At 64.5% G+C, this 47,354-nt stretch carries 42 protein-coding genes (1 of these 42 running past the window's edge); 26 read left to right on the top strand and 16 right to left on the bottom strand.

The window, feature by feature from the left end:
* Positions 1-156 precede the first annotated feature (156 nt).
* Complete coding sequence (locus tag B4M43_RS12025) at positions 157-1,377, bottom strand: CaiB/BaiF CoA transferase family protein (protein WP_296267279.1); 1,221 nt, start codon at positions 1,375-1,377, stop codon at positions 157-159.
* Positions 1,378-1,391: 14 nt separating this feature from the next.
* Complete coding sequence (locus B4M43_RS12020) at positions 1,392-2,573, bottom strand: acyl-CoA dehydrogenase (RefSeq protein WP_296267277.1); 1,182 nt, start codon at positions 2,571-2,573, stop codon at positions 1,392-1,394.
* 162 nt (positions 2,574-2,735) lie between these two features.
* Between B4M43_RS12020 and B4M43_RS12015 the strand changes: the two genes are divergently transcribed.
* From B4M43_RS12015 to B4M43_RS11950, 14 genes are all read left to right on the top strand, one after another.
* Positions 2,736-3,653, top strand: coding sequence for a LysR family transcriptional regulator (locus B4M43_RS12015; RefSeq protein ID WP_296267275.1), 918 nt, complete (start codon positions 2,736-2,738; stop codon positions 3,651-3,653).
* A gap of 417 nt (positions 3,654-4,070) precedes the next feature.
* Complete coding sequence (locus B4M43_RS12010) at positions 4,071-5,192, top strand: Re/Si-specific NAD(P)(+) transhydrogenase subunit alpha (protein ID WP_296267274.1); 1,122 nt, start codon at positions 4,071-4,073, stop codon at positions 5,190-5,192.
* Positions 5,193-5,203: 11 nt separating this feature from the next.
* The gene (locus B4M43_RS12005) at positions 5,204-5,518 is read left to right on the top strand and encodes an NAD(P) transhydrogenase subunit alpha (protein WP_296267272.1); all 315 of its coding nucleotides are present in this window, start codon (positions 5,204-5,206) and stop codon (positions 5,516-5,518) included.
* 2 nt (positions 5,519-5,520) lie between these two features.
* Positions 5,521-6,987, top strand: coding sequence for an NAD(P)(+) transhydrogenase (Re/Si-specific) subunit beta (locus B4M43_RS12000; protein WP_296267270.1), 1,467 nt, complete (start codon positions 5,521-5,523; stop codon positions 6,985-6,987).
* Positions 6,988-7,226: 239 nt separating this feature from the next.
* Positions 7,227-8,720: an acetyl-CoA hydrolase/transferase family protein gene (locus B4M43_RS11995; protein WP_296267268.1), complete on the top strand. Its 1,494-nt coding sequence runs from the start codon at positions 7,227-7,229 to the stop codon at positions 8,718-8,720.
* Positions 8,721-9,066: 346 nt separating this feature from the next.
* Positions 9,067-9,279 carry a DUF1127 domain-containing protein gene (locus B4M43_RS11990; RefSeq protein ID WP_296267266.1) on the top strand — a complete coding sequence of 71 codons (213 nt, stop codon included), beginning with the start codon at positions 9,067-9,069 and terminating at the stop codon, positions 9,277-9,279.
* A 293-nt stretch (positions 9,280-9,572) separates the two neighbouring features.
* Positions 9,573-9,890: a DUF2388 domain-containing protein gene (locus B4M43_RS11985; RefSeq protein ID WP_296267265.1), complete on the top strand. Its 318-nt coding sequence runs from the start codon at positions 9,573-9,575 to the stop codon at positions 9,888-9,890.
* 78 nt (positions 9,891-9,968) lie between these two features.
* Positions 9,969-10,313, top strand: a complete 345-nt coding sequence (locus B4M43_RS11980; protein WP_296267262.1) for a DUF2388 domain-containing protein — start codon at positions 9,969-9,971, stop codon at positions 10,311-10,313.
* Positions 10,298-10,618, top strand: coding sequence for a DUF2388 domain-containing protein (locus B4M43_RS11975; protein WP_296267260.1), 321 nt, complete (start codon positions 10,298-10,300; stop codon positions 10,616-10,618). The genes B4M43_RS11980 and B4M43_RS11975 overlap by 16 nt, the downstream gene beginning before the upstream one ends.
* Positions 10,615-12,573 carry a DUF4105 domain-containing protein gene (locus B4M43_RS11970; RefSeq protein ID WP_296267258.1) on the top strand — a complete coding sequence of 653 codons (1,959 nt, stop codon included), beginning with the start codon at positions 10,615-10,617 and terminating at the stop codon, positions 12,571-12,573. Before B4M43_RS11975 ends, B4M43_RS11970 begins: the two co-directional genes overlap by 4 nt.
* Positions 12,574-12,855: 282 nt before the next feature.
* Positions 12,856-14,163: a CitMHS family transporter gene (locus B4M43_RS11965; protein WP_296267256.1), complete on the top strand. Its 1,308-nt coding sequence runs from the start codon at positions 12,856-12,858 to the stop codon at positions 14,161-14,163.
* 235 nt (positions 14,164-14,398) lie between these two features.
* Entirely contained in the window at positions 14,399-16,057 is a 1,659-nt protein-coding gene (locus tag B4M43_RS11960; protein ID WP_296267255.1) for a Na/Pi cotransporter family protein, read from the top strand.
* A 33-nt stretch (positions 16,058-16,090) separates the two neighbouring features.
* Positions 16,091-17,512 (top strand): M16 family metallopeptidase, encoded by a 1,422-nt coding sequence (locus B4M43_RS11955; protein ID WP_296267253.1) that lies wholly within the window; start codon positions 16,091-16,093, stop codon positions 17,510-17,512.
* A gap of 74 nt (positions 17,513-17,586) precedes the next feature.
* Positions 17,587-18,615, top strand: a complete 1,029-nt coding sequence (locus B4M43_RS11950) for a DUF5924 family protein (protein WP_296267251.1) — start codon at positions 17,587-17,589, stop codon at positions 18,613-18,615.
* Here B4M43_RS11950 and B4M43_RS11945 read toward each other — a convergent pair.
* From B4M43_RS11945 to B4M43_RS11920, 6 genes are all read right to left on the bottom strand, one after another.
* Positions 18,597-19,826 carry a nucleoside recognition domain-containing protein gene (locus tag B4M43_RS11945; RefSeq protein ID WP_296267247.1) on the bottom strand — a complete coding sequence of 410 codons (1,230 nt, stop codon included), beginning with the start codon at positions 19,824-19,826 and terminating at the stop codon, positions 18,597-18,599. The two genes, B4M43_RS11950 and B4M43_RS11945, sit on opposite strands and share 19 nt — an antisense overlap.
* Positions 19,827-20,007: 181 nt before the next feature.
* Positions 20,008-21,354, bottom strand: coding sequence for a glutamate/aspartate:proton symporter GltP (gene gltP, locus B4M43_RS11940; protein ID WP_296267244.1), 1,347 nt, complete (start codon positions 21,352-21,354; stop codon positions 20,008-20,010).
* Positions 21,355-22,108: 754 nt separating this feature from the next.
* Complete coding sequence (locus tag B4M43_RS11935) at positions 22,109-22,546, bottom strand: inhibitor of vertebrate lysozyme family protein (protein WP_296267242.1); 438 nt, start codon at positions 22,544-22,546, stop codon at positions 22,109-22,111.
* A complete protein-coding gene (locus tag B4M43_RS11930) occupies positions 22,543-22,710 on the bottom strand; it encodes a DUF1328 domain-containing protein (protein ID WP_296267240.1) in 168 nt (55 codons plus the stop codon). Before B4M43_RS11930 ends, B4M43_RS11935 begins: the two co-directional genes overlap by 4 nt.
* Before the next feature lie 43 nt (positions 22,711-22,753).
* Positions 22,754-23,050: a hypothetical protein gene (locus B4M43_RS11925; RefSeq protein WP_296267238.1), complete on the bottom strand. Its 297-nt coding sequence runs from the start codon at positions 23,048-23,050 to the stop codon at positions 22,754-22,756.
* Between the two features lie 189 nt (positions 23,051-23,239).
* Positions 23,240-24,055 (bottom strand): BON domain-containing protein, encoded by an 816-nt coding sequence (locus B4M43_RS11920; protein ID WP_296267237.1) that lies wholly within the window; start codon positions 24,053-24,055, stop codon positions 23,240-23,242.
* Between the two features lie 220 nt (positions 24,056-24,275).
* Here B4M43_RS11920 and algB point away from each other — a divergent pair, with 220 nt between their 5' ends.
* On the top strand, positions 24,276-25,622 hold the full coding sequence (algB, locus tag B4M43_RS11915; protein ID WP_296267233.1) for a sigma-54-dependent response regulator transcription factor AlgB: 1,347 nt from the start codon (positions 24,276-24,278) through the stop codon (positions 25,620-25,622).
* Entirely contained in the window at positions 25,619-27,397 is a 1,779-nt protein-coding gene (locus B4M43_RS11910) for a KinB sensor domain-containing domain (RefSeq protein ID WP_296267231.1), read from the top strand. Before algB ends, B4M43_RS11910 begins: the two co-directional genes overlap by 4 nt.
* Positions 27,398-27,545: 148 nt before the next feature.
* Here B4M43_RS11910 and B4M43_RS11905 read toward each other — a convergent pair whose 3' ends face one another.
* The 5 genes from B4M43_RS11905 to B4M43_RS11885 all read right to left on the bottom strand — a co-directional run bounded on the left by B4M43_RS11905 (position 27,546) and on the right by B4M43_RS11885 (position 32,979).
* Positions 27,546-28,322 (bottom strand): N-acetylmuramoyl-L-alanine amidase, encoded by a 777-nt coding sequence (locus B4M43_RS11905; RefSeq protein ID WP_296267230.1) that lies wholly within the window; start codon positions 28,320-28,322, stop codon positions 27,546-27,548.
* 60 nt (positions 28,323-28,382) lie between these two features.
* The gene (locus tag B4M43_RS11900; RefSeq protein ID WP_296267228.1) at positions 28,383-30,647 is read right to left on the bottom strand and encodes a diguanylate cyclase; all 2,265 of its coding nucleotides are present in this window, start codon (positions 30,645-30,647) and stop codon (positions 28,383-28,385) included.
* Positions 30,648-30,691: 44 nt separating this feature from the next.
* A complete protein-coding gene (locus B4M43_RS11895) occupies positions 30,692-31,546 on the bottom strand; it encodes an endonuclease/exonuclease/phosphatase family protein (RefSeq protein WP_296267226.1) in 855 nt (284 codons plus the stop codon).
* Between the two features lie 11 nt (positions 31,547-31,557).
* Positions 31,558-32,193 (bottom strand): thiol:disulfide interchange protein DsbA, encoded by a 636-nt coding sequence (gene dsbA / locus B4M43_RS11890; protein ID WP_296267224.1) that lies wholly within the window; start codon positions 32,191-32,193, stop codon positions 31,558-31,560.
* A 168-nt stretch (positions 32,194-32,361) separates the two neighbouring features.
* Entirely contained in the window at positions 32,362-32,979 is a 618-nt protein-coding gene (locus B4M43_RS11885; RefSeq protein WP_296267223.1) for a c-type cytochrome, read from the bottom strand.
* A 530-nt stretch (positions 32,980-33,509) separates the two neighbouring features.
* On the opposite strand from B4M43_RS11885, the gene yihA reads away from it, so the two are divergent.
* A complete protein-coding gene (gene yihA, locus B4M43_RS11875; RefSeq protein WP_296267221.1) occupies positions 33,510-34,142 on the top strand; it encodes a ribosome biogenesis GTP-binding protein YihA/YsxC in 633 nt (210 codons plus the stop codon).
* 297 nt (positions 34,143-34,439) lie between these two features.
* Here the strand turns inward: yihA and polA are convergent, their stop codons facing one another.
* The gene (gene polA / locus B4M43_RS11870) at positions 34,440-37,205 is read right to left on the bottom strand and encodes a DNA polymerase I (RefSeq protein ID WP_296267219.1); all 2,766 of its coding nucleotides are present in this window, start codon (positions 37,203-37,205) and stop codon (positions 34,440-34,442) included.
* Between the two features lie 75 nt (positions 37,206-37,280).
* Between polA and B4M43_RS11865 the strand changes: the two genes are divergently transcribed.
* Positions 37,281-37,568 (top strand): DUF2782 domain-containing protein, encoded by a 288-nt coding sequence (locus tag B4M43_RS11865; protein WP_296267218.1) that lies wholly within the window; start codon positions 37,281-37,283, stop codon positions 37,566-37,568.
* 69 nt (positions 37,569-37,637) lie between these two features.
* Positions 37,638-38,588 carry a homoserine kinase gene (locus tag B4M43_RS11860; RefSeq protein WP_296267216.1) on the top strand — a complete coding sequence of 317 codons (951 nt, stop codon included), beginning with the start codon at positions 37,638-37,640 and terminating at the stop codon, positions 38,586-38,588.
* Between the two features lie 44 nt (positions 38,589-38,632).
* Here the strand turns inward: B4M43_RS11860 and znuA are convergent, their stop codons facing one another.
* Positions 38,633-39,571 (bottom strand): zinc ABC transporter substrate-binding protein ZnuA, encoded by a 939-nt coding sequence (gene znuA / locus B4M43_RS11855; protein WP_296267214.1) that lies wholly within the window; start codon positions 39,569-39,571, stop codon positions 38,633-38,635.
* Positions 39,572-39,636: 65 nt separating this feature from the next.
* Here znuA and zur point away from each other — a divergent pair, with 65 nt between their 5' ends.
* The 4 genes from zur to B4M43_RS11835 all read left to right on the top strand — a co-directional run bounded on the left by zur (position 39,637) and on the right by B4M43_RS11835 (position 42,504).
* Entirely contained in the window at positions 39,637-40,122 is a 486-nt protein-coding gene (gene zur, locus B4M43_RS11850) for a zinc uptake transcriptional repressor Zur (RefSeq protein WP_296267211.1), read from the top strand.
* The gene (gene znuC / locus B4M43_RS11845; protein WP_296267209.1) at positions 40,119-40,892 is read left to right on the top strand and encodes a zinc ABC transporter ATP-binding protein ZnuC; all 774 of its coding nucleotides are present in this window, start codon (positions 40,119-40,121) and stop codon (positions 40,890-40,892) included. The genes zur and znuC overlap by 4 nt, the downstream gene beginning before the upstream one ends.
* Entirely contained in the window at positions 40,885-41,667 is a 783-nt protein-coding gene (znuB, locus tag B4M43_RS11840; protein WP_296267208.1) for a zinc ABC transporter permease subunit ZnuB, read from the top strand. Before znuC ends, znuB begins: the two co-directional genes overlap by 8 nt.
* Positions 41,668-41,796: 129 nt before the next feature.
* Positions 41,797-42,504, top strand: coding sequence for a PA5502 family lipoprotein (locus tag B4M43_RS11835; RefSeq protein WP_296267206.1), 708 nt, complete (start codon positions 41,797-41,799; stop codon positions 42,502-42,504).
* A gap of 124 nt (positions 42,505-42,628) precedes the next feature.
* Here B4M43_RS11835 and katE read toward each other — a convergent pair whose 3' ends face one another.
* Positions 42,629-44,773: a catalase HPII gene (gene katE, locus B4M43_RS11830; RefSeq protein WP_296267204.1), complete on the bottom strand. Its 2,145-nt coding sequence runs from the start codon at positions 44,771-44,773 to the stop codon at positions 42,629-42,631.
* 223 nt (positions 44,774-44,996) lie between these two features.
* On the opposite strand from katE, the gene B4M43_RS11825 reads away from it, so the two are divergent.
* The 3 genes in view from B4M43_RS11825 to B4M43_RS11815 are tightly spaced (at most 58 nt apart) and all read left to right on the top strand, a layout consistent with a single transcriptional unit that may run on beyond the window.
* The gene (locus B4M43_RS11825; protein ID WP_296267202.1) at positions 44,997-46,004 is read left to right on the top strand and encodes a methionine ABC transporter ATP-binding protein; all 1,008 of its coding nucleotides are present in this window, start codon (positions 44,997-44,999) and stop codon (positions 46,002-46,004) included.
* Positions 46,004-46,675 (top strand): methionine ABC transporter permease, encoded by a 672-nt coding sequence (locus B4M43_RS11820; RefSeq protein WP_296267200.1) that lies wholly within the window; start codon positions 46,004-46,006, stop codon positions 46,673-46,675. Before B4M43_RS11825 ends, B4M43_RS11820 begins: the two co-directional genes overlap by 1 nt.
* Positions 46,676-46,733: 58 nt before the next feature.
* On the top strand, positions 46,734-47,354 hold the 5' portion of the coding sequence (locus tag B4M43_RS11815; protein WP_296267198.1) for a MetQ/NlpA family ABC transporter substrate-binding protein. The gene runs 150 nt beyond the window's last position; 621 of the gene's 771 nt are visible here — the first part of the coding sequence; it begins with the start codon at positions 46,734-46,736; its stop codon lies beyond the right edge, outside the window.

Raw genomic sequence — 47,354 nt, 5'->3', positions numbered from 1 at the left:
GTCTCCAGTCTTGGGAAAACGTTCAACTCATTGAATCTCAAGGAGTTTTCCGTTCCGTTTGCCCCGGAAGTGGTGCGCAGTATAAAGAGATCTGAGGAAGCGTCAAGGGCTTATTTGAAATAAATGACATTTACTCTCCAGACCGTCAAAACCCTTCTATATAACAGCCGCCACCTTGAGCTCGGCCAGTTCGCCAGCCTGCAAACCCAGTACATCACTCAACACCGACTCGGTATGCTCGCCCAACAAAGGGGGGGCGCGACGATACTCCACCGGCGTCTCGGACAAGCGAATCGGGCTGGCCACCTGCGGCACCTCTCCGCCCAACGCATGGGGCAGGCTCATGGCCAGCCCTCGCGCAATCACCTGCGGATCTTTGAATACCCCTTCCAGGTCATTGATCGGCCCACAGGGCACCCCCACACGCTCCAGTTGCTCGACCCACTGCGCCGTGGTCTTGAACACCGTGGCCTGCCGAATCAGCGGAATCAGCTCAGCGCGATGGGCGACGCGCAAGGCGTTGCTATGGAACCGTGGATCGTCGGCCCACTGCGGCTGCCCTGCCACCTCGGCAAACTTGCGGAACTGCCCATCGTTACCCACCGTCAGGATGAAATCGCCATCGGCCGTAGGAAAGTCCTGATAAGGAACGATGTTCGGGTGGGCGTTACCCAAGCGTTGCGGCGCATTACCCGTGGTCAGGTAGTTCATGGCCTGGTTGGCCAGGCACGCGACCTGCACATCGAGTAGCGCCATATCGATGCACTGGCCGTTACCGGTCTGCTCGCGGTGCGCCAAGGCGGCCAGAATTGCGGACGTCGAGTAAAGCCCTGTAAGAATGTCGGTCAGCGCCACCCCCACTTTCACCGGCCCCGCTCCGGCCTCGCCCTGCGGCCGCCCGGTCAAGCTCATCAACCCACCCAAGCCCTGGATCATGAAGTCGTAGCCCGCGCGCTTGGCATAGGGCCCGGTCTGGCCGAACCCGGTGATGGAGCAATAGATGAGCTTGGGGTTGATCGCCTTGAGGCTTTCATAGTCCAACCCATACGCCGCCAGCCCGCCGACCTTGAAGTTCTCAATGACGATGTCCGACTTGGCCGCCAAGGCCCGCACCAGCGTCTGGCCTTGCGCCTGGGTGAAGTCGATGGTCACCGAACGCTTGTTGCGATTGGCCGCAAGGTAGTAAGCCGCTTCGCCCGTGTTGCGTCCGTCGGCACCCTGTAGGAAGGGCGGCCCCCAGGCACGGGTGTCGTCACCCTTGCCCGGCCGCTCCACCTTGATGACGTCCGCACCCAGATCGGCAAGGATCTGCCCGGCCCATGGCCCGGCCAATACCCGCGACAGATCCAGCACCCGCACATGCGACAGCGCGCCCATATCCTGCCCCTCTATTAATAGAACGCCTGAATACCGGTCTGCGCCCGCCCCAAGATCAGCGCATGGATGTCATGGGTACCTTCATAGGTGTTGACCACCTCCAGATTGACCAGGTGACGGGCCACGCCGAACTCGTCCGAGATGCCGTTGCCACCGAGCATGTCGCGCGCCAGCCGCGCGATGTCCAGCGCCTTGCCGCAAGAGTTGCGCTTCATGATCGAGGTGATTTCCACCGCCGCCGTACCTTCGTCCTTCATTCGTCCCAACCGCAGACAACCCTGCAACCCCAGGGTGATCTCGGTCTGCATGTCGGCCAGTTTCTTCTGGATCAACTGGTTGGCCGCCAAGGGCCGGCCGAACTGCTGACGGTCGAGCGTGTATTGGCGAGCGGTGTGCCAGCAAGCTTCCGCCGCCCCCAGCGCACCCCAGGAAATACCGTAGCGCGCGGAATTGAGGCAGGTGAACGGGCCTTTGAGGCCGCGCACTTCGGGGAAACGGTTGTCTTCGGGCACGAACACGTTGTCCATGACGATTTCGCCAGTGATGGACGCACGCAGCCCGACCTTACCGTGAATCGCCGGAGCGCTGAGCCCTTCCCAGCCCTTCTCCAGAACGAAACCGCGAATGTCGCCCTCGTCGTCCTTGGCCCAGACCACGAACACGTCGGCGATGGGGCTGTTGGTGATCCACATCTTCGCGCCGCTCAAGCGATAACCGCCGTCGACCTTGCGCGCCCGAGTGATCATGGCGCCTGGGTCGGACCCGTGGTTGGGCTCGGTCAGGCCGAAGCAGCCGATCCACTCCCCGCTCGCCAGCTTGGGCAGGTATTTCTGCTTCTGCGCTTCGCTGCCGAATTCGTTGATCGGCACCATCACCAGGGACGACTGCACGCTCATCATCGAGCGATAGCCCGAATCGATGCGTTCCACCTCCCGGGCGATCAGGCCATAGCACACATAGTTGAGGCCGCTGCCGCCATAGGCTTCGGGAATCGTCGCACCGAGCAGACCGATCTCACCCATCTCGCGAAAGATCGCGACATCGGTCCGTTCGTGGCGAAAGGCCTCGACCACCCGTGGCGCCAACTTGTCTTGGGCGAACTGAAAGGCGCTGTCACGCACCATGCGCTCTTCTTCGGTGAGCTGCTGGTCGAGCAGCAATGGGTCGATCCAGTTGAAATGCGCCTTGTCGGCCATGGGCGAAATCCTCAGGTATGAGAGAAATGCGGAAGTGGATTGATCCTAGGCCCGATCGACCCATCCGACAAACCACGAATACGCACCCATCAGTGCTAATTTCTCACTCTGGAAATCCAAGGTTCCGACCCCCAAGCACCTTAAAGAGTGAGCCCGACGTACATGCGACGCACCATCCCCAGTACCACTGCGCTGATCTGCTTCGAAGCCGCCGCACGCCACGAGAGCTTCACCAAGGCGGCCCATGAACTGTCCCTGACCCAAGGCGCCGTCTGCCGACAGATCGCAGGGCTGGAGGCGTTCCTCAACGTCGAATTGTTTCGGCGCTCGCAGCGCGGCGTGAAGCTCAGCGAGGCCGGGCTGTCGTACAGTCGCCAGGTCGCAGCGCAATTGGACGCGGTGGAGCGCGATACGCTGTCGGTCATGCGCCAACAAGGCGCGAACGTGATCGAGCTGGCCGTGGTGCCGACCTTCGGTACGCAGTGGCTACTCCCACGGCTGAAGGATTTCCAGTCAGAGCACCCGCAGGTGACCGTCAACCTCACCAACCGCACTCGCCCCTTCCTGTTCGCCGACACCACGTTCGACGCCGCCATCTATTTCGGCGACGCCGACTGGCCAGGCACTCAAGCGCATCGGTTGATGAGCGAAAACCCGCTGCCGGTGTGCAGCCCCGACTTGCTCGGTCGGCAGGACACGCTGTCGGCCGAGCAGATCGCCGCCCTGCCCCTGCTGCAACAGACCACCCGCCCCTACGCCTGGCGGCAGTGGTTCGGCTCGCTGGGCTTGAGCATCGCCCAGGACCTCGCCGGCCCGCGATACGAACTTTTTTCCATGCTGGCCCAGGCGGCCATGCACCAGATGGGCATCGCGCTGATTCCGCCCTTCCTCATCCAGCGCGAGTTGCTGGAAGGTAGGCTGGTGGTCGCTCACAGGCATGTTCTGACCAGTGACAAGGCCTACTATCTGATGATCCCCGAGCGCAAGGTGGCTTCTGAATCACTCCGCGCGTTTCGTCGGTGGCTGGTCGACAACGCCAGGCAATACGTGGCTTGCAGCGACACTCGAGAAGAAAGCTAACCCCGTAGTCAGAATATCTAAAAACCTACAGATGTAAGCTTATGTCGCCTATAAGAAATTTATTATGCAGAACCAAAGCAGCTGACGTTCGATTGGACGCTGGTTCATCCTTATAAAATTTTCGGAATAACCGACTAAAAGCAGATATTTTCTCGGTTTTATTCCGTTTTACGACGTACTCTCCAAAACGCCCGCCACTGCTGGCACGCAAACCACAAACCGCGACATACGGTCACAGTGTGACTTGTAGCTTTTAGATGGTCTCGCTTCAAAATTGGTTGAAGGCCTGTCGCGACCTCTGCAAAATGCCTCGCCCGCCCCGGAACCGGCGGTGTAAACGGTCAATGGACGCCCCAGCTGCACCACTCGAAGTGAGCTGGTTTCAAACAAGATCAAGGTCACCGCAGGAGACATGCTGTGCATATTGGTATTCCTCTCGAGACGCAGTCGGGCGAGACGCGTGTCGCCGCTACCCCGGAAACCCTCAAAAAGCTGATCGCCCAAGGCCATCAGGTCACCGTCCAGCGCGGTGCCGGCCTCAAGGCCAGTATCCAGGACAGTGCCTACGAGGCCATCGGTGCCTCCTTGGGCACCGCCGGCGATGCGTTCGGCGCGCAGCTGGTGCTCAAGGTGGTCGCACCGAGCGATCAGGAATTGGGCCTCATCGCCCGCGGCACAGTGCTGGTCGGGATGCTCAACCCGTTCAACGACGAGCTGATCGCCAAGATGGCCGCACAGGGCATCACCGCCTTCGCGCTGGAGGCCGCGCCGCGCACCTCGCGGGCGCAAAGCCTGGACGTGCTGTCTTCGCAAGCCAACATCGCCGGCTACAAGGCCGTCATGCTCGCCGCCCACCACTATCCGCGCTTCATGCCGATGCTCATGACCGCCGCTGGCACGGTGAAAGCCGCTCGCGTGCTGATCCTTGGCGCCGGTGTCGCCGGTTTGCAGGCGATCGCCACGGCCAAGCGCCTGGGCGCGGTGATCGAGGCATCCGACGTGCGTCCTGCGGTCAAGGAACAGATCGAATCCCTGGGCGCGAAATTTCTCGATGTGCCCTATGAAACCGATGAAGAGCGCGACTGTGCTCAAGGCGTGGGCGGCTATGCCCGCCCCATGCCCGCCAGTTGGATGCAGCGTCAGGCCCAAGCCGTGCACGAGCGCGCCAAACAGGCCGACATCGTCATCACAACTGCCCTGATTCCAGGCCGCAAGGCGCCGACGCTGCTTGGCGCCGATACCGTGGCGCAGATGAAACCAGGCTCGGTGGTCATCGACCTGGCCGCAGCGCAAGGCGGCAACTGCCCGCTGACCGTGGCCGATCAAGTGGTCGATGCCAATGGCGTGACCATCCTCGGCCCGACCAACCTGCCCGCCCAGGTCGCGGCCGACGCCTCGGCGCTGTACGCCCGCAACCTGCTGGACTTCATGAAGCTGCTGTTCGACAAGGACGGCGCCCTGGTGATCAACCTCGAAGACGACATCGTCGCGGCGTGCCTGATGTGCCGCGACGGCCAGGTCGTGCGCAACAACGGCTAAGGAGCAAGGCAATGGACAACATGCTGATTTCCGACGGGATCTACAACCTGATCATCTTCGTGCTCGCCATCTATGTGGGCTACCACGTGGTATGGAACGTCACCCCGGCGCTGCACACCCCCTTGATGGCCGTGACCAACGCCATTTCCGCCATCGTCATCGTCGGCGCCATGCTGGCCGCGGCGCTGACCGTGACCCCGGCCGGCAAAGTGATGGGCACCCTGGCCGTGGCGCTTGCGGCAGTCAATGTGTTCGGTGGTTTTCTGGTCACCCGGCGCATGCTGGAAATGTTCAAGAAGAAAGTCAAAACCGAGGGGCGCAAGTAACCATGAGCATGAACCTCGTCACCCTTCTCTACCTGGTCGCCTCGATCTGCTTCATCCAGGCGCTCAAGGGGCTGTCGCACCCGACCACCTCACGCCGGGGCAACTTCTTCGGCATGCTCGGCATGGGCATCGCGATCCTGACCACCGTCGGCCTGATCTACAAGCTGGGCGCACTCTCTTTGGGTAACGGCGGAGTCACGGCGGGCATCGGCTATGTGCTCGTGGGCCTGCTGGTCGGCGGTACGGCGGGCTCGGTCATGGCCAAGCGCGTGGAAATGACCAAAATGCCCGAACTGGTCGCCTTCATGCACAGCATGATCGGCCTGGCCGCAGTGTTCATCGCCATCGCGGCGGTACTCGAGCCGCAGTCGATGGGCATCGTCGCACTGATCAGCGACCCGATTCCTACCGGCAACCGCCTGGAGCTGTTCCTTGGCGCCGCCATCGGGGCCGTGACCTTCTCCGGCTCGGTCATCGCCTTCGGCAAGCTCTCCGGCGGCTCTTTCCTTAAAGGGCGGAAGTTCCGCCTGTTCCAGGGCACGCCGGTCCAGTTCGCCGGCCAGCATAAGCTGAACCTGATCCTGGGCCTGACCACCCTGGCGCTGGGCCTGGTGTTCACCTTCACCGGCCATTACAGCGCTTTCACGCTGATGCTGGCGCTGGCCTTCGTCATGGGCGTGCTGATCATTATCCCCATCGGCGGCGCCGACATGCCGGTGGTGGTGTCGATGCTCAACAGCTACTCGGGGTGGGCGGCGGCCGGCATCGGCTTCTCTCTGAACAACTCCATGCTGATCATCGCCGGCTCCCTGGTGGGCTCTTCCGGCGCGATCCTGTCCTACATCATGTGCAAGGCGATGAACCGCTCGTTCTTCAACGTGATTCTCGGCGGTTTCGGCGGCGACACCGACACCACTGCGGCAGCGGGCTCCGGCGAGCAGCGCCCGGTGAAGTCGGGTTCGGCCGACGACGCCACCTTCCTGCTCAGCAACGCCGACAGCGTGATCATCGTGCCGGGCTATGGCCTGGCCGTGGCCCGCGCCCAACACGCGCTCAAGGAGCTGACCGAGAAGCTGGTGCACAACGGGGTAACGGTGAAGTACGCCATCCACCCGGTAGCCGGACGCATGCCGGGGCACATGAACGTGCTGCTGGCCGAGGCCGAGGTGCCGTACGACCAGGTGTTCGAGATGGAAGACATCAACGCCGAGTTCGGCCAGGCCGACGTGGTCCTGGTGCTGGGCGCCAACGACGTGGTCAACCCTTCGGCCAAGAACGATCCGAAGTCGCCGATCGCCGGCATGCCGATCCTGGAGGCTTACAAGGCCAAGACCATCATCGTCAACAAACGCTCGATGGCCAGCGGTTATGCCGGCCTGGACAACGAGCTGTTCTACCTGGACAAGACCATGATGGTGTTCGGCGATGCCAAGAAGGTCATCGAGGACATGGTCAAGGCGGTCGAGTGAGGCCAAGCTGCTTCTCTTCTATATATAGAAGGGAGGCAGCGCCGGGTTGCGGGTGGTCGCTGTGCCGCCTGCGACGCACCGACCGGCGCCTGGGCGCCTCATGCGCAATGCATCGAAACAAACGTTTCACCTGACGAACAGCCCCCCAAACCCCACCTTTCATAGACCTTGGTCGTGGGACGGCACCCGGCGAACGCACTAGACTGCGCATCTTGCTTGAGTAGCCTGAGAAAAAATCCATGTACCGTGATCGTATTCGCTTGTCCTCCCTGCACGGCAAAGTAATGAGTGCAGCCGACGCCGCTGGCCTGATCGAAGACGGCATGACCGTCGGCATGAGCGGCTTCACCCGCGCCGGCGAGGCCAAGGCCGTGCCCCACGCACTGGCCGAGCGCGCGCGCCACTCGCCGTTGCAGATCAGCCTGATGACCGGCGCCAGCCTGGGCAACGACCTCGACAAGCAACTCACCGAAGCCGGTGTGCTGGCCCGGCGCATGCCGTTTCAGGTCGACAGCACCCTGCGCCGCGCGATCAACGACGGCAAGGTCATGTTCATCGACCAGCACCTGTCGGAAACCGTGGAGCAACTGCGCAACCAGCAGCTCAAGCTGCCGGACATCGCCGTCATCGAAGCGGTGGCGATCACCGAACAGGGGCATATCGTGCCGACCACCTCGGTGGGCAACTCGGCCAGCTTCGCCATTTTCGCCAAGCGCGTGATCGTCGAGATCAACCTGTCGCACAACCCCAACCTGGAGGGGCTGCACGACATCTACATTCCGACCTATCGGCCCACCCGCACGCCGATTCCGCTGGTCAAGGTCGACGACCGCATCGGCAGCCGCGCCATCCCCATCGACCCGGCGAAGATCGTCGGCATCGTCATCAGCAACCAGCCCGACTCGCCGTCCACCGTGCTGCCGCCGGACCAGGAAACCCAAGGCATCGCCGACCACCTGATCGCCTTCCTCAAGCAGGAAGTGGACGCCGGACGCATGACCAACCGCCTCGGTCCGCTGCAGGCCGGCATCGGCAGCATCGCCAACGCGGTGATGTGTGGTCTGATCGACTCGCCCTTCGAAGACCTGACCATGTATTCCGAAGTGCTGCAGGACTCCACCTTCGACCTGATCGACGCCGGCAAGCTGAGCTTCGCCTCCGGCAGCTCGATCACCCTGTCCGAACGGCGCAACGCGGATGTGTTCGGCAATCTGGAGCGCTACAAGGACAAGCTAGTGCTGCGCCCGCAGGAGATTTCCAACCACCCGGAAGTGGTGCGGCGCCTGGGCATCATCGGGATCAACACGGCGCTGGAGTTCGACATCTACGGCAACGTCAATTCCACTCACGTATGCGGCACGCGGATGATGAACGGCATTGGTGGTTCGGGGGACTTCGCCCGCAACGCGCACCTGGCCATCTTCGTCACCAAGTCGATCGCCAAGGGCGGCGCCATTTCCAGCGTGGTGCCGATGGTCAGCCATGTCGACCATACCGAGCACGATGTCGACATCCTGGTCACCGAACAAGGCCTGGCCGACCTGCGTGGCTTGGCACCGCGTGAGCGGGCGCGGGTCATCATCGACAACTGTGTGCACCCGGACTATCGCGCTGCTCTGGACGACTACTTCACCCGTGCCTGCGCGCGTGGCGGACATACGCCGCACATTCTGCGCGAGGCGTTGAGCTGGCATGAAAACCTCGAAGAGGGTGGACGCATGCTCGCCGTATAAGCCTCTGGGAACGACGAACCCGTCTGCTGTGCCGTGGTTGTAGACGGCATGGCCGACGGGTTTTGTTTTTTTGAAAACTGTTCCTATAAAAATCTCATTGAACTGTCCTACTGTACTGCTTTGAGGGCAAATGCTAGCAGTGCACCGCTCATTGAGAAGAGACTTTTGCACTGGGTTAGTGCACACCAGTACAGTTCTGCCGTTTTCAGGTGCAACAGCTGCATTTCACAGTTAACTGAGCACATGCAATACACCTGAACTGTACCTACTGTTCTGGACACGGGAGGAGGATGATTGGCATCAGTTAATCACTATCTAATCCCGCCATAAGCGGAAGGACGACATCATGGAACGTACACTCAGTTCCGATCTGGCTTTCGAACAATCCTCCAACGCCCAGGCCTCGCTGCCGCTGCGTGCTTTTTCCACCCTGATGTTGTGGCAGCGCCGTCTGTCCAGTCGTCGTCAATTGGCCCGTCTCGACGCGCGCCTGCTGGCCGACGCTGGTATCAGCGAGTCGCAACGTTACGAAGAGCTGGGCAAGCCGTTCTGGCGTTGAACCCTGGCTAGCCGGCTAGCCGGCAACGCTTTCGAAAAACCCGTCGCAGGGAACTGCGACGGGTTTTTTCATTCCAAAAGCCGGGCTAGAGCGATCAATGCTGCCAAAGGTACAGTCTAAAAAATCTCTATTTAGACAGGTACAGTTCTAGTTAGCTTACATCTGGAAATAACTCTATGTGCTACGTTGCCGTTATACCTCTGCTAGAAAGCCCCGCTGCAGACGTACCCTAACGGCCACTGCGAGCGTCCGATACGCAGATCGATCTTCGACTTAGTCAGGAGTCTCATCCCATGTCCCGTAAAACGCTGCTCGGCGCCGCGCTGTTGCTCACCCTGGCCGGCACTGCCCACGCTTCCAGCTTCATCGTCACCACCGACGCCGTGGTCGATGGCATCGCTGCATCCACCCACGCCACGTCCGACGCTTCGTCGTCGCTACGCGACAACAAGATCGTGCAGGCCGCGCGTGACGACGCCGCCAGCTTCGTCGGCAGCCAAGGCGAGATCCGTGGCGCCAAGCTGGAAAGCGCGTTCGGCTTCATCCGCCAGCAGGCGCCAAGCCTGCAGGCCAGCGATGCGCAACTGGCCCAGGCCATCCTCGCGCTGTAGCGTCGCCATCGCCGCGCCGGCCCAGGCCAGTGCGGCAGACCGACCGTTTCCGCTCAACCGCCGCCGCCCAGACCGCCCATGCGTTACCTACTCGCCCTGTTCTGCCTGCTGGCCCTGCCCCACGCCTTTGCCTTCGACACCACCACTCAAGGGCTGGTGATCGGCAGCTACGGCACGAGCCAACTGACCACCGCCCCCTTCGACCGCAAGCTGTTGTCCGAAGCCCGAGACGATGCTGCGGCGTTCGTCGCCAGCGGCGGGCGGATACGCGGCGCACGCCTCGAAGCAGCGCTGCTGGCATTGCGCCAGGCCCGGCCCGCACAATCTGCCAATGACCTTGAACTGGCGCGAGCAATCCTCGTCCAACACTCCATCCTCGATTCCACCGTATTTTCTGGAGATGCTCCATGCGTAAACCGCTGATTGCCGCCACCCTGGGGCTGTTCCTGCTGGCCGACCTGGCCCAGGCCCAAACGCTGGTGGCCACCAGCAACATCATCGTCCGCGCCTTCGGCCGTTCGATCGACTTCACCTCCGACACCACCACTTCGATCCGCGACTCCAAGGTCGTGCGCGAGGCCCACGACGACGCCGCCAGCTTCGTCGCCACCAACGGCGACATCCGTGGCGCCCAGCTCGAAGCCGCCTTCGGCACCCTGCGCGAACGCCTGCCCGAGGCGCGCGGCGCCAGCGACCAGGTGCTCGCAGAAGCCATCCTGGCACTGTGAAGGGCGTGCGTGCCTGGCTTCTCGGTTGCGCACTGACGTTACTGGGCACGCCCGTACTGGCCGACCTGCGCCTTGAGCTGCAAGAGGCCGGCCTCGACGCCGCGCAGCGCCAGGCCACCCAGATCCTGCTCGACGAAGCCCTGAGCAAGCTGCCGCCACGCTTCAGGCAGCAGCTCGACCGTCGTGTGCGCGTCAGCTGGAGCGCGAACATGCCGGCCGATGCCTACGGGCAGGCCTCGCTGGTCGACACCCTCGATCTGAACCGGCGCCTATTGCCCGGCCTGGTCGACGGCAGCGCCGCCACGCAGAAGACCCAGCGCCCTCATGGCACGGTGCGCGAAGAGTTGCTGGCCACCGTGCTGCACGAACTCACCCATATCTACGACCGCGCCCGTCTATGGTCGGCTGCCGAACGTCCGCTGCTCAACCGTTGCCAACGCCAGCTCGGCAGCCTGGGCAAGATCGGCCTGCCCGAGCAGTGCCGCGGCCAGACCGAGCGCCGCTTCACCCTGAGCGACGACCCGCGCCTGCTCGACCTCGCCGGCTGGCAGCAGTACGTCGGCCGCCGCGGCGAGCGCGAACACAGGAATGGCCAGAACGTACGCAGCCCGGATGCCTACGAGCTGAGCAGCCCGAAGGAGTTCGTGGCGGTCAACATGGAGTACTTCCTCCTCGACCCCAGCTACGGCTGCCGCCGCCCGGCCCTGAACCATTACCTGCGCGAACACTTCGGCTGGGCGCCCAAACAGGACGCCTGCGCCAAGGGCCTGCCCTTCATCAACGCCGGCAACGACTTCGCCCGCCAGCCCCTGGGCGAGATCGACCCCGAGCGCGTGTACGAGGTCGACTACCTGCTGGCCGAGGCCAACCAGAACTGGGTCAGCCGCTGGGGCCACAGCATGCTGCGCCTGGTCATCTGCGCCCCAGGCCGGCCACGCGGCCCGGATTGCCGGCTGGACCTCGACCAGCATCTGGTGCTGTCTTACCGCGCCTTCGTCAACGACGTCCAGCTGTCGAGCTGGGACGGCCTGGTCGGCAACTATCCATCGCGGCTGTTCGTGCTCCCGCTGGGCCAGGTGATCGACGAGTACACCAAGACCGAATTGCGCAGCCTGGCCTCCGTGCCGCTGAAGCTGAGCCGCGCGGAAGTGGAAAACCTGGTGCGTCAGGCCGCCGAGATGCACTGGAGCTACGACGGCAACTATTACTTCCTGTCCAACAACTGCGCCGTGGAGTCGCTCAAATTATTGCGTAGCGGCACTGGCAACCCGCGCCTCAACGACCTGGACAGCATCATGCCCAACGGCCTGCTGGAAGTGCTCAAGGGCCGTGGCCTGGCCGATACCAGCGTGCTCGACGATCCGAAGCGCGCCCTGCGTCTGGGTTACCGCTTCGACTCCTACCGCGACCGTTTCCAGGCCATGTTCGACGTGTTGCGCAAACAGCTGCCGGTGCCGCAGACGAACGTCGAGGACTGGTTGGCCCAGGACGCCGAAAAACGCCGCGCCTGGTTCCCCAAGGCCGACCTGCGCACCAGCGCGGCCCTGCTGCTGCTCGAGCAGGCCAGCCTGCGCCGCCAGCTGCTGCTGGCCCAGGACGAGGTGAAGCAGCGTTACCTCAACGCCAGCACGTCGAAGGACGGCTCGGTCGACAACGCCAACGACGTGCTGCAACAGATGCTCGCCAACAGCGGTTTCCTCAGCCGCCCGGCGGAACTGCTCGGCACCCAGGGTTACGGCCTGCCGCAGCCGGCCGAACGTGCCTACCTGGAGAAGACCGCCGGCGAGCGCCAGGCCCAGCTGCTGCGCTTGAGCACGAACCTGGATAAGGAAGTGCGCGCACTGCTCTCCCCTGACCGAGCCAAGGAGATCTCGGCGGTCGAGGCCAACACCCGCCTGATCGGCGACCACCTGCGCGCGCTGCACAAGGCCGCGGGCGGCCTGCAACTGCCCTGAGCCCACTCCTTGAGCGCCGCACGTGTGGCGCCGACCTTCCATCGCCGTCCCCAGCGCGAAAGCTGGCTGAAAGCTTCGCCCCCTAGGATGTCGCCATGACCGGCCATAGACCGGTCCGCCAAGGCCGCGCGCCTGGCCACTCCAACAACAATAAAATGGTGATACCGATGTCCTTCCGTGCCCACGCGCCCGCATTTCCCCTTCCGCTACTCCCGGCCCCGCCCGTCCCGCGCTGACCCGACGCGTCTTATCCGTTCGCATCCCCACGCCTGGAGTACCGCCATGCTGACCTTCCTCGGCTTCGCCATGGTCATCACCTTCATGTACCTGATCATGACCAAGCGCCTGTCGGCCTTGATCGCCCTGATCCTGGTGCCGATCCTGTTCGCCCTGTTCGGCGGTTTCGCCAGCGACATCGGGCCGATGATGCTGCAGGGCATCGGCAAGCTCGCGCCCACCGGCGTGATGCTGATGTTCGCCATCCTCTATTTCGCGCTGATGATCGACTCGGGTCTGTTCGACCCGGCGGTGCGCAAGATCCTCGCGTTGGTCAAGGGCGACCCGCTGAAGGTGTCGGTCGGTACCGCCGTGCTGGCCCTGGTGGTCTCGCTCGACGGCGACGGCGCCACCACCTACATGATCTGCTGCGCGGCCATGCTGCCGCTGTACAGCCGTCTGGGCATGAGCCCGCGGATCATGGCCGGGCTGATCATCCTCGCCGGTGGCGTAATGAACATGACCCCGTGGGGCGGACCCACCGCACGTGCGGCCAGCGCCTTGCAGGTCGACCCGTCGGACATCTTCGTGCCGATGATTCCGGCCATGGCCGCCGGTGTGCTGGCGATCCTCGCCATCGCCTACTGCTACGGCAAGCGCGAACGTGCCCGGCTCGGCGAACTGCGCCTGCCGACCGACGACATCGACCACGGCGACATCAGCGTCTCGCAATTCCCCGAAGCGCGACGGCCGAAGCTGCTGTGGTTCAACGGTGCGCTGACCGCCGCCTTGATGGTGGCGCTGATCGCCGGGCTCCTGCCGCTGCCGGTGCTGTTCATGGTGGCCTTCAGCATCGCCATGATCGTCAACTACCCCTGCCTGCAACAGCAGAAAGACCGCATCGCCGCCCATGCCGGCAGCGTGCTGGCGGTGACCGGGCTGATCTTCGCGGCGGGCATCTTCACCGGCATCCTGTCCGGGACCGGCATGGTCGAGGCGATGTCCAAGAGCCTGCTGGCGGTCATTCCCGAGGCGCTCGGGCCGTACCTGGCGGTGATCACCGCGATCGTGAGCATGCCGTTCACCTTCTTCATGTCCAACGACGCCTTCTACTACGGCGTGCTGCCGGTACTGACCGAGGCGGCCAGCCACTACGGCATCAGCCCGGTGGAAATGGCCCGTGCGTCGATCGTCGGCCAGCCCGTGCACCTGCTCAGCCCCTTGGTGCCTTCCACCTACCTGTTGGTGGCCCTGGCCGGCATCGAGTTCGGGGACCACCAGCGCTTCACCCTGAAGTGGGCCGTGCTGGTGTGCCTGTGCATCCTGTTCGCCGCGCTGCTGATGGGCATCTTCCCGCTGTTCGGCAGCCTCTGAGACGCCCTTCCCGCGCCGACATGCCTGGGCTGAGGGCATGCCGGCGCGCCGGCCGCTGCCGTGCGGCTTCCACAGCCGCAAATGTTTCAAATATATTTCAGCCGTGCCAAGCTGGCAGCCATTGCCCACGGCAACTACAGCTTGAGTGAGACCTGCCAGAACCGCCCGTCCAGGGCCAGGCTCACCGCGTCATCCATTGGCCCGCTCAGGGCATCGCTCGAAGGGGGGCTTGCCCATGCTGACCCTGCTCAACCTGCTATCGGCCGTCACCCTGTTGGTGTGGGGCACGCACATCGTGCGCACCGGCATCCTGCGGGTGTACGGCTCCAACCTGCGCCGGGTGATCGGCCAGAACATGGACAAACGTCCGTTGGCGTTCATCGCCGGCATCGTGGTCACGGCCATGGTGCAGAGCAGCAACGCCACGGCGATGCTGGTCACTTCGTTCGTCAGCCAAGGCCTGATGGCCATGACCCCGGCGCTGGTGATCATGCTCGGCGCCGACGTCGGCACGGCGCTGATGGCCCGGGTGCTGACCTTCGACCTGTCGTGGCTGTCGCCGCTGCTGATCTTCGTCGGGGTGATCTTCTTCCTGTCGCGCAAGCAGACGCGCATCGGCCAGATGGGCCGCGTGGCCATTGGCCTGGGGCTGATCATCCTGGCGCTGGAGCTGATCGTGCAGGCCGCAGCGCCCATCACCCAGGCGCAAGGGGTGCGTGTGCTGTTCGCCTCGCTGACCGGCGACATCCTGCTCGACGCCCTGGTCGGCGCGCTGTTCGCGATGATCTCCTACTCCAGCCTGGCCGCCGTGTTGCTGACCGCGACCCTGGCCGGCTCCGAGCTGATCAGCCTGCCGGTGGCCATCGGCCTGGTGGTCGGCGCCAACATCGGCAGCGGCCTGCTGGCCTTCATCAGTGCGCGCATGCAGCACACCGCCGGGCGCCGCGTGGCCCTGGGCAGCCTGCTGTACAAGCTGATCGGCCTGGTGCTGATCATTCCCGTGCTCAACCCGCTGGTGAGCTGGATGGACAGCCTGAGCTACAGCGCCCAGGAACTGGTGATCGGCTTCCATCTGCTCTACAACACCCTGCGCTGCCTGCTGATGCTGCCCACGGTGAAGTACATGGAGCGCATCTGCGACACCCTGCTCCCCGAGCAGGACAACGGCGATAGCCAGACCCTGCCGCGCCACCTCGACCCGTCCGCCCTGGAGACGCCCAGCCTGGCCCTGGCCAACGCCGCGCGGGAAACCCTGCGCCTGGGCGACATCGTCGACAACCTGTTGACCGCCATGCTCGGTGCGCTGCGCGGCACCCAGCCGGCCATGGCCCAGCGCGTGCGGGCCCTGGGCGAGGACGCCGACGCGCTGTACAGCGCCATCAAGCTGTACCTGGCGCAGATGACCCGCGAAGACCTCAGCGAGCACGACAATCGGCGCTGGGCCGAAATCATCGAGCTGGCGATCAACCTCAAGCTCTCCAGCGACCTGATCGAACGCATGCTGCGCAAGGTCCAGCAGCAGAAGACCAGCCAGCGCCGCGAGTTCTCCGCCGTGGGCCTGGACGAGCTGACCGGCCTGCAGGAACAGTTGTTGGCCAACCTGCGCTTGGGCCTCTCGGTGTTCTTCAGCGCCGACCCGGAAAGTGCGCGCCTGCTGCTGCGCGAAAAGCGCCGCTTCCGCGCCCAGGAACGGCGTTTGGCCCACGCCCACGTCAGCCGTTTGCAGCGCAAGGTGGTGCAAAGCCTGGAGACCAGCTCGCTGCACCTGGAGCTGATCGCCGACATGAAGCGTTTGAACTCTTTGTTCTGCAGCAGTGCCTATGTGGTACTGGGCGGCTCGGACACCGGCGGGCTGCTGCTCGACAACGAGGCCGAGGAGCCCCGTCAAGCCTGAACCCGCTCATCTCGGAGAGTGCCGGACCTGCCCATGCGTTACCTGATGTTCGTCTGCCTGTTGCTCGCCGCCTTGCCGTCACTGGCGCTCGACCGCTCCAAGGTCGAAGGCTACTTGTTGCCCAACGGCCTGCAGGTGGTACTGAAGTCGGGATACGAGCGCGACCACGTGTCGATCCGGTTGGTGGTCGGCGTAGGCCTGGACGACTTCCCTTGCGAGCAGCGCGAGCTGCCGCACCTGATCGAGCACCTGCTGTTCAGCGGCATCGACGACTCCAGCGAAGGCGGCCTGGAAGAGCGTCTGCAGGCCTTGGGCGGCGAATGGAACGCCTTCACCAGCAGCGCCGACACCACCTTCGTCATCGAGGCCCCGGCGCGCAACCAGCGCAAGGTGCTCGACCTGCTGCTGGCGATCGTGCGCGACACGCGCATCGACGCCAAGGCGCTGGCCACGGCCAAAGCCATCATCGAACGCGAAGACGGCGGCCATTACGGCCACCTGCAACGCTGGCTGGACCGCCAGGACATCGGCCAGCGCGCCACCGAGCAGGTGGCGCAGGAACTGGGCCTCAAATGCCCGGAACGCTCCGACGTCACCGATTTCAGCCTGGAGCAGGTCGTACAGGCACGCGCGCACTGGTACGCCGCCAACAACATGACCCTGATCGTCGTCGGCGGCCTGGACAAGCTGCTGCCCGCCTACCTCGAACGCACCTTCGCCGAACTGCCGGCCACCGAGCCCGGCGAGCGCCGCGATCTGGACACCATCACCCATCGGGCCGAGGCCAGACGCACGCTCAACCGGGGCTGGCTGGGCGATACCGCCAAGCTCAGCTGGCTGTTCATCGAACCTGTGCTCGACACCGAGCATGACCAGACCCTGGAGCTGCTGTCGCGTTACCTGGACTGGGCGCTGTACCAGCAACTGCGCCTGCGCCATGGGCTGTCCTACGGCCCCTCGGTCAAACGCGAGAGCTATGGCGACAGCGGCATGCTCAGCCTTACCGCAGACCTGGAGCGCGACGACGTCGACGCGGCCGTACGCGCCTTCGAGTCGTTGTTCGAGCAACTGCGCAAGGATGGGCTCGACCCCGCCACCTTCGCCCGCATCAAGGAAGCGGCCATCGCCCGGGAAAGTTGGACCACCCAGGGCAACAGCGCACTGGCCGACTACTACTGGGGCGGGCTCAACAACTATGAAGACGGTCGCTACAAAGACCCGATCGCCGCGCTGCGCAAGGTCAGCCTCAAGGAGGCCAACGCCGCGCTGGCGCAACTGCTCAAGTCGCCGGGCTATCTGCGCATCGAACAGCCGCTGCTGGGGTACGACGGGCTATACGGTTGGATCGGCCTGCTGCTGGCCTTGATCCTGGTACCGGTTCTGGCCATCGGCCTGCTGCGCCGTCGGCGACGCCAACCGGCGCCTCGCCCTACTGGCGCTACACGGCAACGATGATTCGGCGCTATCCTTCGGCCAGCGTCGGCACCCGCGCCGACGCAGCTCTTCTTTCGGGGTCTTGTCACTAACCCATGCTGCCCATTCCTCGCCTCGTGCAACGCATCATCGAGCTGCTCAAACGCTACCCCGGCGTGATTGCCCTGGGTGGTTTCCTGTCGGGTATCGGCAGCTTCATCCTGGTCGACCGCCAAGCCAGCCTGGCGAGCTGGATCGCCATCGTGCTGCTGGTCAGCTGGGTCTGGCTGATGCTGGAGAACAGCCTGACCAAGCTCTTCGCGCGCCTGTTCAAGCGCGAGATCCCGCAGCCGCTGCTGCGCTACGCGACGCAGATGATCCACCAGGAAAGCCTGTTCTTCGTGCTGCCGTTCTTCTTCGTCACCACCACCTGGAACAGCGGCCAGTCGGTCTTCACCGGGCTGCTGGGGGCGGCGGGGCTGATCTCGATCGTCGACCCGCTGTACTACCGCTGGTTGGCGCCGCGGCGCTGGCTGTTCATGGCGCTGCACATGCTGACGCTGTTCGCCGCCCTGCTCACCGCCTTGCCGATCATCCTGCACCTGACCACCGCGCAGAGCTTCAAGCTGGCCCTGGTGGCGGCCATGGCGCTGTCGTTCCCCAGCCTGGTCAGCAGCTTCCCGATCAACAACTGGCGCAATGGCGTGGCCTTGGTGCTGATCACCCTGGCGGTGGGTGGCGGCGGTTGGATGCTGCGCTCCTGGGTGCCGCCGGCGACCTTGTGGATGACCGAGGTGGCGGTCAGCACCCAGGTCAACAACCGCGAGCCGGGCGACTCGCTCAAGGAAGTGCCGGCCAGCCGCATTGGCGGCAATGGCCTGTATGCCTACACCTCGATCAACGCGCCACGCGGCCTCAACGAGCGCATCTACCATGTGTGGCAAAAGGACGGCAAAGAGGTCGACCGCATCGCCCTGGACATCCGCGGCGGGCGCAAGGAAGGCTACCGCGCCTGGAGCCACAAGCAGAACTTCCCGCCCGACCCGGTCGGTCGCTGGCAGGTGCGGGTACTGACCGAAGACGGTCAGGTGATCGGCGTGTTGCGCTTCAGGGTGGTCGCGGACGCTCAGGCGAAGAACCAGTAGCACACGCAGATCGCCGCCACCACGCCGCACAACTCGGCCAATAGGGCGCAGCCCACGGCATGGCGTACGCGCTGGATGCCGACCGCGCCGAAATACACTGCCAGCACGTAGAAGGTGGTTTCCGTACTGCCCTGAATGGTCGCGGCCACAAGGGCCGGGAAACTATCGACACCTTGAGCCTGCATGGTCTCGATCATCATCGCCCGTGCCGCGCTGCCGGAGAACGGCTTGACCAGCGCCGTCGGCAGGCCGTCGACGAAACGCGTGTCCAGGCCCAGCCAGCCGACCGCATGGCGGATGCCGTCCAAGGCCAGTTCCAGAGCGCCGGAAGCGCGCAGCACGCCGACCGCCACCAGCATGGCCACCAGATACGGCAGCAGGCTCTTGGCCACGTCGAAGCCCTCCTTGGCGCCTTCGACGAACACCTCGTACACCTGCACCCGTTTCAACGCGCCGACCACCAGGAAGGTGACGATCACCCCGAACAGCGTGAGGTTGCCCAGGATCGACGACAGGCTGGCCAACGCCGCGGCCGACAGGGTGCCGAGAAAGGCCATGAAACCGCCCAGCAGCAAGGCCCCGGGGATCATGTAGGCCAGCACCACCGGGTCCCACAGGCGCAGGCGCTGCATGACCGCCACCGACAGCAGGCCCACCAGGCTGGAAATGCTGGTGGCCAGCAGAATGGGCAGGAAGACCAGGGTCGGGTCGGGCGCGCCTTGCTGGGCGCGGTACATGAAGATGGTCACCGGCAGCAGGGTCAGCGAGGAGGCGTTGAGCACCAGAAAGAGGATCTGCGCGTTGCTCGCCGTGGTGCTGCTGGGGTTGAGCTCCTGCAGGGCGCGCATGGCCTTCAGGCCGATGGGCGTGGCAGCGTTGTCCAGGCCCAGGCCGTTGGCGGCGAAGTTCATGGTGATCAGGCCCAGCGCCGGATGGCCTTTGGGCACGTCCGGCATGAGCCGGGCGAACAATGGCCCGAGCACCTTGGCCAGCCATTCGACGATGCCGGCCTTTTCCGCGATCTTCAGGAAGCCCAGCCACAGGGTCAGGGTGCCGAACATGAGGATCACCACCTCGACCGACAGCTTGGCCATGGCGAAGATGCTTTCCACCATGGCCGCGAAGATACCGGCGTTACCGCCGATCAGCCACTGCCCCAAGGCAGAGACGGCGCCTACCAGGAAAAAGCCGAGCCACAGGCCGTTGAGCATTTGCGAGTCTCCCTGGAAAAAGTGCGCATCATAGCGCAGTCGTCGCCGCCACCGGGGCAGGTAACCGGCGTGATCTGCATGGACACGAGAAAGCCCCGGTGGGGCGTCACGGTTCAGGTGAGTGAACGCTGTGGCGACCCAGCGGGGCTTTCAGGGCGCGGGCGAACCCGCGCAGGTGCGCTTACTGCTTGACCGCCTGCGAAGAGCGGGTGGCGGCGCCGGCCGCGGCCGACTTGCCGGCCATGTGCGGCAGCGAGTTGTAGTACGCCTCGCCCTTGGCCGAGTCGTACATGCCTTCCCAACGGGCGATGACCAGCGCAGCCAGGGCGTTGCCGATCACGTTCAAGGCGGTACGCGCCATGTCCATGATGCGGTCGACACCGGCGATGAAGGCCAGGCCCTCCAATGGAATGCCCACGCTGCCCAGGGTCGCCAGCAGCACCACGAACGACACACCCGGCACGCCGGCGATGCCTTTGGAGGTGACCATCAGGGTCAGCACCAGCAGCAGTTGCTGGCCGATCGACAAGTCGATGCCGTACAGCTGCGCGATGAACAGCGCGGCGATGCTCTGGTACAGGGTCGAGCCGTCGAGGTTGAACGAGTAGCCGGTAGGCACCACGAAGCTGCACACCGACTTCGGCGCACCGTAGGCCTCCATCTTCTCGATCACCCGCGGCAGCACGGTTTCCGAACTGGAGGTGGAGTAGGCCAGGATCAGCTCGTCTTTCATGATGCGCATGATCTTGATCACCGAGAAGCCGAACAGGCGCGCCACCAAGCCCAGCACCATGAAGGCGAAGAAGGCGATGGCGAAGTACACCAGCACCACCAGCTTGGCCAGCGGCAGCAGGGAGGCGAAGCCGAAGTTGGCCACCGTCACCGCGATCAGGGCGAAGACGCCGATGGGGGCGTAGTTCATGATCATGTGGGTGACCTTGAACATGGTTTCCGACACGCCCTGGAAGGTGCGTACCAGCGGTTCGCGCAGGTCGCTCGGCAAACTCGACAGGCCCATGCCGAACAGCACCGAGAAGAAGATGATCGGCAGCATCTCGCCACGCATCAGGGAGGCAAAGATGTTCGACGGGATGAGGTTGAGCAGGGTCTCGATGAAGGCATGCTCGTGCTGCACTTCGGCCGCCGTGGCCTGGTACTTGGAGATGTCCACGGTGCCCAGGGTGCTCATGTCGATGCCGGCGCCCGGGTGGAAGACGTTGGCCAGCACCAGGCCGACCACGATGGCCAGGGTGGTGACGACTTCGAAGTAGAGGATGGTCTTCAGACCGATGCGGCCGAGCTTCTTGCTGTCGCCCACGCCTGCGATGCCGACGATCAGCGAGGAGACCACGATCGGCACCACGATCATCTTGATCAGGCGAATGAAGATGTCACCGGCCGGTTGCAGGACGTTGCTGATCCACCATGCCTTTTCTGCACTGAAATGGTTCAGCACCGCGCCGATCGCAACACCTAGCACCAGACCGATGACGATCTGCCAGGCAAGGCTCAGTTTTGCCTTCTTCATGTCGTTACCCTTTGTTGTAGTGGACATGGGCGCCGGCTGGAAACACCCGTGCCAGAGCCATCTGGCTGGGTCACGAGTAAGCTGCTGCTCCGTTGGGCGGGCTCCATGAAAGATCACCGCAGGCGGCCGGGTCGTGGCTCGCTCCCGCGAAAAGGCCGCAACTATTGCCACGCAGGGCAAGCCAGTCTAATGCCGGAAACGACTACCCCATGCCGAATCGGCATAAAGAAATGTGCTCGAAAATCGGCTTTTCGAAGGACGTTGCGAGGGCTGTTCGGATAACCGAACAAGGATGAAGAGTCGCATGGCGACCGTTCAGGCGAGGTGGCGGAAAGCGTACGGCGCTTGTTCGACAATCCGAATGGTCGTCAAGTCGTGCAAGGAGGGATGCGAATGGCACGAAAAAAATCGATGTGCGGCAGGAAAAATATGCCTGGTCAGGCGTTTTCCACGCTAGGACTCAATGAGAATGAGTGGCTGTATGTCGATTATCGGAGCTTCGGAGGTCAGGCCTGCCCATGGCATTGACCTGAACCGTCCGATGCTACCTTTCCTGACCCGGCCCTTTACGGAGGTACTCCCTGTACCCCTAGGCCACTCCGGCTCAGCTACCGCCAGAACAGCCCGACCCCCTGGTCATGTGCCGCGCCTCGTCGGTGCGGCGCATCATGGAAGCCGAAACGTTAAGGAAGTTCCGCTTCCAATTGATTACAACGTGCAATCGCCGCCTGCGGGCCGGCGATTACCTCCCTATTCAAAGCTGTTCGCGCAACAGAGCTTTCATGCCGTCGTCGGGCTTGCCGATCCAGCGGTAGTTGACCTCGTTGCTTGGCGACACGGCCTTAGGCCCTTCGACCAGCAGGCCGTACGCCTCTTCCTTGTCCCAGCTGAACGCTGCGACCAGTCGTTTCGAGGCACAAGTGTCTTGGGTTTCGCAAAGCGAACCCACCAGATACTTGTCACCATCTTCAGTCATGGCCGACATCTGTTGCTGCGTGGTGCCCGACAGGTTGATCACCCAATCGGGCAACCGCTCCTTACCGTCGATGGCATCCTGCCAAGCTTCGCGGTACTTGGCATCCGAGCCCAGCAGCTGATTCGTGTACACCTGGCCATCGTTGGCCGCGAATGCGGCCGAGCCGCTACCCATCAGCAGAGCAACGGCCAGCGTGCGCTTGAGCAGGGCGTTCATGGACGGCCACGACCCCGGCCGAAGAAGAACGAAGCGACGAACAGCACCAGGAAGAGGATGAACAGGATCTTCGCGATACCTGTGGCGGCGCCAGCGACTGCTACGAAACCGAAGTAACCGGCAATGATGGCGATGATCAGGAAGGTAATGGCCCAACTCAGCATGGTGATTCTCCTATCTGTCTTTATGAGATCAGTGAGTCAGGCCTTAAAAGACCCAACGTTCCTGAGGCACTACGGTGTCGATGGTGGCAGGCGAAGCCTTGGCTTGCGGTGCTTGGGTCGGCGTCTCGGCAGCCTGTACCAGCGACTGGGTGCGAGTGGCCTGAATCTTGGCGAGCAAAGCGGTTTGCGCGGCGACCTGATCGGCCAGGCGGGCTGTCTGCACGCTGTGGTAGAACTGGCCGGCGACCACCGTCAGCACCAGCGCGACGCCGAGCAGCAGGAGCTTGCCCATGGGCAAGGTGTTGGCGGTCTGCTTGGTGTGGGTGGTCTGGCGAGTCATGCCGGCTGCTCCTGCTGAATTTTTCTTTTCGAACGTATCCAGATGATTGCAGCCTGCATGCCAGCTTTTGAAAACAAATAATTTACTTATAAATCAATAACTTAACCTACTTCCGAAAAGTTCCCGAGAATGTATCCTGCACGATACCCCCCTGGGGGTCGTGCATTTTGCACGTGCATTCTGCACGGCTCAGCCTTCGACCTTGGTCGCCACCTTCAACATGTCGGCATCCACACCGCGCACACCGACGATTTGCCGGGCGATATCGACCGCTACGGTCTTCAGTGCCTGACTGACGACATCGCCCGACAACCGCACCATGCCTTCCTCGCTCACTACGCGGATGGTCGCGCCGTCGAGGTTGCGGCTGAAGCGGTAGCTGCTCTGGATCTTGTCGATGATCCAACTGTCGCTGGGCTGTGGCCCGGAGGAAGCATCGACCGGAGCGTTGCGCGCTTCGGCCATGGCGGCGCTGTCGAGGCTGACCAGGTTGTTGGCCAGGTGCACGCCTTCGGTGGTACGGGCCACCACCCCGGCCAGTTCCTTGGCCTCGGCGCTGGCCACCCGACCGCGCAAGGTCACTACACCGTCACGGCTTTCGACTTCGATCGGCGCTTTTTCCGTCACTCGGCTCCACACCAGGCGCGCGCGGACCATGGCCGCCAGGGTCGCGTCGTCCAGGCGTTGGGCATAGGCGCGGGCTTCGAGCGGGTGTTCGACCAGTTCCGGGTTGACCTTCAATTGATTGTCGACCTGGGCGATGCCCTTGGTGGCCAATGCCACGCGCTCAGCCAAGCCACGCTCGACCTCGTTTTCGACTTCGCCGGTCAGGCGCGCCTGCTCTCCGTCTATGGCGACCTGAATGCTGAAAGGATTCAACACGCGGTTGAGCGACAGCGCCGTCTGCACGCTGCCTTCAAGCCGGGCGTTTTGCACGGGGTCGGCGAATACAGTGGCGCTGGCCAGCAGGCCGATGGCGAGGAGGGCGAAAGGGGCGCGCTTCATGTAAATCTCCTGTCGTTTCTAAATATTTTCGAACCGGCGAATGGCGCAACTGCCATGCCATCGGTGGAAACTGTTGAAAACCTTTAATTTTTCAATGAGTTAGCCAACACACGGGCAACCGGCTAGCATTGCAAACTCCGCATACGTCAGAAAAAGACCATGCAACTTGCCCTATATTTCCGACACTAAGTCTGACTATTCCCAAAGGAGCGTAGGAAACATGGAATCCGCCCCGGATAACCAAGGCCGCATTCTGCTGGTGGACGACGAATCCGCCATCCTGCGTACCTTCCGCTACTGCCTTGAGGATGAGGGGTACAGCGTCGCCACCGCCAATAGCGCGTCGCAGGCCGAAACCTTATTGCAGCGCCAAGTGTTCGACCTGTGCTTCCTCGACTTGCGTCTAGGCGAAGACAACGGCTTGGACGTGCTGGCGCAGATGCGTATCCAAGCGCCGTGGATGCGCGTGGTGATCGTCACCGCCCACTCGGCCATCGACACTGCCGTCGATGCCATCCAGGCCGGCGCTGCCGATTACCTGGTCAAACCCTGTAGCCCTGACCAACTGCGTCTGGCCACTGCCAAACAACTGGAAGTGCGTCAGCTGTCGGCGCGCCTGGAAGCGCTGGAAGGCGAGGTGCGCAAGCCCAAAGACGGTCTCGACTCGCACAGCCCGGCCATGATGGTGGTGTTGGAAACCGCACGTCAGGTGGCCATCACCGACGCCAACATCCTCATCCTGGGCGAGTCGGGCACCGGCAAGGGCGAGCTGGCCCGTGCCATCCACGGTTGGAGCAAGCGCGCGCGCAAGTCGTGCGTGACCATCAACTGCCCATCGTTGACCGCAGAACTGATGGAAAGCGAACTGTTCGGCCACAGCCGCGGCGCGTTCACCGGCGCCAGCGAGAGCACGCTGGGCCGGGTCAACCAGGCCGACGGCGGCACCTTGTTCCTCGACGAGATCGGCGACTTCCCGCTGACCCTGCAACCCAAGCTGCTGCGGTTCATCCAGGACAAGGAATACGAACGCGTAGGCGACCCGGTCACCCGCCGCGCCGATGTGCGCATTCTGGCCGCGACCAACCTCAACCTCGAAGAGATGGTGCGCGAAGGGCGCTTCCGCGAAGACCTGCTGTACCGCCTGAACGTCATCACCCTGCACCTGCCGCCGCTGCGCGAACGCAGCGAAGACATCCTGACCCTGGCCGAGCGCTTCCTGGCGCGCTTCGTCAAGGACTACTCGCGCCCGGCCCGCGGCTTCTCCGACGAAGCCCGCGCGGCGCTGCTCAACTACCGCTGGCCGGGCAACATCCGCGAGCTGCGCAACGTCATCGAGCGCGCCAGCATCATCTGCCCGCAGGAGCGGGTCGAGGTCAGCCACCTGGGGATGGGCGAGCAGCCCACGGGCAACGCACCGCGCGTGGGCGCCGCCTTGAGCCTGGACGAGCTGGAGCGGGCGCACATCGGCGCGGTGCTGGCTACCAGCGATACCCTCGATCAGGCAGCCAAGACCCTGGGCATCGATGCCTCGACGCTGTACCGCAAGCGCAAGCAGTACAACCTGTGAAGTGGACCATGAAGTTGCGCACACGGATGTTCCTCAGCATCTCGGCGCTGATCACCGTGGCGCTGCTGGGCCTGTTTCTGGGGCTGGTGAGCGTGGTGCAGATGGCCTCGGTGCAGGAGCGCCTGCTGAGCGACACCCGCCATGTCCTGGAGCTGGGCGTGAAACTGCGGCAGAACCTGGGCGAGCAGTTGAGCCAGATCCTCGACGAATCGCCCAACCGGGAAAGCCTTGGCGACCTGCAAACGCAATTCCAGCAGCTGGTGGACCAGGGTTTACAGGAAGGCGGCGAGCGCAGCGGCCTGGAGCAGATCCGCAGTAGCTACCTGAGCTTTATCGAGGCCTACCGGCAGAGCACCACGCCATCGCGTGAGATGGGGCTGGAACAGCCGTTGGGCATGGCCTTCGACGGCGTGCGGCGCAGCCTGATCGCGTCCAGCAACAAGGCCCTGGACGAAATCGACCGCAGCGAAGAGCGCAACCACGACCAGGCCTGGTTGGTCGGTGGCGTGCTGGGCCTGATGGGCCTGGCCGTGCTGGTGCTGGGGTTCATTACGGCGCACAGCATCGCCCGGCGCTTCGGCTTGCCCATCGAGGCCCTGGCGCGCGCGGCCGATCAGGTCGGGCGCGGCAATTTCGATGTGACCCTGCCGATCGCCCAGGGCAGCGAGATGCACCAGTTGACCCGCCGCTTCGGCCTCATGGCCGATGCCCTGCGCAAGCACCAGGCCACCAACATCGACGAACTGCTGGCCGGCCAGCAACGCTTGCAGGCGGTGCTCGACAGCATCGACGACGGCTTGCTGATCATCGACCCGCAGGGCTGCCTGGCGCACCTCAACCCCGTCGCCCAACGCCAGCTGGGTTGGGACAGCAGCCGTATCGGCACCCCGCTGGAAGAGGCGCTGGAGCGCCCCGAGCTGCAACAGCAACTGCGCCAGGTGCTGCGTGGCGGCAACCTGGACCGGCCGCCTGACGACCTGAGTTTCGAGGTCGACGAAGACACGCGCCTGCTCAGCTACAGCCTGACCCCGGTCAGCCACCCGCAAGGACCGATTCTTGGTGCGGTCATGGTGCTGCGCGACGTGACCGAGCAGCGCGCCTTCGAACGGGTGCGCAGCGAGTTCGTGCTGCGTGCCTCCCATGAGCTGCGCACGCCGATCACCGGCATGCACATGGCCTTCGGCCTGTTCCGCGAACGCATCAAGTTCCCTGCCAATACCCGCGAGAGCGATCTGCTCGACACCATCGGCGAAGAAATGCAGCGCCTGACCCAACTGATCAACGACCTGTTGAATTTCTCCCGCTACCAGAACGGCTTGCAGAAGCTGGACGTGGCGCCGTGCGACGTCGAAACCCTGCTAGCGCGCGCGCACGAGCGTTTCGCGGCGTCGGCCAGCGAGAAGCGCATCGAACTGGTGATCGACATGGAGCTGCCGTTGCCGCGCATCCAGGCCGACGTCGGCCAGCTCGACCGGGTGCTGGACAACCTGCTGCACAACGCCATCCGCCACACCCCGAGCGATGGGCACATTCGCCTGCACGCGCGGCGGCATGCCGAGCGGGTGATCATCAGCGTCGAGGACAGCGGCGAGGGCATCGCCTATGGCCAGCAAGGACGGATCTTCGAGCCGTTCGTGCAGGTGGGGCGCAAGAAAGGTGGCGCAGGCCTGGGCCTGGCCCTGTGCAAGGAAATCGTGCAGTTGCACGGCGGGCGCATGGGCGTGTTTTCGCGGCCCGGCCAGGGCACCCAGTTCTATATGGCATTGCCGGTCTGAAGTGAAGGGTGGGGCCGCAAGGGGCCCCACCTATGACCCCCTCGTTCGACCCTGACCCAACCCAACCGCCGACACGGGCGACTAGGCCGATGAACCCGCTGAGCGGGTAGGCATAGGCCCTTGCACCTCATCCTCGCAACATCGCACCTCAGCGCATGCGGTTGAGCACCTGCAGCATGGCGGCGGTCTGCGCGTCGGGCTGGCCGTCGAAGCGTTGCGGACGGAAGCGCATCTGGAAGGCGGCCAGCACGTGGCGGGTGGCCTCGTCCAGCTCGCCGGTCTGCGACACGGCATAGCCGAAGCGGGCCAGTTGCTGCTGATACCAGACGATCGATGGCGGGTTGCTGGCGAACCAGGCCTGCTGCTGGGCTACCGCATTGGCGTTGGGCCAGACGCCGAGGCCGGCGTCGGCCAGGCGCTTCCAGGGGAACAGCGGCCCCGGATCCTGTTTGCGCAACGGCGCGATGTCGCTATGCCCGACGATGTAGCGCGGCTGGATGCCATTGCGCTTGACGATGTCCTTGAGCAGTGCGATCAGCGACTGGATCTGCGCTTCGCTGTAGGGGTGCCAGACGCGGCCCTGGGGCGTGTCGGTGAAACCCGGGTTGACGATCTCGATGCCGATGGAAGTGGAGTTGAGCCAGGTGCGGCCGTCCCACTGGCTGTCGCCGGCGTGCCAGGCGCGGCGGCTTTCGTCGACCAGCTGGTAGACCGTGGCCGGGCCGTCGCCGATCAGGTAGTGGCTGCTGACTTCGCCGTGGGTCAGCAGCGCCAGCGAGCGCTCCAGGGACGCGTTGGTGTAGTGCAGGACGACGAATTGGATACGGTTGTCCTGGTTCGCCGAGACGTGGTCGCGGTCGATGCGCAGGCCGGTGGAGCAACCGGCCAGCAGCAGGAGCAGCAGGGAGGTGAACAGGGCTTTCATGGCTTGGCGTAGGTCTGCAGAGGTCAGGGCGCACTAGCATAGCGCAAGCCTGCGCGTCGCTCAGCCTTGTTCCACGCGGTTGCGGCCTTGCGCCTTGGCCCGGTACAGCGCCTTGTCGGCGCGGCCCAGCACCGCTTCGCCCGACTCCCCCGAGCGGAACACGCTGCAACCGATCGACGTGGTGATGGTGACCGGCTCGCCCTTGAAGTGGAACGGGCAGGCTTCGACCGCCGCACGCAGGCTTTCCAGTTGCCGGGTAGCTTGCTCCAGCGGGGTCTGCGGCATCAGCAGGACGAATTCCTCGCCACCGAAACGGGCCATGAAGTCGCTTCCACGCAGGCGCTTGCGCAGCACGTTGGCCACCAGTTTCAGCACCTTGTCGCCGGCCAGATGGCCGTAGCCGTCGTTGATGCGCTTGAAATGGTCGAGGTCGAGGATGGCCATCGACAGGTGGCCACCCTGGGTCTGCCAGGCTTGCATCTCCTGGGTCAAGCGCTCGCTCCAGGCGGCGCGGTTGGGCAGGCCGGTGAGCGGGTCGACCAGGGCTTTCTGGCGTTGCTCTTCGAGGTGCTCGCGATAGCCGAGGGCTTCCTGCTCCATGCTCGCCACGCGCGCGGCCAAGCCTTGCAGGCGTTCGGCCAGGTCCTGCTCGCGGTGGTCGCGGGCCTGCCGATGCTGGTCGAGGGTGCCGAGCAGGCCTTCTAGCCGGCTGTCGAGCACCTGTTTGAGGCTGGCGAGGTCCTGGGCGCCCTGCACGCTGTGCTGCAGACCGTCGACCTGTTCGCGCAACTGGCTGTCGAGCTGGCGCGCGGCCGTCTGGTGGTCGGCATGCCCGGCGCTGGCGTCGCGCAGGTGGGCATGGAAGGCCTCCAAGCGGGCGTTGAGCGCTTGCAGGTAGGCTTCGAACTCGTGCTGGCCGCTGTCGTTGACCGCCAGCATCAACACGGCGAGGTCGTCGAGGATCGGGATCAGTTCGTACCAGTTCAAGCCTCGGGCGACCCGCTCGCGCATGGCCAGGGCCTGGTCCTTGTAGCGCTCCGGCAGGCTCAGGTCGTCGAGCAGACCGAGCAGGGTGTGCTCGATGTGTGCGGCGACCTGGCTGTAGGGCGGCTCGACGGCATGGGGCAGGGCATAGGGGCCGTCTTCGCCGCTTGCGTCGGTGAAGGTGTCGGTCAAGGGCGCCAGCGCAATGGCCTGCGCAGGTGCCGGTATGGGCTCGACACCGGACGGCAGTGGCTCGACGGTAGGGCTGGACACTACCGGTGGCGTTGTAACGGTGGTGAGCGCCGGTCCGAAATCCGTTACGGGCTGGCTGGCCTTGCCAGCACCTTCCCCATCGGCCGACGCAGTGAGCGATGCGGCCGCCAAGGAGGATGGATCGTCGCTCGCGGCATCGGCGGGCGGAGGTGTGGCGACGGGCGCTTGCTCGTCGGTCTGGGGCACTGGGGCGCCCTCTGGTACGCCAGGTGCCGGCGCAGCGGCATCCGCATCGAGCGGTTCCGAACCGGAGGGTTGGGCAATCGGCGCCTCGGCTTGCTCGGCGCTCGCCGGCGCGCTGATGGGCGAGGCTACCGTGACGGCAGCGGCCGGCACCGGCTCGGGCATAGCCGAGACAGGTAGGGCAGCGGGCGTTTCCGGGTCGGGTGACGCAACGGCGGGCCCTTCAGGTGCCGGCACGGCGGCTTCGAGGGCAGCCGGAGGCACGGGCGCCAGAGGTGCGCCAGCTTCGCCAACCGCTGGCGCGGCCGCCGCCGCTTGCGCCACGCTCGACTGTTCAGGCTCCGACGCCGCCGGTTCGGCGTCGCGCGTGCCGAACAACCGCTGCAAAAAGCCCGGACGCGCTTCGTCCGCCTGTCTGTGCAGCGAGGCCAAGGCGCGCTCCTGCAAACCGCTGAGCTCGCCCAGCAACGGCGGCAGCTCACGGGATTGGCTGACCCCGCCATCGAGCTTCTTGCTGAGCTTTTTCAGGGCCCGCAGCTGTTCGCCCGGCAACGGCAGGCTTTGCAGCTGTTGCACCAGTGAGGTCAGCGCCTCGCGCACCTGGTTCATCCGCGTTTCGCGGCGGTGTTCGGAGTCGAGCACGGCTTTTTCGAGGCGCGGAATGAGCGCGGCCAGGCCGCCGTCCATGCTGTCGCTGCGGATGACTTCGCGCATTTCCTTCATGCACTGGTCCACCGCCTGGTCGCTGCCTTCGGCGGCGAGCGAGCTGCGCACCAGCCCTCGGCGCAACAGGTCGAGACGGGCATCCCAGCGACGCTCGAGCTTCTCCTGCTGCTCGAGGCTCTTGAAGTACTTCTCTTTCCAACGCTCGGCGTCGTCTGTCATGCCCAAGGTCCGCGAGGGAAGGGTGGCGGGAGGCGCGTGGCCTGCTAACTCAAAGCCGGCAGGTTATCCACAGTCAGGGCGTCGGGCAATCGAATCTCCACGGCCACCGGCAGGTGGTCGGAGATGGGCTGGGCCAGCACCTCGACACGCTCCAGGGTCAGCGAAGGGCTGAGCAGGATGTGGTCCAGGCAGCGCTGCGGACGCCAGCTGGGAAAAGTGGCTCCGAGCTGTGGCGCGACCAGACCGAGGTCGCGCAGGGGCGAATGCTCGAGCAAGTCGCAGGCATGGGTGTTCATGTCGCCCATCAGCACCTGGTGCCGATAGCCACCGATCAGATCGCGCACGTAGGCCAGTTGCCGGGCGCGGGTCTTGGCGCCAAGGGCGAGGTGCATCATCACCACGATCAAGGCGTCTTCGCCCTCGCCGAAACGCACCAGGATCGCACCGCGCCCGGAAGGCCCGGGCAGGGGGTGGTCTTCGAGTTGCTGCGGCTTGAGCCGGCTGAGCACGCCGTTGCTGTGCTGGGCGAAACGCCCCAGGTTGCGGTTGAGCTGCTGGTACCAGTAGGGGAAGGCGCCCAGCTGTGCCAGGTGTTCCACTTGATTGACGTAGCCCGAGCGCAGGCTGCCGCCGTCGACTTCCTGCAAAGCCACCAGGTCGAAATCGGCCAGCAGCTGGCCGATCTTCTGCAAGTTGCCGGCGCGCCCGGTGTGCGGCAGCAGATGTTGCCAGCTGCGGGTCAGGTAGTGCCGATAGCGCTCGGTGCTGATGCCCACCTGGATGTTGAAGCTGAGCAGCCGCAGGCGACCATCCGCCGGCAGGCCGGTGGCCTGCACGTGGTGCTCGTTGACCTGCGGCTGATGCAGGCCGATACCGCGCAGAGGGCTGGTGCGGCGCATGGCGTCGCCACCTACTTGGCGGCGCGCTCCTTGGCGATCAGCTGGTCGGCCACGTTCAGCACGCCTTCCGGACCGCCGGCGGTGCCCAGGTCGAAGCGGTACTTGCCATCGACGACCATGCTCGGTACGCCGGTGATCTCATACTTCTTCGCCAATTCCTTGGCCTGGTTGACCTGGCCCTTGATGGCGAACGAGTTGAAGGTGGCGAGGAACTTGTCCTTGTCGACACCCTGGGTGGCCACGAACTCGGCCATGTCCTTCGGATCGGTCAGGCGCTTGTGCTGGTTCTGGATGGCATCGAACACGGCCGCGTGCACCTTGTGCTCCACGCCCATGGCTTCGAGGGTCAGGAACAGCTGGCCGTGGGCGTCCCAAGGGCCGCCGAACATGGCCGGCACGCGCTTGAAGCTGACGTCTTCGGGGAGTTTCTCGACCCAAGGATTGAGGGTCGGCTCGAAGTGGTAGCAGTGCGGGCAGCCGTACCAGAACAGCTCGACCACTTCGATCTTGCCAGGCTGGGAAACGGGAACGGGGTTGCTCAGCTCGATGTATTGCTCGCCTGCCTTGGCAGGTTCCGCGGCCTGGACGCTGGCCATACCGAATACGCTGGCGGCGACCAGCGTGGCGCTGAGAATCAGTTTACGCATGCTTCACTCCTGGGCAGTCATGGGTCGCCTCATAGCCGACCGTGCTGTGACAGGCCGGGACGGGGCGAGTTCTGTAGTGTACCGGCAGCGCGCGGAAAAAGGGTCGGTGCCCCCTCCGCCGGACGAGGCCGAACCTGCGGATGCTCGCTGCCGTGCATTAACCCAACGTTAATGCAGCCCTTGGATGTAGCTGGAAATGGCCTCGATGTCCTTGTTGCTGAGCTTGCTGGCGATCGTGCGCATGGTCATGGCGTCGCCGTCGTTGGTGCGGTTGCCCTCGCGGAAGTCGGTGAGCTGCTTGCTCACGTACTGCGCATGCTGCCCGCTCAGGTGCGGGAAGCCGGCCAGGGCCAGGCCCGCGCCGTCGGGCGAATGGCAGCCGGTGCAGGCGGGCATGCCCTTGTCCAGGTCGCCGCCGTTGAACAGTGCGCGGCCGCGTTCCACCAACTTGGGATCGGCGGCGCCCACCGAGCCCTTCTGGCTGGCGAAGTAGGCGGCGATATCGGCCAGGTCCTGGTCGTCGAAGCCTTCGAGCATGCCGGTCATTTCCAGCACCGGGCGCTTGCCGCTCTTGATGTCGTGCAGCTGTTTTTCCAGGTAGCGCTGGCCCTGGCCGGCCAGTTTCGGAAAGTTGGGCGCCAGGCTGTTGCCATCGGGGTTGTGGCAGGCGCCGCAGAGGGCGGTCTTGGCCTGGCCTGCGGCGGCATCGCCGGTGATCGGTTGCGCAGCACCGGCTGCACCGGTGACGCCCAGGGTCAACAGCAGACTCGCGAATAGTTTGTTCATCAGCTCATCCAACACGGCTAAGGGTGAAATGTCAGGTATCGGGACTGCCGATCATCCGGAGGATGACCAATCGGTAGTCCTCGGTACTGCAGTCCGTGCACAATCCACGCGCGGCATAGCCTTGAAACCCTGGGTGAGCTGCATCACCAACGTCCACGTATCCCGCGTCGGCCTAGGTTCCCAGCCAGCCTGGCAACCCTTTCGGGTGCCGGCGAGCCTGCTTGGCGTGCGTACCGCACACGTGCGGTTGTACAACGCCGTAGGACCCTGTGTAGCCTGAGCGCCGAAAGCGATGGCATGGACGGGTGACCCGTCGCCATTTCATCGTATGCGATGACCTTCAGGATTGGGGACCGGCTGCGTTCTGACGCGCTAGCTGTTGTTCGGCGCCCCCTGCGCATCACCCTACGCTGGGATAATGCGCACACAAAAACTGGGGCATTATATACTTCCGCCCGCCAAACGGAAACGACACCGCTTGCCGCAGGGGCCGCAACGCCTGGCCCGGCAACACCCACATCGGATATCCCATGCACGTCAAGAACCCCATCCTCGGCCTGTGCCAGAAAGCCACCTTCGCCTTGAGCGCCGCCAAGGTCGACCAGTGCCCGACCGACCAGGGTTACGAAGTGGCCTTCGCCGGCCGCTCCAACGCCGGCAAGTCCAGCGCCCTCAACACCCTGACCCACGCCAGCCTGGCGCGCACCTCGAAAACCCCGGGCCGCACCCAGTTGCTGAACTTCTTCGCCCTGGACGACGAACGCCGTCTGGTCGACCTGCCCGGTTACGGCTACGCCAAGGTGCCGATTCCGCTCAAACAGCACTGGCAACGCCACCTCGAAGCCTATCTGGGCGGACGCGAATGCCTGCGCGGCGTGATCCTGATGATGGACGTGCGCCATCCCATGACCGACTTCGACAAGATGATGCTCGACTGGTCGCGCGCCAGCGGCATGCCCATGCACATCCTGCTGACCAAAGCCGACAAGCTCACCTTCGGCGCGGCTAAGAACACGCTGCTCAAGGTCCAGTCGGAAATCCGCAAGGGCTGGGGCGAGGGTGTGACCATCCAGCTGTTCTCGGCACCCAAGCGCCAGGGTCTGGAAGAAGCCTACGGCGTGCTGGCCGGGTGGATGGAACTGGAAGACAAGGTCGCCGAATAAGGCCGTGATCGGGCGCCATCGAGGCGCCCGGCGTGCCCCCAATGCCGAATCGCAGGCAAAAAAAACCCCGGACTTCATAGGGGGAGGGGGAAGTTCGGGGTCCAAGCCCGGACCGCTAGGGCGGGGTCCGGATATCTGCCAACACTTAACACAACATAGGAGCATCGAACGGCTTGTTCAGCCATTCAGTGCATCTGAGCCGCGTTTCACCGATTTAGTTCCTCGGTCGTTCGAACAATTTCCCACGTTTCCATGCACGAGCTTGAAAGCAGGCCTGCAAAACGCAGGCCCTCCCCATCAGTGCGCCTCGTCCCAGTTCGCGCCCACGCCCACTTCGACCAGCAGCGGCACGTCGAGCTGCGCGGCCCCGCTCATGTGCAGGCGGATCTGCTCGGACACTTCGTCGACCAGGTCTTCGCGCACCTCCAGCACTAATTCGTCGTGCACCTGCAGGATCACCCGCGCGTCCAGCCGACTCTCGGTCAGCCAGGCGTCGACCGTGACCATCGCCCGCTTGATGATGTCGGCGGCCGTGCCCTGCATCGGCGCGTTGATCGCGGTGCGCTCGGCCCCGCGGCGCAGCGCCGGGTTCTTCGCGTTGATGTCGGGCAGGTACAGGCGGCGGCCGAACAGGGTTTCCACGAAGCCTTGCTCGGCGGCCTGGGTGCGGGTGCGTTCCATGTAGGCCAGCACGCCTGGGTAGCGGGCGAAGTAGCGGTCGATGTAGTCCTGCGACTGCTTGCGGTCGACGCCGATCTGCCGCGCCAGGCCGAACGCGCTCATGCCGTAGATCAAACCGAAGTTGATCGCCTTAGCGCTGCGCCGCTGGTCGTTGCTGACCGCCTCCAGCTCGACGCCGAACACTTCGGCAGCGGTGGCGCGGTGCACGTCCAGGTCGTTGCGGAAGGCGTGCAGCAGGCCTTCGTCCTTGGCCAGGTGGGCCATGATGCGCAACTCGATCTGCGAATAGTCCGCGGCCAGCAGCGTGTAGCCGGGCCGGGCGACGAACGCCTGGCGGATGCGCCGGCCTTCGGCGGTGCGGATGGGGATGTTCTGCAGGTTCGGATCGCTGGACGACAAGCGCCCGGTCGCCGCCACGGCCTGTTGGTAGGAGGTGTGGATGCGCCCGGTGCGCGGGTTGATCTGCTCGGGCAGCTTGTCGGTGTAGGTGCTCTTGAGCTTGCTCATGGTGCGGTATTGCATCAGCACTTCGGGCAGCGGGTACTGCATCTCGGCCAGTTCGGCCAACACTGCTTCGGCGGTGGAGGCCTGGCCCTTGGAGGTCTTGTTCAGCACCGGCATGCCCAGCTTGTCGTACAGGATCATGCCCAACTGCTTGGGCGAGCCGAGGTTGAACTCCTCGCCGGCCAGCTCGTAGGCGCGCTTCTCCAGCTCGGCCATCTTGGTACCCAGTTCGCCGCTCTGCACGTGCAGCAGGTCGGGGTCGATCAACGCACCCTGGCGTTCGATCTTGGCCAGCACCGGCACCAGCGGCATCTCGATGTCCATCAGCACCGGCTGCACGCTGGGAGTCTGCGCCAACAGGGCTTGCAGGGCGTGGTGCAGGCGCAGGGTGATGTCGGCGTCTTCGGCGGCATAGGGGCCGGCCTTCTCCAACGGAATCTGGTTGAAGGTGAGCTTCTTCGCGCCGCGCCCGGCGATGTCTTCGAAGGTGATGGTGGTGTGTTCCAGGTAGCGCTGGGCCAGGCTGTCCATGTCGTGGCGGGTGGCGGTGGAGTTGTACACGTAGGATTCGAGCAGGGTGTCGTAGGCCACCCCGCGCACTTCGATGCCGTTGTCCGGGTCGCCACCGATGGCGCAGTTGGCCAGGATGTTGATGTCGTACTTGGCGTTCTGCCCCACCTTGCCCTTGGCCGGGTTTTCCAGCAACGGTTTGAGCGCCAGCAATACGGTGTCGCGGTCGAGCTGCGCCGGTGCGCCTTCGTAGTCGTGCATCAGCGGGATGTAGATCGCTTCGTACGGTTCGATGGCGAACGACAGGCCGACCAGTTGCGCCTGCTGCGCGTCGAGGCTGGTGGTCTCGGTGTCGAAGGCGAACAGCGCGGCCTTGTTCAGCCGCTCCAGCCAGTGCTCGAAGCGCGCCTGGTCGAGGATGACCTCGTACCTGGCCTCGACCTTCTCCACCGGCGCCTTGGCCGGCGCCACCGCCGCGCCGGCCCTGGCCGCGTCGCGTTGCAGGTCGGCGATCCAGCTCTTGAACTCCATCTCGGTGTACAGCGCGATCAGGCTTTCATGGTCGGGCTCGGCGCACACCAGCGCCTCGACTTCGATGTCCAGCGGCACGTCGATCTTGATCGTGGCCAGTTCGTAGGACATGAACGCCGCGTCGCGGTGCTCTTCGAGCTTGCCGGCCAGGGTCTTGGCGCCGCGGATCGACAGCCCGGCGACCTTGTCGAGGTTGGCGTAGACCTCGCTCAGGCCGCCGCCGATGCCGGTCAACAGGCCTACGGCGGTCTTCTCGCCCACACCGGGCACGCCTGGAATGTTGTCGACCTTGTCGCCCATCAGCGCCAGGAAGTCGATGATGTGCTCCGGGCCCACGCCGAACTTCTCGTGCACGCCGGCGACGTCCAGCACGCTGCCGGTCATGGTGTTGACCAGGGTGATGTGGCCGTCGACCAGTTGCGCCATGTCCTTGTCGCCGGTGGAGATGATCACCGGGCGGTCCTGCGCCGCGCTGCTGCGGGCCAGGGTACCGATGACGTCGTCGGCCTCCACGCCTTCGATGCACAGCAATGGGTAGCCCATGGCGCGCACGCTGGCGTGCAGCGGCTCGACCTGCACGCGCAGGTCGTCGGGCATTTTCGGACGGTTGGCTTTGTATTCGGCGAACAGGGCGTCGCGGAAGGTGCCGCCCTTGGCGTCGAAGACCACGGCGAAGAGGCTGTCGGGGTATTGCCGGCGCAGGCTCTTGAGCATGTTCAGCACGCCCTTGACCGCGCCGGTGGGCATGCCCTTGGAGGTGGTCAGTGGCGGCAGCGCATGGAACGCGCGGTACAGGTAGGAGGAACCGTCCACCAGGACGAGGGGCGCTAGGCTCATGAGGGCAATCAACCTTTTCGGCGGGTCCGGCGCTAGAATAGCCAGGATCATTGACGATAAAGGGACAAGGTTATCATGCGGACATTCAATCGCCTGTTACTGCTCGGCCTGTTGGCAACCACGCCTGTCGTCACCCTGGCGGCGGACGACGCCCCTTCGGCCGATCCCGAAGTGACCATTCGCACGGAAGGCGACCGCACCATCCAGGAATACCGGCAGAACGGTTTCCTGTATGCGATCAAAGTCACGCCAAAACACGGCAAACCTTATTTCCTGGTGCGCGCAGACGGCTCGGACGGCAACTTCATCCGGTCCGACCAGCCGGACATGCTGATCCCGTCTTGGAAGATCTTCGAGTGGTAATCTGACGCGCATCGTTCACATCAACCGGCACTGCCAAGTGGCAGTGCCCGCATGGGCAAATGTTCATCTATGTCAGTCTTCACCCCCGTCTCCCGGCCCGAGCTGGAAACCTTTCTGGCGCCTTACCAACTGGGCCGTCTGCTGGACTTCCAAGGCATCGCCGCCGGGACCGAGAACAGCAATTTCTTCGTAAGCCTCGAACAGGGTGAATTCGTGCTGACGCTGATCGAGCGCGGCCCGAGCGAGGACATGCCGTTCTTCATCGAGTTGCTCGACGTGCTGCACGACGCCGACACGCCCGTGCCCTACGCCCTGCGCGACTGCCACGGCACCGCCCTGCGCGAGCTGTGCGGCAAGCCGGCGCTGTTGCAGCCGCGGCTGTCGGGCAAGCACATCCAGACGCCGAACAACCAGCATTGCGCCCAGGTCGGCGAGCTGTTGGCGCACATCCACCTGGCCACCCGCGAGCGCCCCATCGAACGGCGCACCGACCGTGGTCTGGAGTGGATGCTGGCCTCGGGCGCCGAGCTCGCCGCCGACCTGGACGCCGAGCAGCGGCCATTGCTGGAAGCGGCACTGCAAGAGATCGGCACGCACCAGGCATCGATCCTGGCCCTGCCGAAAGCCAACCTGCACGCCGACCTGTTCCGCGACAACGTCATGTTCGAAGGCACCCACCTGACCGGCGTGATCGACTTCTACAACGCCTGCTCCGGGCCGATGCTGTACGACATCGCGATCGCCCTCAACGACTGGTGCAGCACCGCCGCCGGTGCCCTCGACCTGCCGCGTGCCCAAGCGCTGCTCGGCGCCTACGCGGCGCTGCGGCCCTTCACCGCAGGCGAAGCCGAACTGTGGCCGGTGATGCTGCGCGTGGCCTGCGTGCGTTTCTGGCTGTCGCGGTTGATCGCCGCCAAGTCGTTCGCCGGGCGGGACGTGATGATCCATGACCCCCGCGAGTTCGAAGTGCGTCTGGCACAGCGCCAACAGGTGACGCTGACACTGCCCTTCGCCTTGTAAGGGCCGGGCGCCTGAGGCGCCCGACCCTTTCTCATCGCTCAGGCTTACAACTGCTCGAGGCAACCGGCGAGGTCGGTACCGAGTTTTTCCAGCAGGCGCTCGTAACCGCGGGCGTCGACCGGATCGGTGCCACCCAGTGGGTCCAGCTCGGCCAGGCGCACCGGCAGGTCGGCGGTCAGGGTTTCGGCCAGGCGCGGGCGCATCGGCGGTTCGCTGAACACGCACGTCTTGCCCACCGCCTGCAGGCGTTCGCGCATGGCGGCGACGTGCTGGGCGCCGGGCTGCACTTCCGAGGCCACGCTGAAGACGCCGGCGTGCTTGAGGCCATAGGCTTCTTCGAAGTAGTCGAAGGCTTCGTGGAAGACGAAGTAGGGCTTGTCGGCGATGCCCGCCACGCGCGTCTTGATCCGGGCGTCCAGGGCATCGAGGCGTTCGCCGAAGGCTTTCTTGTTGGCCTGGTAGCGCGGGATGTTGGCCGGGTCCGCGCGCATCAGGTCACTGGCCATCTTTGCCGCGATCACGCGGGCGTTGGCCGTGGACAGCCACAGGTGGGCGTCCACGCTGCCGGGGCGGTGGTCGTGGTCGTGCTCGTCGGCGCTGTCGGAGGCTGTGGGGGCATCGTGGTCGTCATGGTCGGCATGGCTTTGGCTGTCCTCGCCGAAGTGGCGCAGGCGTATGCCCTTGAGCGTCATCACCGCCACGGTCGGCTTGTCGCGCGAGCCGATGACCCGCGGCAGGAAGTTTTCCATGTCGCGGCCCACCCAATACAGCAAGTCGGCATCGGCGACCCGCCGCACGTCGGAAGGGCGCAGGGCGTAATGGTGCGGCGAAGCGCCGGGCGGCAACAGCACTTCGGGGCTGCCGACGCCGTCCTGTATCGCTGCGGCGATCTGCTGCAGGGGTTTGATGCTGGTCAGCACGCGCACGTCGGCGTGGGCCGTGAAAGTAATGAAAGCGACAAAAAAAGCCAGGAATCGGGCCATGGTGAATACTCGACTGTGCATAAGAGGTAACATAATAACGTCTCTCTCCAGAACCGTCGCTGCCCATGTCCATGACCCCGCTGGCCCATCGTCCCCATGACCACTCCCGCTGCGTGCACAGCGCGCTGACCGAAGCCGACGATCTCTGCGCCCGTCAAGGCCTGCGCCTGACCGCCTTGCGCCGGCGTGTGCTGGAGCTGGTCTGGCAGAGCCACAAGCCGCTCGGCGCCTACGACATCCTCGCCGTGCTGAGCGAACAGGACGGCCGCCGCGCCGCGCCGCCCACCGTGTACCGCGCCCTGGACTTCCTCCTGGAAAACGGCCTGGTGCACCGCATCGCCTCGCTCAACGCCTTCATCGGCTGCACCCACCCCGAACACGCGCACCAGGGCCAGTTCCTCATCTGCAAGGGCTGCCACGTCGCGCTGGAACTGGAGCAGGCGAGCATCAGCGAAGCGATCCTGGCCAGCGCGGCCGAGGTCGGCTTCAGCGTGGAAAACCAAACCGTCGAAGTGGTCGGGCTATGCGGCAACTGCCGGAGCGCGGCATGAGCGAGGCGCTGATCCGGTTGCAACAGGTGGGCGTGAGCTTTGCCGGCGAAACCGTGCTCGATCAGATCGACCTGACGGTCGCGCCCGGGCAGATCGTCACCCTGATCGGCCCCAACGGCGCCGGCAAGACCACCCTGGTGCGCGCCGTGCTCGGCCTGCTCAAACCGCACCGGGGCACGGTGTGGCGCCAACCGCGCCTGCGCATCGGCTACATGCCGCAAAAAATCCAGGTAGACCCGACCCTGCCGCTGTCGGTGCTGCGCTTCCTGCGCCTGGTGCCGGGCGTGGACCGCGCGACCGCCTTGTCGGCATTGCAGGAAGTGGGCGCCGAACAGGTGATCGACAGCCCGATCCAGACCGTGTCCGGCGGTGAGATGCAGCGCGTGCTGCTGGCCCGCGCCTTGCTGCGCAAACCGCAGTTGCTGGTGCTCGACGAGCCCGTGCAAGGGGTCGACGTGGTCGGCCAGTCCGAGCTGTACCGCCTGATCACCCGCCTGCGCGACCGTTACGGCTGCGGCGTGTTGATGGTGTCGCACGACTTGCACCTGGTGATGAGCGCTACCGACCAGGTGGTGTGCCTGAACCGCCACGTCTGCTGCTCGGGCCACCCGGAGCAGGTCAGCGGCGACCCGGCCTTCGTCGAGCTGTTCGGCCAGACCGCACCGAACCTCGCCGTCTACCACCACCACCACGACCACAGCCACGACCTGCACGGTTCGGTCGTCACCCCAGCCCCCCACGTCCACGGAGCGCACTGCAAGCATGGCTGATTTTCTTCTCTACGCCCTGCTCGCAGGTCTTTCGCTGGCACTGGTGGCCGGCCCCCTGGGTTCGTTCGTGGTGTGGCGGCGCATGGCCTATTTCGGCGACACCTTGTCGCACGCCGCGCTGCTCGGTGTGGCATTGGGCTTCGCTCTGGACGTGAGCCCGACCTTGGCCGTCACCGTAGGCTGCCTGCTGCTGGCGATCCTGCTGGTGACCCTGCAACAACGCCAACCGCTGGCCTCCGACACGCTATTGGGCATCCTGGCGCCAAGCACGCTGTCGCTGGGCCTGGTGGTGCTGAGCTTCATGCACGATGTGCGCATCGACCTGATGGGCTACCTGTTCGGCGACCTGCTGGCCATCAGCCCCACGGACCTGGCCTGGATCGTGGGGGGCAGCGTGCTGGTGCTGGTGCTGCTCGCCGTGCTCTGGCGCCCGCTGCTGGCGGTGACCGTGCACGAAGAGCTGGCCACCGTGGAAGGCCTGCCCGTGGCCGGCCTGCGCCTGGCGCTGATGCTGCTGATCGCCGTGGTCATTGCCGTGGCGATGAAGATCGTCGGTGTGCTGCTGATCACTTCCTTGCTGATCATTCCCGCTGCGGCCGCGCAACGCCACGCTCGCTCGCCCGAACAGATGGCGGTCGGCGCGAGCCTGTTGGGGATCGTCGCAGTCTGCGCGGGCCTGGCCATGTCGTGGTTCAAGGACACCCCAGCCGGGCCGTCCATCGTGGTCTGTGCGGCGGTGCTATTCTTGCTGAGCCTGGCCCTGCCGAAACGTTGAGGTGCCGGGGTGTGGGCTCGGGCACCCTGCAACCTTTGGCTGGGTAAAGGGTCTGTAAGAGCTGTTTTCGAGCGTGCGCACCTGGGTGTAGACTTGCTCGCTTTTTTGCGCAATCAGAGAGTCGCAGGAATGAAGCCGTTCGCTACCCGTTACCTCCTCCTTGCCGTCTTTTCGCTGACGCTCGGGGCCTGTTCCAGTCAGCCGGCCGAGCCACCGATCGTGGCGGCCCAGCCCGACGCCTGGGCGCAGTTGCAGCAGACCATCGCCAGCCACGAACTGGCCACGGCCGAAGACCAGCTCAGCGCCTTGCAGGCCAAGACGCCGGACGACGCCCGTGTCGAGCCATTCCAGCGGCAACTGGCCGAGGCCTACCTGCAGCGCAGCCAGATCGTGCTGCAGAAGGGCGACGTGAATGCCGCCGCCACCGCTTTGGCCCGTGCCCGTGCGCTGATGCCACAGGCGCCTGCCGTGGTCGGTGGCGATTCGGTCGCCCAGGCGCGCAAGGTCGAACTGGCCAAAGCCGAGGCTGCGCTGCAGGCAGCCGAAGCCAAACCCAAGGCGCGGGTCATCGACCCCACCGCACCGACTACGGTGGTCGCCCTGCACACCACCGACATCGAAGCGATGCGCCGCCAGCTCGACGACATTGCCGCCGACGTGGTCAATTACCACTGCCAGGTGGTGTTCCAAGTGCCGCGCAGCCAGGACGCGCCCTGGTTGAAAACGCTGCTCGCCAAGCGTGTGCACAGCCTAGATTCCGATTTCGTCCTCAAGCAGCGCCATGAAATCCAGCGCACGCTGTCGGCGCGGGCCGTGCTGATCACGCAGCAACCCTGAAGCCGGTCCAGAGACGAAAAAAGGGGCAAACCGCATAGACGGTTTGCCCCTTTTTCGTGTCTGACATCAGATCATCCCTGATCCGTAGCGGCCCTGACCTACGCCAGAGCCGCCATGTCTCGCATCAGGCAGGAATCGCTTCGGCGGCAGCCTCACGGTCCCACACGCGGTGCTCTTTGAGCACGGCCACGAAGCTGTCCACAGCCTTCTGGTCGTCGCCCAGCAGCAGACCTTTGTCCTCGGCCAGGCCCAGGGCGGTCAGCAAGGCTTTGCCGTCGGCAGCCAGACCCATCGGCTTGAGGTGTTTGTACGCCTCGAGCAGATAGTGCTTGGCCAGGCCGCTCTTGCCCAGTGCATCCAAGGCCGCTTTGCCGGCCGGCACCCACAGGCCGTCGATCATCACCGAAGGCATGCCTTCCATCGACGCATCCACCTTCAGCTCTTTGCCGTCGGCGGTTTTCACCGGGGCGCTGGACGGGCCGAGCAGCAACACACGGGCGCTTTGCGCTTCGAACGCCTTGGTCAGACGGTCGACACTGGCGCCATCGACGCCGTCGGCCACCAGCAGGGCGATCTTGCGGCCCTTGATGCCGACCGTGCCGGGCAGGTTCATCTGGCTCAGGGCCGGCGAGGTCTTGGTGCTCGAATCCTTGACCTCGACGGTGCCTTTCTTCGGCGCCGGCAGGCCCAGGTTGGCTGCTACGGCCGCCGCCAGTTCCAGGTCGATATTGGCCAGAATCTCGTTGACCTGGCGCGCGCGGATGTACTCGCGCTCGACCTTGCCCAGCTCGAAGCTGTAGGCCTTGATGATGTGCTGCTGCTCGTTCTTGCTCATGCTCTTGTAGAACAGGCGCGCCTGCGAGAAGTGGTCGGAGAACGAGTCGCTGCGCTCACGCACTTTGTGCGCATCGACGCGCTCGTAGTACGTCTCGAAGCCGCCGTCTTTCGGGCCGGCCGGGGTTTCCTTCGGCCAGCCGCTGTCGATGGAGTTCGGCTCGTACGACGCCTGGCCCTTGTGGATGGTGTGGCGATGGATCGCATCGCGCTGGTTGTTGTGGTTCGGCGCGATTGGACGGTTGATCGGGATCTCGTGGAAGTTCGGCCCACCCAGACGGCTCAGCTGGGTGTCGGTGTAGGAGAACAGACGGCCCTGCAGCAGCGGGTCGTTGGTGAAGTCGATGCCGGGCACGATGTGGCCTGGGCAGAAGGCGATCTGCTCGACTTCGGCGAAGAAGTTGTCCGGGTTACGGTTGAGCACCATCTTGCCCAGCGGGGTGACCGGTACCAGCTCTTCCGGGATGATCTTGGTCGGGTCGAGCAGGTCGAAGTCGAACTTGTGTTCGTCTTCCTCTGCGACGATCTGCACGCCCAGTTCCCACTCGGGATAGTCGCCGGTCTCGATGGCTTCGCGCAGGTCGCGGCGATGGTAGTCGGTGTCTTTACCGGCCAGCTTCTGCGCCTCGTCCCACAGTACGGAGTTCACGCCGTTGTTCGGCTTCCAGTGGAACTTGACGAAGCTCGCCTTGCCCTCGGTGTTGATGAGACGGAAGGTATGCACGCCGAAGCCTTCCATCATGCGCAGGCTGCGCGGAATGGCGCGGTCGGACATCGCCCAGACCACCATGTGCGCCGATTCCGGCACCAGGGAGACGAAGTCCCAGAAGGTGTCGTGCGCCGAGCCGCCGGTAGGCATCTCGTTGTGCGGCTCGGGCTTCACGGCATGCACGAAGTCCGGGAACTTGATCGCGTCCTGGATGAAGAACACCGGCATGTTGTTGCCCACCAGGTCGAAGTTGCCTTCGTCGGTGTAGAACTTCACGGCGAAGCCGCGCACGTCGCGCACCGTGTCACCCGAGCCGCGCGGGCCCTGTACGGTGGAGAAGCGGGTGAAGACCGGGGTGATCTTGCCTTTTTCGCTCAGGAAACCGGCCTTGGACAGGGCGCTGTGATCGCCATAGCTCTCGAAGTAGCCGTGCGCGCCGGTGCCGCGGGCGTGGACGATACGCTCCGGGATACGCTCGTGGTCGAAGTGGGTGATCTTCTCGCGCATGATGAAGTCTTCGAGCAGCGAAGGCCCGCGCGCACCCGCTTTGAGGGTGTTCTGGTTGTCGGAAATCTTTACGCCCTGGTTGGTGCGCAGGGCCTGGCCGGTCGCATCGCTGCGCACGTCGCCCAGGCTTTGCAGCTTGGCGTTGGTGTTGGCCTTGTCGGGCGTATCGACCCCGGCAACCTCACTGTGTTTGGAATCCGGCGTCTTGTTGGTCGGCATCTCGGGTGCTCCTCATCATTACAGGCTGCCCATTCGGGCTCGTTCTGCTAGTGACTGAGGAGGTTCCGTCGGCGTTCCATCGGATTTACCAAGGGTCGCGATATGACGGTTGGTTAGGGGATCGGTGAAATAAATGCTAAGAACGCCTCCCGGAAAAGGCTAAAATGCGCGATTTCGGCTCACCGCCGGACAACCCTTCCCTGCGCCCCACAAGGTTCGCTACGTGATCGAGTTCCAACATGTGCACAAGACCTACCGCGTCGCCGGTAGGGACATCCCCGCCCTCCATCCCACCGACCTGCGCATCGAAAACGGCCAGGTGTTCGGCCTGATCGGCCATTCCGGCGCCGGCAAAAGTACCTTGCTGCGCCTGATCAACCGCCTGGAGAACCCCAGCGGCGGCACCATCGTGGTCGACGGCGAAGACGTCACCGCCCTCAACGCCAACGGCCTGCGCCGCTTCCGCCAGCAGGTCGGCATGATCTTCCAGCACTTCAACCTGCTGGCCTCCAAGACCGTGGCCGACAACGTCGCACTGCCGTTGATCCTGGGCGGCGAACTGTCGCGAAGCGCCATCGACCAGCGGGTCACCGAGCTGCTGGCGCGCGTCGGCCTGTCCGAACACGCCAAAAAATACCCGGCGCAGCTGTCGGGCGGGCAAAAACAGCGGGTGGGCATCGCCCGCGCGTTGTCCACCAACCCCAAGATCCTGCTGTGCGACGAGGCCACCAGTGCCCTCGACCCGCAGACCACCGCCTCGGTATTGCAACTGCTGGCCGAGATCAACCGCGAACTGAAGCTGACCATCGTGCTGATCACCCATGAGATGGACGTGATTCGCCGGGTCTGCGACCGCGTGGCGGTGATGGACGCCGGGCAGATCGTCGAGCAAGGCAGCGTCGCCGACGTGTTCCTGCACCCGCAGCACCCCACTACCAAGCGTTTCGTGCAGGAAGACGAGCAGGTCGACGAGCACGAACAGCGCGACGACTTCGCCCACGTGCCGGGGCGCATCCTGCGCCTGACCTTCCAGGGCGAGGCCACCTATGCGCCGCTGCTGGGCACCGTGGCCCGCGAGACCGGGGTCGACTACAGCATCCTGGCCGGGCGCATCGACCGCATCAAAGACGTGCCCTATGGGCAACTGACCCTGGCCGTGACCGGCGGCGACATGGACGCCGCGTTCGCCCGCTTCGCCGCCGCCGATGTCCATATGGAGGTATTGCGTTGATGGACGCCGTGAATTTCTTCGCCAACGTCGACTGGAGCGAGATCTGGCTCGCCACCGGGGACACCCTGATCATGCTGTTCGGCTCGTTGCTGTTCACCGTATTGCTCGGCCTGCCACTGGGCGTGCTGCTGTTCCTCTGCGGGCCGCGGCAGATGTTCGAGCAGAAGGGGGTGTATGCGCTGCTGTCGCTGGTGGTCAACGTGCTGCGCTCGCTGCCGTTCATCATCCTGCTGATCGTGATGATCCCCGTCACCGTGCTGATCACCGGCACTTCGCTCGGTGTGGCCGGGGCCATTCCACCGCTGGTGGTCGGCGCCACGCCGTTCTTCGCCCGCCTGGTGGAAACTGCGCTGCGCGAAGTGGACCGCGGCATCATCGAGGCCACGCAGTCGATGGGCGCCACCACCCGGCAGATCATCACCAACGCGCTGCTGCCCGAAGCCCGCCCAGGTATTTTTGCCGCCATCACCGTCACCGCCATCACGCTGGTGTCCTATACCGCGATGGCCGGCGTGGTCGGTGCGGGCGGGCTGGGCGATCTGGCCATCCGCTTCGGCTACCAGCGTTTCCAGACCGACGTCATGGTCGTGACCGTGGTGCTGCTGCTGTTGCTGGTGCAAGTGCTGCAAAGCGTCGGCGACCGCTTGGTCGTGCATTTTTCCCGCAAATAAGCGGATTCGGATCGGCCGACCGCGCGTCGGCCGCCCTGGCCCCCATGAGGAGTGATTGATGAAGAAACTGCTTGCTCTGGCCGCCGCCGTCGCGGCGTTCTCGGCCCAGGCCGATACCCTGACCGTCGCCGCCAGCCCGGTGCCGCACGCCGAGATCCTCAATGTGGTGAAACCGCTGCTGGAAAAGCAGGGCGTGGAGCTCAAGGTCAAGGAATTCACCGACTACATCCAGCCCAACGTGCAAGTGGCCGAGAAGCGCCTGGACGCCAACTTCTTCCAGCACCAGCCGTACCTGGATGAGTTCAACAAGGCCCGTGGCACCGACCTGGTCAGCGTCACCGGCGTGCACCTTGAGCCTCTGGGCGCATACTCGGACAAGCTGAAAAAGCTCGACGAGCTGCCCACCGGCGCTACCGTGGTGATCCCCAACGACGCCACCAACGGCGGCCGCGCCTTGCTGCTGCTGGCCAAGGCCGGGGTGATCACCCTCAAGGACAACGGCAACATCCTGTCCACGGTCAAGGACATCACCGGCAACGGCAAGAACCTGAAATTCCGCGAACTGGAAGCGGCCACCATCCCGCGTGTGCTGACCCAGGTCGACTTGGCGCTGATCAACACCAACTATGCCCTGGAAGCCAAGCTCGACCCCGAGAAGGACGCCCTGGCCATCGAAGGC

The organism is Pseudomonas sp. UBA6562 (assembly GCF_002434265.1).
Lineage (GTDB): Bacteria > Pseudomonadota > Gammaproteobacteria > Pseudomonadales > Pseudomonadaceae > Aquipseudomonas.
This window is presented reverse-complemented; position numbering and strand designations above follow the sequence as displayed.

Coding starts and splice junctions, on each gene's coding strand:
- B4M43_RS11900 (WP_296267228.1), bottom strand. CDS start 30,647: ATGACAGACGACGCCGAGCGTTGGAAAGAGAAGTACTTCAAGAGCCTC.
- znuC (WP_296267209.1), top strand. CDS start 40,119: ATGAGCGAGGCGCTGATCCGGTTGCAACAGGTGGGCGTGAGCTTTGCC.
- B4M43_RS11920 (WP_296267237.1), bottom strand. CDS start 24,055: ATGAAGCGCGCCCCTTTCGCCCTCCTCGCCATCGGCCTGCTGGCCAGC.
- B4M43_RS11930 (WP_296267240.1), bottom strand. CDS start 22,710: ATGCTGAGTTGGGCCATTACCTTCCTGATCATCGCCATCATTGCCGGT.
- polA (WP_296267219.1), bottom strand. CDS start 37,205: ATGAGCCTAGCGCCCCTCGTCCTGGTGGACGGTTCCTCCTACCTGTAC.
- B4M43_RS11895 (WP_296267226.1), bottom strand. CDS start 31,546: ATGCGCCGCACCAGCCCTCTGCGCGGTATCGGCCTGCATCAGCCGCAG.
- B4M43_RS11945 (WP_296267247.1), bottom strand. CDS start 19,826: ATGCTCAACGGCCTGTGGCTCGGCTTTTTCCTGGTAGGCGCCGTCTCT.
- B4M43_RS11980 (WP_296267262.1), top strand. CDS start 9,969: ATGCGTTACCTACTCGCCCTGTTCTGCCTGCTGGCCCTGCCCCACGCC.
- B4M43_RS12020 (WP_296267277.1), bottom strand. CDS start 2,573: ATGGCCGACAAGGCGCATTTCAACTGGATCGACCCATTGCTGCTCGAC.
- B4M43_RS11965 (WP_296267256.1), top strand. CDS start 12,856: ATGCTGACCTTCCTCGGCTTCGCCATGGTCATCACCTTCATGTACCTG.
- algB (WP_296267233.1), top strand. CDS start 24,276: ATGGAATCCGCCCCGGATAACCAAGGCCGCATTCTGCTGGTGGACGAC.
- B4M43_RS11925 (WP_296267238.1), bottom strand. CDS start 23,050: ATGACTCGCCAGACCACCCACACCAAGCAGACCGCCAACACCTTGCCC.
- zur (WP_296267211.1), top strand. CDS start 39,637: ATGTCCATGACCCCGCTGGCCCATCGTCCCCATGACCACTCCCGCTGC.
- dsbA (WP_296267224.1), bottom strand. CDS start 32,193: ATGCGTAAACTGATTCTCAGCGCCACGCTGGTCGCCGCCAGCGTATTC.
- B4M43_RS11995 (WP_296267268.1), top strand. CDS start 7,227: ATGTACCGTGATCGTATTCGCTTGTCCTCCCTGCACGGCAAAGTAATG.
- B4M43_RS11905 (WP_296267230.1), bottom strand. CDS start 28,322: ATGAAAGCCCTGTTCACCTCCCTGCTGCTCCTGCTGCTGGCCGGTTGC.
- B4M43_RS11975 (WP_296267260.1), top strand. CDS start 10,298: ATGCGTAAACCGCTGATTGCCGCCACCCTGGGGCTGTTCCTGCTGGCC.
- B4M43_RS12000 (WP_296267270.1), top strand. CDS start 5,521: ATGAGCATGAACCTCGTCACCCTTCTCTACCTGGTCGCCTCGATCTGC.
- B4M43_RS12015 (WP_296267275.1), top strand. CDS start 2,736: ATGCGACGCACCATCCCCAGTACCACTGCGCTGATCTGCTTCGAAGCC.
- yihA (WP_296267221.1), top strand. CDS start 33,510: ATGCACGTCAAGAACCCCATCCTCGGCCTGTGCCAGAAAGCCACCTTC.
- B4M43_RS11860 (WP_296267216.1), top strand. CDS start 37,638: ATGTCAGTCTTCACCCCCGTCTCCCGGCCCGAGCTGGAAACCTTTCTG.
- B4M43_RS11865 (WP_296267218.1), top strand. CDS start 37,281: ATGCGGACATTCAATCGCCTGTTACTGCTCGGCCTGTTGGCAACCACG.
- B4M43_RS11885 (WP_296267223.1), bottom strand. CDS start 32,979: ATGAACAAACTATTCGCGAGTCTGCTGTTGACCCTGGGCGTCACCGGT.
- B4M43_RS11985 (WP_296267265.1), top strand. CDS start 9,573: ATGTCCCGTAAAACGCTGCTCGGCGCCGCGCTGTTGCTCACCCTGGCC.
- B4M43_RS11820 (WP_296267200.1), top strand. CDS start 46,004: ATGGACGCCGTGAATTTCTTCGCCAACGTCGACTGGAGCGAGATCTGG.
- B4M43_RS11950 (WP_296267251.1), top strand. CDS start 17,587: ATGCTGCCCATTCCTCGCCTCGTGCAACGCATCATCGAGCTGCTCAAA.
- B4M43_RS12005 (WP_296267272.1), top strand. CDS start 5,204: ATGGACAACATGCTGATTTCCGACGGGATCTACAACCTGATCATCTTC.
- katE (WP_296267204.1), bottom strand. CDS start 44,773: ATGCCGACCAACAAGACGCCGGATTCCAAACACAGTGAGGTTGCCGGG.
- gltP (WP_296267244.1), bottom strand. CDS start 21,354: ATGAAGAAGGCAAAACTGAGCCTTGCCTGGCAGATCGTCATCGGTCTG.
- znuA (WP_296267214.1), bottom strand. CDS start 39,571: ATGGCCCGATTCCTGGCTTTTTTTGTCGCTTTCATTACTTTCACGGCC.
- B4M43_RS11960 (WP_296267255.1), top strand. CDS start 14,399: ATGCTGACCCTGCTCAACCTGCTATCGGCCGTCACCCTGTTGGTGTGG.
- B4M43_RS11935 (WP_296267242.1), bottom strand. CDS start 22,546: ATGAACGCCCTGCTCAAGCGCACGCTGGCCGTTGCTCTGCTGATGGGT.
- B4M43_RS11990 (WP_296267266.1), top strand. CDS start 9,067: ATGGAACGTACACTCAGTTCCGATCTGGCTTTCGAACAATCCTCCAAC.
- znuB (WP_296267208.1), top strand. CDS start 40,885: ATGGCTGATTTTCTTCTCTACGCCCTGCTCGCAGGTCTTTCGCTGGCA.
- B4M43_RS12025 (WP_296267279.1), bottom strand. CDS start 1,377: ATGGGCGCGCTGTCGCATGTGCGGGTGCTGGATCTGTCGCGGGTATTG.
- B4M43_RS11835 (WP_296267206.1), top strand. CDS start 41,797: ATGAAGCCGTTCGCTACCCGTTACCTCCTCCTTGCCGTCTTTTCGCTG.
- B4M43_RS11955 (WP_296267253.1), top strand. CDS start 16,091: ATGCGTTACCTGATGTTCGTCTGCCTGTTGCTCGCCGCCTTGCCGTCA.